Genomic DNA, 55,481 nt, shown 5'->3' with positions numbered 1-55,481 from the left:
ACAACCATCCGGTATTAGCCCCGGTTTCCCGGAGTTATCCCAGTCTTACAGGCAGGTTACCCACGTGTTACTCACCCGTCCGCCGCTAACATCAGGGAGCAAGCTCCCATCTGTCCGCTCGACTTGCATGTATTAGGCACGCCGCCAGCGTTCGTCCTGAGCCAGGATCAAACTCTCCGATAAAGTAGTTTGACTGACTACGCACATCGCTGTGCGATTTATTTAAAACTTTGAATTAACAGGTACGTTTTGTCTTGTTTAGTTTTCAAAGATCATTTTGTCTTTCGTTCAAGCGACTTTATTATTATATCTTATCAATCTCTTGAAGTCAACAACTTTTTAAATTTCTTTTTTTCGTCAGCGCCTTGTTTAGCGGCAACGAATAATAATATACCACCTCGCAAATAATAGTGCAATAGTTTTTCAAAAGAAAATCAAAAAAGTTTTATGAGCGGCTTGTTTCTAAAAAAGCGCCGTACTGCGATAAGCAGAAACGGCGCCTTCCCTTTTATTAGCGTTGTCTCATTTGAGGGAATAATAAAACGTCTCTGATAGACGGAGCATTTGTTAACAGCATGACAAGGCGGTCGATACCGATACCCAATCCCCCGGTCGGCGGCATGCCGTATTCAAGAGCTTCAACGAAGTCTTCATCCATCATATGCGCTTCATCGTTTCCTTCTTCTCTTTCTTTTAATTGCGCTTCAAAGCGTTCCCTCTGGTCAATAGGGTCATTCAGCTCCGTAAACGCATTAGCGTGCTCACGGCCGACGATAAACAGCTCAAAACGGTCTGTAAAGCGAGGGTCCTCCGGATTTTTCTTAGCAAGAGGAGAAATCTCTACAGGGTGGCCGTAAATAAATGTAGGCTGAATGAGTGTTTCTTCAATTTTTTGTTCGAAGAATTCATTGATGATATGACCCACCGTCATTGAGTTTGTGATCTCGATACCATGCTCTTTTGCATGACCGCGCGCTTCTTCAACAGTCATCTCATTCCAGAAATCTACACCTGTCGCTTCTTTGACTGCATCTACCATGTGGAGTCGTTTCCATTCAGGTTTCAGATCAATCTGCTCTTCGCCGTACTGGATTGTGGTGCTTCCAAGCACTTCCTGCGCAATATGTGCAACGAGGTTTTCCGTAAGGCTCATAATATCTTTATAATCGGCGTACGCTTCATACAGCTCGATCATCGTGAATTCAGGGTTATGGCGTGTAGAAACACCTTCATTACGGAACACACGGCCGATTTCGTAGACTTTTTCCAATCCGCCGACAATCAGGCGTTTTAGGTGCAGTTCAATCGCAATACGCATATAAAGAGGCATGTCGAGTGCGTTATGGTGCGTGATGAACGGGCGTGCAGACGCTCCTCCCGGTATGCTGTGCATCGTAGGTGTTTCAACTTCTAAGTATCCATGGTCATCTAAGTATCTTCTCATCGCTTGGATGATTTTGCTGCGTGTGATAAACGTTTGTTTGCTGTCAGGGTTTACGATGAGATCGAGATAGCGCTGGCGGTAACGCTGTTCAACGTCTTTTAACCCATGATATTTATCAGGAAGAGGACGCAGTGCTTTTGTCAGCAGTTCGAAAGATGTCGCTTTGACAGAAAGCTCGCCTACGTTTGTTTTGAAAACTTTCCCCGTGATGCCGATAACGTCTCCGAGGTCTGAAGATTTAAAGATTTCATATTGTTCTTCGCCGACACTGTCTTTTCTTACGTAAATTTGAATTTGACCTTCTAAGTCCTGCAGATGCGCAAAGCCGGCTTTCCCTTTTCCGCGCTTTGTCATCATACGGCCTGCAATGGTCACTTCGATCGCTTTTTCTTCCAGTTCTTCTTTAGAAAGCTCCTGGTAGGCGTCAATGATCTGTTGAGATTGATGCGTTCTCTCGAAACGTTCGCCGAAAGGGTCAATGCCGTTTTCTCTCAGCTGGTTCATTTTATCTCGTCTGACTTGCAGCTGGTCGTTCAATTCCTCATGATTTTGCTCTTCTTGACTCATTGGTATCACTCCGTTACATTTTGATTTCACGAAAAAGCAGAAAAACTGCCAGCGGTAAGCTGGCAGTGAGCAGCAATAGAGGGTGTATATTAACCTACTTTTGCATCTTGAAGCTCTTTTGCCTCTGCTTCGGCGGTAAATGCATCTAAAAGCTGCACAACTTCTTCACGCGTCTCACATTGGTTAATTTCGTTGCGTACATTCGCATTGCCTCTGACACCTTTCAGGTACCAGGCAGCGTGTTTTCTCATTTCTCTGACTGCCACATTTTCGCCTTTTAACTTAATCAGGCGGTCTAAGTGCAGTTTGCATACCGACATTTTTTCACGGACTTTCGGTTCGTCTTTTAACTCGCCGGTTTCAAGGTAGTGCACCGTACGGTAAATCATCCACGGGTTGCCGAGTGCGGCCCGGCCGATCATGACGCCGTCAACTCCTGTTTCCTCAAGCATGCGTTTCGCGTCCTGAGGCGTTTTGACATCACCGTTTCCGATGACGGGAATGGAGACGGATTGCTTCACTTCTTTAATGATATCCCAGTTCGCAGTGCCTTCATACATTTGCACTCTTGTGCGGCCGTGCAGGGCAACGGCTTTTCCGCCGGCACGTTCAACGGCTTGGGCATTTTTCACCGCATAAATGTGCTCTTCATCCCAGCCCATTCTCATCTTCACTGTAACCGGCTTATCAACAGCATCTACTACTGCGGATACCATTTCATAAATCTTATCGGGATCGAGAAGCCATTTGGCGCCCGCATCACATTTTGTAATCTTGGGTACGGGACATCCCATGTTAATATCAATAATATCAGCAGTTGTGTTTTGATCTACAAACTTCGCCGCTTCCACAAGGGTTTCCTTTTTTCCTCCAAAAATCTGAAGGCTGAGCGGTTTTTCACGTTCATCAATGTAAAGCATCCCCATTGTTCTGGCGTTATTGTAAAGAATCGCTTTGTCACTGACCATTTCAGCGCATACCAATCCGGCTCCGAATTCCTTTACAGTCAATCTGAACGCTGAGTTGCAGACACCGGCCATAGGCGCAAGCACAACCCGGTTTTTCAATTGAATATCACCGATTTTAAACATTTTTCCCCTCCTTTCATTTGTCTATTTTTCAGGCGGGGCCAATTCGTCCGCACTTATATTTAAAACATCTGCCGCATCTTGAATGATGGCATCTGACGGCAATCGGTTTCCGCGTTCAATTTCACCGACAATAGAAACTGATATACCTAATGCTTTTGCAAATCCTTCTTGAGTATAACCTTTCAGCTTTCTGAATGCACGAATTCGCCTACCCCAGATTTCTGCTTCCATACTCTTACACCTTCTTGGTTTGTTTCAGCGCTTATCGTGATATGATCCGCCTGCGGGCATATTTCTTTTAACGGCGCAAGGACAAATAAGCGCTCATACATTCTCGGATGCGGAACAATCAGCCGCTCTGTTTCAATATTTTCACGATTATACAGCAAAATGTCAAGGTCTGCCGTCCGCGGTCCCCAGCGAATCTCTCTCGTTCTGCCTAATTCAGCTTCAATGCTCTGCGTTACATCAAGAAGTTCAAAAGGAGATAACGACGTTTTCACTTCAACCGCCATATTAAGAAACTGATCTTGATCCTCATAGCCGACGGGATCTGTTTCATATATGGAGGACACCTTTGACACCGTCACGCCATGATGCCGGCTGAGCATGGCCACTGCCTGACGCAAATAATGTTCACGGTCGCCCATATTGGAGCCGAGGCCGATATATGCCGTATTGTTCATGATTTCTTTCTCGTCATTTCTATGGCTACTGATTTATAATGGCCGGGAATCGGCGGGTCAGGCTTAACAACCTTTACCGTACATTGCTGCACCGGCTCAAATTTCTCAAGGACGGTGTCTGCGATCCGTTCCGCAAGGGTCTCGACCAAATTAACGGGCTCGCCCTCAACGATGCCGCGGCAGACACTGTACAATTCCGCATAGTTAATGGTATAAGAAAGGTCATCCGTTTGTCCCGCTTTGCTCAAATCCAGTTCGGCAGTCAGGTCTACTTTGAAGCGCTGGCCGAGTTTGTTTTCTTCTTCGAACACGCCGTGATATCCGTAAAACTCCATACCTTCCACATATACTTTATCCATAATGTACGCCTCCTTTGTTCAACATAGCATCCATCATCTTCGTCATTCTTGCGATCTCTTTGACATCGTGCACCCTCACAATGTCGCAGCCTTTTTGGACGCCAAGGCATACTGTCGCTCCCGTTCCCTCGGCACGTTCTTCAGGGGGAAGGTCAAGCACACGGCCGATGAACCTTTTTCTCGATGTCGCCAGAAGCAGCGGATAACCTAACCCGCTGAACACCTCCAGCTTGTTCATGACAGCCAGATTGTCCTCATAGTTTTTCGCAAAGCCGATCCCCGGATCCAGAATCATATTTTCATCTGTGACGCCGGCTTCCGCGGCAATTTTTACGCTTTCCATCAAGTCTGCAAGCATATCAGGAATAAGATCGTTGTAGTTTCTTTCCATGCGGTTATGCATTAAGATAATCGGAACCCCGTGTGCGGCGGCTACTGACGCCATGTCAGGATCACCTTTCGCCCCCCAGATGTCATTAAGGATAGAGGCTCCCGCTTTGACCGCTTCGTCTGCCACGGACGCTTTGTACGTATCGATTGAAAGCGGAATGTCCAGCTCGCTTGTGATCCGCTCTATGACGGGGATGACTCGTGACATTTCCTCATCAGCCGACACGAGTGATGCGCCGGGTCTTGTCGATTCGCCGCCGATATCTATGATATGCGCCCCTTCTTCAGCCATCTTCGCCGCATGCAGAAGCGCCCTTTCCGTACTGTCGTATTTACCGCCGTCAGAGAAGGAGTCTGGCGTTACATTTAATATCCCCATAACGAGCGTCTTCTCTTTATAGGACAGAGCGCCTTTTTTTGTATGAATCAGTTTAGGCTGTTCAATTGTTTGCTGCGCCATTTTGTTCCTCCTCCTGTACATTCATTTTGTTTATTTCCTGCTGATACTGATTACGGAGCAATTGCACCGTTTTTCCGCTCACTCCGGGCAGCGGCACTTCCTCTATTTTAGAAAACGGGATGATTTCAAGCACGGAGTTTGTCAACCATGCTTCATCCGCTTCAAGCATTGATTGAAAACGGAATCGGCCTTCGGTGACTTCTGTCCCCTGCCGTTTCAATTCATCAATGACAAACTGTCTCGTTACACCATCGAGAATTCCCGTATCCAAGGATGGCGTAAAGACCTTGTCTCCTTTTCGCCAAAACACGTTGGAGACAATGCCTTCCGCGACATCTCCTTCTCCGGTCAGGAAAATGCCTTCAAAATTGGGATCATTCCCGATCTCCCGTTTAGCATACATGTTGTTTAAATAGTGATGGGATTTTAACCGAAAAGTTCCTTCAGGCGTATTTCTCCTGATAGAGAGAAGCCTGCCTTCTTTTTGAACAGGCAGAGTTTCCGGATTGAGCCGGTTGACGAAACAAAGGACGGTCGGCTTTTCATAAGTCTGCGCGGCAAATCCCTTATCGCTGACGCCTGCCGAGATGTTAAGCCGGACACGTGCGCTGCCGTCCTTGATCTCATTGAGGAGCAACAGTCTCCGAAGCATATCAAGCAGCTCCTGTTTGTTCACCTCATATGCAATCTGCAGATCCCGAAGCGCCCTGTTGAGCCTGGCGACATGCGCATCCGGCAGAAACGGCCGGCCGCTGTAAAGCCTGAACGTCTCGAACGCGCCGATCCCGTACAGATAACCATGGTCAAAAGGAGAAAGCGCCGCTTCTTTCTCCTCTATATATTGACCATTCAAATATATAATCACACCGTCACTTCCTTTTTGCGGTGTGTCTCTATAAAGTTTCTGAGCATCTCTTTGCCGAAGGAGGTCATGATGGATTCCGGATGGAACTGAACACCTTCAACAGGCAGCTCATTATGGCGGATTGCCATAATTTCTCCTTCTTTGGTTTGAGCGGATACCGTAAAACAATCCGGCAGCGTGTCCGCTTTGACAATAAGTGAATGGTACCGGGTGGCGACAAGCGGATTTTGCAGGCCTTTAAAAATCGTCTGTCCGTCATGCATAACTTCTGACGTTTTGCCGTGCATGAGCCGCTCCGCTCTGACGACGTCGCCGCCGAATACTTGCGCAATCGACTGATGTCCGAGACATACGCCGAAAATAGGAATACTGCCGGCAAAATGTTTGATCGCTTCGAGGCTGATCCCCGCTTCATCAGGACTGCACGGCCCGGGTGAAATCATTAAGAAGTCCGGACCCAGCTCTTCAATCTGCTCAATCGTAATCTCGTCATTCCGTCTGACGATCAGTTCCTCCCCGAGCTCACCCAAATATTGAACCAAGTTGTACGTAAATGAATCATAATTGTCAATCATTAAAATCATCTCTGCTCACCTCGTCTGATTTTTTGTCTCTTCTTCGCTCAGCTCTAACGCCTTTTTCATCGCAAAAGCTTTTTTGAACGATTCCTTGTATTCATGCTTCGGAACCGAATCAATGACCACTCCTGCTCCGGACTGCATGAAAGCATGTCCGCCGGCTGCATAGATCGTCCGGATCACAATGTTAAACTGCAAATCTCCGTTGAATCCGAACCAGCCTATAGATCCAGTATAAAGCCCCCGTCTTGTCGGCTCAAGCTCTTCTATAATTTCCATCGTTCTCACTTTGGGCGCTCCCGTGATGGTGCCCCCCGGGAAAACCGCATGAATAATGTCTGTCGCGTCATATCCGTCCTGCAGTTCCCCCTGTACGTTTGACACGATATGCATGACGTGGGAATACTTTTCGATTGCCATAAATTCGTTAACCCGCACGGAGCCGTAGCGCGATACGCGCCCGAGGTCATTGCGCTCAAGATCAACAAGCATGACATGTTCCGCACGTTCTTTTTCGTTGTGAATTAATTCATCAGCCAAAGCCTTGTCTTCAGCATCGTCTTTTCCTCTTGAACGCGTACCCGCGATCGGTCTCGTTTCAAGCTTCTTCCCCTTCTTTGTCACCAATAGCTCCGGCGACCCGCATATCACTTGAAACCCCGGTGTCTCGAGATAGGCCATGTAAGGAGACGGATTGACGTTTCTCAAGTGTTTATACACCTCATACGGATGAACGGATAAGGACTGAGACTGCCTGATGGACAAATTAACCTGGAACACATCGCCGCTCGCGATATATTGTTTAATTTGTTCTACAGCCTGTGAAAATCCTTCCTCGGTGAACGGAGCGGCGTACGATCCGTCCCCATTCCGATTCAGCGGTGAAAAAGGCTCGTCCGCCGTTTGGAGGGAACACCACATGTCCTCTAAGCGGGACAGCTTTTCTTCCGCAAGATCCGCTTCTTCCGCTTCAGTATGGGTAATGAGCCATAACGCCTCTTCCTCATGGTCATAAACGGCCACATCATCAAAAACAAGAAAGTAAATATCAGGTGTTTCCAGATCATCTAACGACAGCATCTTAAAATTCTCAATATATCGGGCGTAGTCGTAACTGATAAAACCAATCGCACCGCCCTGAAAGTCCGGAAACTCAACGTTTGTTTCCGTTCCGAGCGTTCCAAACCATTCATGAAAGGCCCGCAGCGGGTCACCTTCTTTAAACAGTGTTTCCCCCTCATGCTTGATCGTTGTAATTCCGTCTTTCCCTCTGACGGACGCAATCGGATCTAGACCGGCTATACTGAATCTTCCCCCTCTCGCGCTTTCGAGCAGAACATGCCGTTTTCTCGATTTCGAAAGGTTTTCATATCGCTGTAAAAATGCTTGTTTCGTAAAAGGTATTTTTCTTCCTGCCGGTCTGCGTTGTGCCATCATATCAATCCTCTGCTTCGTTTTACTGTAGTTTTATTTTAAAGCAATCACACTGGTGAAAAAAGTGAATTTCACTTCCAACCATAAAATTCGAAACGTTTTTTGGATTTTCGATGCTTCAGGCACAAAAAAAACTCCCGGATACAGCCGGGAGCCGTGTGTATGTCTCTATTCAAACTGATAAAGCGGTGTGCTTAAGTAACGTTCTCCGTTACTAGGGATGATCGCAAGCACTTTCTTGCCTTTCCCCAATTTTTTCGCGATTTCCAGTGCCGCGTAAATGGCCGCTCCGGAAGAAATGCCGCCGAGAATCCCTTCTTCTTTTGCCGTTTTACGGGCATATTCAAATGCATCCTCGTTTTTGACGGGAATGATCTGATCATAGATGTCCGTATTCAATGTTTCAGGGACAAATCCCGCTCCGATACCCTGAATTTTATGCGGGCCCGGTTTTCCGCCGGAAAGAACTGGAGAATCCGCCGGCTCTACCGCATAGATTTTGATGGATGGATATGCTTCTTTCAGCACTTCGCCCGCTCCCGTGATGGTTCCGCCGGTACCGATTCCGGCCACGAACGCATCAAGCTGGTCGTCACCAAACTGTTCTACGATTTCTTTCCCTGTCGTTTGGCGGTGAATTTCCGGGTTTGCCGCATTGTTGAATTGCTGAGGCACAAAGTATCCGTGTTCCTCGGCAAGTTCTTCCGCCTTTTTAATGGCGCCCTTCATTCCTTCTGCGCCGGGAGTCAGCACAAGCTCCGCTCCGTATGCGCGCAGCAGATTGCGTCGCTCCATACTCATTGTATCAGGCATAACGAGAATGGCTCTGAGACCTTTAGCCGCTGCCACCATCGCAAGACCGATTCCTGTATTTCCGCTTGTCGGTTCAATGATTGTGTCGCCGGCTTTTAATTTTCCTTCTTTTTCAGCCGCTTCAATCATCGCCACTCCGATCCGGTCTTTTACGCTGCTGCCCGGATTCATGTATTCAAGCTTCAGATATACATCTGCACTGTTTTCATCCGTCAGGCGATTCAATTTCACAATAGGAGTATTTCCGATTAGTTCAGTAATAGAATTTGCAATACGCACCATGTTGGACACCTCAATTTCCGACTAAATTTATTGGTATTATAAATATAAGTTATCAATTTCAAAATTTTTTGTCAATCATTTAGTTCTTTTTTCCCCGTAGAACCAAGAGACCCCCGCCTCTTTCCACAGCGTTTTGACTGTCGCCTTGTCACCTAATTGATCCATCGCGATCTGGCGTCTGATTTGGCTCTTCACTTCATTGTATGAGAAAGTTCTCGATTTAAGCTTTTCTTTCAGCTGAATGACGGCGTATCCTGAAGAAACTTTAATCGGTTCAGCGGACCATTTATCTTCTTTAAGATTTTTAGCTTCTGTGATATATGCCTGCGGGATATTTTCCTGGTTTTCTGTCACAAAGCCGAGGTCTCCGCCATACTGAGACGTGTATCTGTCCGTGGAACGCTCAGCGGCGACGGCTTCAAAGCTGGAACCGCCTTTCAAATCAGCAAGCACCCTGTCCGCCTCATCTTTGTTTTTGACGACAATGTGCCGGATTCTGTAGGAATCATCGAAATGGTACAATTCTTTATTTTTATTATAAAATGATTGCATTTCCTTATCCGATATATCGATGTCCTTCGTCAGCAGTTCTTCAAGAAGAATGTTGTAGCGGATCTGGTCTCTCCATTCTTTTTCGGTAATATGGCTGTCTTCATAAAATGAATTATCTACCGCTTTGATTAAAAGAAACTCCCGATCCAATTCGCTGTTTGAAACTGTGAGTTTATTCTTTTTCGCAAGCTCTTCCACTACTTGTGCATTAATCATGTCTTCCAGAGTTGATTTTCCGTACTGGTCTTCCATCTTTTTCATCCAGTCTTGCCGTGTGATATGTTTATCACCGATTGTCGCGATGGATTCTTCAGATGACCCCGCGGCTTGGGATTTTGTTAACTTATACGCCACTGTCACACTGCATACTAACAGCGCCGCTACAATAATCGTCAAAAGTGTTCTCGATTTCAAAATCTACCCCATCCCTTTTATAAAATAGAACAACCCGCTAAAGAGCTAGCGGGTTGTTTCGTCACGAAGCTCTTCCAGTTCTTCTTTTGTAAATAAATATTTCTCATTACAAAAATGGCAAACCGCTTCGGCTTTTCCGTCTTCTTCTATCATATCTTGTATTTCTTTTTTGCCTAGTCCTAAAATGGCCGTTTCGAATCGATCTTTTGAACAAGAACAGTGAAATTTGACCGGCATTGTTTCGAGAACGTCCGGTTTTTGACCTAGAACTTCTTCTAAGATTTCTTCCGGTGTCAGGCCTTTTTGAATCAATTTTGAAATTGGTTCGATTTGAGATAATTGCTTTTCAATTGTTGAAATGGTTTCTTCATCAGTCCCCGGAAGAAGCTGAATGATGAACCCGCCCGCAGCGAGAATGGTGTTATCAGGATTTACTAGAACACCTACGCCGACAGATGAAGGGACTTGTTCAGAAGAAACAAGATAATATGTGAAGTCGTCACCGAGTTCACCCGAGACAATCTCTACTTGTCCCGTAAAATAATCACGTAAGCCCAAATCTTTTACGACACTGAGTGTTCCGTCAGTTCCGACCGCCCGTCTGACATCCAGTTTCCCTTGTTCATTGAGATCAAAATGAACGTGCGGGTTTGATACGTATGCTCTTACCTCACCCTTTGCGTTCGCATCTGCGACAATGGCTCCGATCGGGCCGCCGCCTTCTATTTTGACTGTCAGCTTATCTTCACCCTTAAGCATCGCTCCTAGCATCAGAGAAGCTGTCATCGTCCGGCCGATTGCGGCTGATGCCGTCGGCCACGTGTCATGCCTTCTTTGCGCTTCATTAACCATATCTGTCGTTCTGGCTGCATAAGCCCGCACTTTACCGTCATATGCAATTGCTTTAATTAAATAATCCATCGTTTACCTCCTATACGTGACCCACGCGATTTCGCTCATAAATGATTTCCAACCCTTTCAGAGTGAGAAACGGGTCAACAATATCAATACAGTCTGATTCGTTTGCGATTAATGACGCAAGCCCGCCTGTCGCAATGACTTTCGGTTCCTGTGTTGCCTGCCATTTCATCCGCTTTACAATGCCTTCAACTTGTCCGACATAGCCGAAAAGGATGCCGGACTGCATGGCGCTTACCGTGTTTTTGCCGATGATATTGTCCGGTCGGGCGATTTCAATTCTCGGAAGCTTCGCCGCACGTGAGTACAGCGCTTCCGTTGAAATCGTAATGCCGGGAGCAATCGCGCCGCCCATGTATTGTTTGTTTTCATCAATGTAGCAATACGTCGTCGCCGTTCCGAAATCAACAACAATTAAGGGGCCTCCATACTGCTGGATCGCCGCAACGGCATTGACGATCCTGTCAGCTCCCACTTCTTTCGGATTGTCATACTTTATATTTAAACCTGTTTTCATTCCCGGGCCGACAACTTGCGGCTCGATGTGAAAGTATTTTGTGCACATTCTTTCTAAAGAAAACATAATTGGCGGCACCACGGATGAGATGATAATCCCTTCAATCTGTTCAAACATGAGTCCGGAATGTTCAAATAAGGAGCGGAGCAGCATGCCGAATTCGTCTTCTGTTTTGTGCCTGCTCGTTTCTATGCGCCAATGATATTCTAATTCCCCATCATGATATACACCAATCACGGTGTTGGTGTTCCCCACATCTATAACCAGTAACAACCTCTATCACCACTTTTGAATAGTTTCTAATCATAACATTTTCAACATTCTACAATACCATACACGATCTGCGGCTCTTTTGTAAACAAAACGGAACCAGTAAAAAAACCGCCGGTATATGCCGGCGGTTTTCATATCAGAAAGCGAGCTATTCTTTCGGCTCGTCTTTCTTTTCGTCTTCTGTTTTAGACAGGATGTTTACTTTCACATCATCTTTTTGAAGATGGTCATCTGAGAAATTGCGCTCAGGGAGTTTTCCGTGATCCACGAGATGCTTGATTTGTTCCGCATCTAATGTTTCCACATCAAGCAATGTCTGAGCAATCAATTCAAGCTTATCGCGATTTTCAGTCAGGATGGTTTTCGCACGCTCATAACATTCTTTAATGATGCGCTGAATTTCCTGATCGATTTCGTAAGCGATCTGATCACTGTAGTTTTGCTCGTTGTTGAAATCCCGGCCCAGGAATACTTGACCGCCTTGAGATTGACCGAACTGAAGCGGTCCGAGTTTTTCAGACATACCGAACTCTGTCACCATTCTTCTGGCAATGTTCGTTGCCCGCTGGAAGTCATTGTGAGCGCCCGTGCTGACTTCGCCGAAGATAATTTCCTCGGCAACGCGTCCGCCCAGAAGACCGACAATTTTATCGAGAAGTTCAGGTTTTGTCTGGAAGTAACGGTCTTCTCTCGGAAGCATGACCGCGTATCCGCCAGCCTGCCCCCTCGGAACGATCGTTACTTTATGAACCATATCGGCTTCATCCAGCACAAGTCCGATAACGGTGTGACCGCCCTCGTGGTACGCCACGATATTGCGTTCTTTTTTCGAGATGACGCGGCTCTTCTTCGCAGGACCCGCAATGACACGGTCCGTTGCTTCATCAATGTCGCGCATATCAATTTTCTTCTTGTTTTGACGGGCAGCAACGAGTGCCGCTTCGTTAAGAAGGTTTTCTAAATCTGCGCCTGAGAAACCGGGTGTTCTTGAAGCGATTGCTTTTAAGTTCACCGTTTCATCAAGCGGTTTGTTTCTCGCATGGACCTGTAATACGGCTTCACGGCCGATGACATCCGGACGGTCTACCGTAATCTGACGGTCAAAACGTCCCGGACGAAGCAATGCAGGGTCAAGAATGTCCGCACGGTTTGTCGCAGCGATAATAATGATTCCTTCATTCGCACTGAAACCGTCCATCTCAACAAGCAGCTGGTTCAGCGTCTGTTCGCGTTCATCATGCCCGCCGCCAAGACCTGCGCCGCGCTGACGTCCCACCGCGTCGATCTCATCAATGAAGATCAGACAAGGCGCATTCTTTTTCGCATTTTCGAATAAATCACGCACACGGGAAGCACCGACACCGACAAACATTTCAACGAAGTCAGATCCGCTGATGCTGAAGAAAGGAACGCCCGCTTCACCGGCTGAGGCTCTCGCAAGCAGCGTCTTACCGGTTCCCGGAGGTCCGACCAACAGCACGCCTTTAGGGATTCTGGCGCCAAGCTCGGCGAATTTGCGAGGATCTTTCAGAAACTCAACAACCTCAACAAGCTCCTGCTTCTCCTCATCCGCGCCGGCTACATCTTTAAACTTCACGCGTTTCTTTTCTTCCGTATACAGCTTCGCTTTGCTCTTTCCGAAGTTCATGACACGGCTGCCGCCGCCCTGAGCCTGATTGAGCAGGAAGAAAAACAGAATAAAGATGATGACAAACGGAATGATCGTCGTTAAGAACGTCACCCACCCGCTTGTTTCCTGTGCGGGATCAACTTTTACGTCCGTCTTTTTAATTGCATCAAATATCTGGTCTGCTCCTTTTCCTTCAGGAACATGTGTTAAAAAGTACTGGTCTTTGTCGTATTTTTTCAGCTGTCCTTTTACCTCATAAACACCTCTGACAGGCTGAACCGATACGCTATCAACTTTCCCTTCATCGAGGTTCTTGATAAACGTACTGTACGACATATTTTCTGTCTTCGGGTTTGAAGTCTGGAAGTAACTCACAACCCCGATTACTACTAATAAAATAAGTAAATAAAAAATGGTATTACGGAAGACCCGATTCATTCCTTACCTCCTCCCACAGTAAGCACAACTATGTTCAATAGTACCATAGAAAATCATTCCAATACAACCGATAACCATCTCGGAAGCAGGCAGCCGATCAGCTTTCATAAATCGCCGGTTTTAATACTCCGATGTAAGGCAGATTGCGATAGCGTTCGGCATAATCAAGTCCGTAACCCACAACAAACGCGTCAGGAACTTCAAAGCCTACGAAGTCTGCTTTAATGTCCGCTTTTCTTCCGCTTGGTTTATCCAACAGGGTAACAATCTTAATTGATTTCGCTTTACGATATCGGAAGAGTTCTACGAGATAGCTCAAGGTTAACCCACTGTCGATAATATCTTCAATGATTAAGATGTCCCGGCCTTCTACAGATGTATCCAAATCTTTGATGATTTTGACTTCTCCGGAAGAAACCGTGGAATTTCCGTAGCTTGATACATCCATGAAGTCCATTTCCAAATATGTATCAATATGCTTTATAAGATCAGCCATAAAAGGAAGCGCTCCCTTTAACACACCGATTGCCAACGGAAACGTGTCGCTGTACTCGCTTGTTAATTGTTCTCCAAGCTGTTTTACTTTCTGCTGGATCTCATCTTCTGAGATCAGCACTTTTTCGATATCCTGTTTCATGTTAATGCTTGCCCCCTACACTTTTCATGCTGTCTATATTGTAATACAATGCGGTCACTGTTTGAAATCACAAGATCGTCAAAGATGGATTTTTTCAAGCCAGGCAGCCAGATAATTTCACCGCTCGCATCCGTTACAATCGGCCATTCGTCCCGATCCCACAGAGGCAGTTTATGATCAATAAATATATCTTTCACCTTTTTCGAGCCATTCATCCCTTTAAGTTTGATCCGGTCGCCGATTTTTCTCGTCCGGATTGTTAAAGGAAATTGCACCTTGTTTCTGCTTGTCATAAAAACAGCATTCCCATTTTTGATATGAGGGTCAGCCTGATCGGCCACCTCTATCATAAAGCCGTTGGGGAGAACAGCAGTCTCGCCTTCCGCTCCTTGCAGCTGCAGCTCAAAGGGAACTTTTTCACATTGCCATTGTTCAAATGTAAACAAACATGTCTGATATGATTTGACCACCTTCAGCCCTTTCGGAAAATCAAGCACTCCCGAGGCGCTTCCATTTTCCGCCCATTCGAGAAACTGCTGTATGTGGCGGGCGGAAAACGACGATGGAACGTTTTCATAAAGATAGTTTAATATTAGTTGAACTCCTCTTCTTTGTAAAGGTATCGGAAGGGCAAGCAATTGAGAGGAATTGACTTCAACCGATGTGTCAGACTTGCTTGTAATAACCTTATTCATTCGTTCTTTCGTTAATGACTGCAGGTATTGTTCGTCTTCTGTCAGTGCTTCACTCACCTTTTGAAACATTTTATGAACGTCAGGTGATTCATGTTTTAAAAAAGGAAGCACGGTCTTTCTGAATCTGTTTCTTGTATAATCGTCTTTTGCATTGCTCTCATCCGTTCTGTAGCTGAGCCCTTCTTGACGGCAGTATTCAAGGATTTCATCCTTTGCCGCATAGAGGAAAGGCCTGATCAGCCAGCCGGATGCAAATTCGCGGACGGGCTGCATTCCCGCAAGCCCTGCCCCGAGCGTACCTTTCGCAAGCCTCATGAGCATTGTCTCAACCTGGTCATCGCCGTGATGAGCCAGCGCCAAAAACTTCGCTTGGTGTTTTGTCATCAGATCTTCGAAAAACTGATATCTGCAATCACGCGCGGCAGCCTGCTTGTTCAGCTTATTCTTCTTTGCGTATGCAGAAACATCAATCTGTACCGTTTCGCAGAGGATATGTTCCGCTTCGCAATATGACTGCACAAACTTCATATCTTCTTCAGATTCAGGACCCCTGAACTGATGGTCGACATGCGCCGCTATGATAACGGAAGAATGCCCGAAGTGCTTATTCAGCATACTGAGAAGCGCCATTGAATCAGGGCCTCCGGAGACCCCGGCAATAATCGTTTCTCCCTCCGCCTGAAGATGATATGTTTTGAAAAAATCTTCCACGCTTTTCACAATGTCCCCCTCACAATGAGCAGGTTTTTTAAAGATATACATATCCTATCACTTTCATTCCCTCCAAGCAAAGAAGAAGCATGAGCGCAGGCGTCCGGCCGGCACTAGATGAGAAAAAAGACGATGTAAGCGAAATAAAGGGCGAGAACGCTGATTAAAATAAGTGTTGTTTCAAACAAACCATTGTGCTTTGCGGGTTTTTGTTTAGGTTTATACCGCGTTTGAGATACAGTGCCCTGCCGCGGTTTTGATTGCGGCGGCTTAGGCTTGACGGCGGCTTTCCTTTTGCTCCCGGCACTCTGCCCCGCCGTCAGGATGTCATGCTTCATGGCTTCCGCAGACGGATATTGGCCGTTTAAAGCAGAAAACAGAACCTTCTTATACTTATTCAGAAACGGGTGGCCTTCAATGATAGAACGAAGCTGTTCTTTCGGCTGTCCTGACTTTTTGCACTCTTTCTTCTGGACACAGTGGATCATGATCATTGCGACAGCAAACAGGTCATAGGATGGTTCTGCTTTTCTTGTTCCATACCCCCAATAGCCCCTGTCGTAAAACTCCGTATACTCTTTAATCGCGCGGCCCTGTTTTGTCGTTCCCCCTACATCAATGCAGCGAATGGCAGCCGGTGGTCCGGTTACAATGAGATTGTCCGGTTTGAGGTCGCCAAAAACCCACCCTTGCTGATGAAGGACTGACAGGCTGGAAAGAAGCTGCACCATCAGCACCGGAATCCACTCCGCTCCCTTACTGCTGATATATTGCGGAAGAAGCGGCCCTTCTATGTACTCCATCACGTAAAAAGAGACATTTTTATTCAGCTGCGGAATAAACGCGTCGTCCGCATCAAAAAAAGAAGGCCCCATCGTTTGCGACCGGGCCTTTGAAAAGGATTTTAAGACATTCACTTCAGAGGTAACAGACATGCTGTCGCTGCTTATTTTCAAAGCGACCTGTCCGCCTGATGCTTCTGCCAGATATACAATACCGTTAGCCCCTTTTCCAAGCTGTTTGAGCAATCTGTAGGATTTGCCGTTCCATTTGCCCTGAATTGCCGTCCCCGGTGCCAGACTACATGCCAAACTCGTTAAAGCGTCGTTCATCATCAGCCAACATGCTCCTTCTTGAGCGGATTCTCTCAAACTGCTGCGTCGCTTCCCGGATAGCGGGGCCCGTAGGGGTGATACCGCCGGTCGACAGCTTCGCAAAGAGTGCAGAAAGGGATTCAAGCTTCGGCGTCCAATTCAGCACAAGCTCAACTTCCTGGCTTTTCCCGGGAAATATACACATTGCAAATTCATTTTGCCCGGCCCGGGAATTTAAACTGATGGAAAGATCGATCAGCGCTTCTTTCACCGTCGGCAGTTTCGGCGCCATACTCGCACTCGTATCAACCAGCACAAGCACTTGCAGATGAACCGTTTCGCCGAGTTCATCAACCACTTCCATCACTTCGCCGCGTTTTTCAGGAGAAAGCTCTTCCATTTCAACGTTTTTCCCTAAGATTTGTTTAAGCTCTTGATTGACGACACCTTGCAGCGTCTGGGTCATTGCTTTTTTCGTCACCATTTGAACCGTCTGAGACAATTGTGACGCATACACAACTTGATGGACGCCGCCTCCGGCCATGGCGATGCCTTCAACTTCCTTCATTGCCTCTTGGTCAATCGCGTTTTCTTCCATAATTCCTATAACATTCACCGTAATCCCCTGCTCCTTGGCGAAAGCCGCCATTGCGATCGGGTCTTCACCATGATTGGAGCAGCCATCTGTAATCAGCAGAACTTGATTTAAATGTCCCTTATTCACATACATTCCTCCCGGTGATACGATTAGTCCCATCTTCGCCAGAAGGAAAGTGATTTATACGAATGGATTAAGAAATCTCCTTTTTATTTTGGAAAACCGCCGGCACCGGTATGGAAGCCCATTTCGGCGTGTTGTGGTCAATCCGGACAACAACCACTGTCATATCGTCTTCGATTTGGCCGGAACGCGTTCTGATGACCTCTTCCATTAATATATCAGCGATTTCTTGCGGGTCTTCGGTTTTCAGCCCTTTCATTTTCCGTTTCATCCACAGGTCGTGGTTTTCAACGTGCTTCGGCCCTTCAAAAATACCGTCACTCATCATGACGAGCAGATCCCCCGCTTTTAACTGCTCACTTACAACCTCCACATCAAATTCATTGATGATGCCGATCGGCAGATTGCTGGCCTGCACTTTCATGACTTGATCTCCCCGCTTGATAAAACTCGGCGTTGAACCAACCTTCAAGAATTTGCAGCTTGCATCCTGAAGATCAATGATAGAAAGATCGAGAGTTGAGTAGATTTCGTCTGTCGTCCGTAAAGACAGAATACTGTTGATCGTTTTTATCGCTATTTTTTCATCAATACCTGATTCGAGAATTTTTTCGAGCAGCTTAATCGTTTCATTGCTCTCATAATGGGCCCTCGCCCCATTGCCCATGCCGTCACTGATCGCGGCCGCATATTTTCTCGCCCCCAGTTCCATCATGCTGTAGCTGTCGCCGGAGACAAGGCCGCCGCCTTTTGCCGCATGAGCCGCGCCTGTCGATACCCGGTACGACTTGGTCGAACCGAACGCAACATGGCTGTAGCCATTCGGATGAGTCGAGTGCTGTTCGCTTTTGACAAGTATCTGCTCCTCAAGAATGTCAGACAGCATCGGGGCGATAATTTTCTCACTCTCGCCGTGTCCTCCGCTGAACGGGATTGTCATTTCGATATCAATATTGCCCTGCTCCAAGCTGTATATCTCGACATGCTGAATCTCGATTCCGAAATGCTGAAGCGCCTCTATCATTTGTTCTTCCTGAATAAAATGCTGCTCCCTCTCCCGTTTTATTTCCCGAGAAAAGTCCGCCATGACCTCAGAAACCCCCAACAGCTGCTCGGCAACAAGCCTTCTGCTGTCCTGAACTTTTCTCTTCAGTGTCAGATGGGCGTGATGGTGGGCAAGTTCGTCCTCAATCAGCTCTTCCACCTGTCTGGATTTGGAACAGTGCTGTTGAAACTCCTTTTTTAATCTGCGGTTTGAGGCATACTGTTTTTCTTCTGTTTCATGCATAACTTGTTTCATTAAGTCATATGTTTTATCAAAGTTTTGAACCCAGCATTTGCTTTTCTTATAGCAGGATTGGCACGAATGCTCCGTGATTTTGCTTAAAAAGAGATCCACTTCCCCTTCTTCCGCCTGCTCATCGGAAGACGTCTGATGAAAGGTGGCGAAGCTCTCCGACAAGGCATGAAACACATTGGAGAACTGGTCTACTTTCTGGGCGGTGACATCTCTGATTTTCCTCGCGTACTGCTGCTGTTCCTGACTGTGCTCAGCAGTGCCCGGTATGTATCGCGCCACCTTTTTCGTAATCGATTGAGGCGTAATCAAAAACAAAACAACGGCAATCAAAGATTCATAAAGAGTGGTCATTAATCCGGCAGACCCTTCTCCATATAATGAAATCAGCAGTGAGCCGATCACTAATCCGACTGCGGCTCCGGCTTTCTTTCCTTCTTTCAGCAGCCCGCCAAGAAGCCCGGAAAACGCAAGCAGACTCATTTGATAGAGGTTCCCGATATTCGCAAGCCCGAGGATCAGTCCGGTCACAACACCGACCGTACAGCCGATGCTTGCCCCGCCGACAAAGGAAAAACTCAGCACGACATAGCGGGCCAGGATATGTTCAGCCTGCATTCCCTGAAATGAAACACCGGCAAGCCCGGTTAAAACGGATGCGATCAAGATCATAAAACAGATGATTTCTTCTATTTTTAACGATTGCTTCACTTTTTTGATCGTGAAGATCGGCAGGCTTTGCAAAAAGATCAGCGTCAATATAAAGGCCAGGCCCGCCTCGACAACAGCCATCACATAATCATAGGTGGTAAAAGCGCCGCTTTCAAAATAAACAAATCCGATTCTCGCGGCAGCCATAGAGAAAAACACCACGATCGGCAGCATTTTCACCCGGTCCTGCACGATATATGTACCGATTTTTGAAAATAGAGTGAAGACGGCCAAAGCTGTGAGAATCAATAAAGAGTGTTTCGGCGAAATGGTTAAAGCGCCCGCAAGTAAAGACAGACAAGCATAGAAGGCTTTATCTCTTCTGATCAAAAGCATCGCTCCGAAAAACGGCAGCGCAAACGGAAGAACCTCAGATAATATGAAAGCCCGTCCAAGTAAAAAACCGATCACGACATAAATGAAACCCTTATAGAAAAAAAGTGAATGCGCTTGATGGACTGTAAGCTTTGCCGCCTTTTCAAAAAACGATTGCAGTTTTTCCAGAGCTTGTCCCGCCATCGGCCCGTTCACTCTTCTTTCCGCTTTTTCCATTGCTCTCATCCCCCACCTGTTTTATTCGTTGCTTGTCATTATAAATGAAAGCCCAGATAGGATTTTGTCAAAAGAAGGTAACAATTCCAAAGAACTCTTCGACGCTTTCTCCCTTGTTCCCCTTTCCTTTCGTATTTCCTCCGACATTTCTCAAAAAGTTGTCTAAATATGAAAAAATCGGCTTCTGCAACAGAAGCCGATTCGCTTGATGACCCGTACGGGATTCGAACCCGTGTTACCGCCGTGAAAGGGCGGTGTCTTAACCGCTTGACCAACGGGCCATATATATGGTAGCGGCGGAGGGGATCGAACCCCCGACCTCACGGGTATGAACCGTACGCTCTAGCCAGCTGAGCTACACCGCCATATAGGTGCTTATAAGCACAAGTTATATAATACAAAGGTTTCTTCATTCCGTCAACAGAAACTTTAAAGTTTTAATTTTCTGACTATATGGGTGAATACAAAAAAAGCACCCGCTGGGATAGACGGATGCTCCATGTATTTATAGAAAGCAGCAAGTTATCCTCTTCTTGCTCCGCGCCCTCCACGTTTTGATTCCGTGTTTCGTTTTAAAGATGATAAGCGGTCTTCGCTATCTTTAAGAAACTTGTTCATTTTCTGTTCAAAAGATTCTTTCGGACGGAAATCATTTCTAGGTCTGGCTTGCGGACGGTCTTTAGCTTTTTTAATTGATAAACCAATTTTCCCGTCTTTTTCAACGTTGATGACTTTCACTTCAACTTGATCGCCGACTTTTAAATGCTCGTTAATGTCTTTAACATAATTATCGGCTACCTCACTGATATGAACGAGACCGGTTGAGCCTCCAGGCAATTCAACAAATGCTCCGAAATTTGTAATACCTGTTATTTTCCCTTGCAACTTGCTGCCAACTTCAATCGACATAAAAAAAGTGCTCCTCCTTAGGCTTATAAAAAGATCGTTTGTTTAATTATACCTAAATAAAAATTTAAGTGTCAACAAGGCTACTTGCTCTTCTTTTCTACATTGAAGAGAATCTCACCATTTCCTGACATAAACAAGTCTCTTCTGGCAAGCTCTGTGACGTAATCCTCATCCTTTAATTTGGAAATTTCATCTTTTAAATCAGCCTGTTTCGCGTTCAATTCTTTCACTTGTTTTTCCAGCTGAGCTTTCTTTTCTTCGTTTGCGCTAAGGGAAGAGGTCTGTGACCACAGAGAACCCGCTAAGACAATAGCCGTCAACAACACAAGGGCGCCGAATACGATCAACCGTCTGAAAAGCCCTTTCCGCCTTCTTTTCATAAGCTGGGATTGCCGTTCAACCTGCTCTTTATAGTCGTTTTGGATTTCAGTTATTGTACGTTCTCTAGATAGATTCAAACCAGACGGTCCTCCTTTCACCTTTTCAAAATACGTATCATGGTCGATCTGATTGTTATGATTAGTTTCTTGCTCTTTTGTAAAAATCCTGCACTTTTTTGAAAATATCGTTTGAAAGTAAGACGCCACTTTTCAGGAAGAAGTTTCAATAATTGTTTCAACAGGAAGAACAGCGGATACAGCAAAAACGTTACGATCTTAAAAAGACACTTCGCAAAAAAGGCACTCACCCGATAGGAGTATAAAGAAGCAACCGTGATCAGCCCGATGAGCAGCTTAAAGAGCAGAAGCACCGGACGGAACAGCACGTGCTGAATGAGCTTTTTTGCGAATTGGTAAAGAGACACCGCAAGATGAATGGCAAATTTCAGTATTTTTATATACATTCGTTTAAACAGGCTTTGGTACGTCGCAATCCCCAGTAAGACAGCCAAGAAAATGTATACCCTGAGTTCTCCTTCATTCACGTTGAGCAGCACATAGAAAAACAGCAGACCTTGTACAATCCAAAAGAGAATGTCATGAATGAATAACAGCCATCTGGCCGTTTTGGCGCGGCTGACAAACAGCCTGTATGTATCAAGCGACGCTCCGAGCCAGGCGCCCATACCGGTCATTGCCAGCATCGTATAAAATTGGGTGGTCAGCGTCATTTAAACAACTTGCTAAAAAACCCTTTAGCTTTATCCCCTTGCTGCTCGTCTAAATATACAAGGTCAAACACCCTGCCTTTTATAGATACAATCCCTTTTTCCACATCAAGGTTTTTCATCTGCAGGTTCTCGCCTCTGACGGAAAGCATTCCCATAACCGTTTCCAGCAAAAACTCTTCGTTGTCAAAACTTTCTACATGCTTGACGCCCGAAATGTCTAAATGCTTTCTCCCTTTCATCGTTACATCATGCTGTTCCGGAACAGAAGAAGAACCTTTTTGCTCATAATATGAATTCATCTATTCAGCCCCCATATCCTCGATACTTTTAGCATTATTACTGCATTGTATGAGACGGGAGCCTTGTTTAGAACAAGCCTATTCGCCGAGTTTTTCTTCCTTGACGATTGTATACATGCCCGCGGCTTCTTCTTTTTTCGTTGTTTCTTTCAATTCGTTTACCTTCACGGTGACAAGTTTCTGGCCGAAGCGGACCGTCAGTTCATCACCGGCTTTTACGTCTGAGCTGGCTTTCGCCTGATTCCCGTTAACGGTGATTCTCCCTTGATCGGCGACCTCTTTCGCCAATGTGCGGCGTTTAATTAATCTGGATACTTTTAAAAACTTATCAAGTCTCATATCAGAATCTCCTCTCCATTTCTTTTGCTTCATCCCACAATTTGTCCATTTCCTCAAGTGACATTGCGGTCAATTCAAGTCCCTTTGCCGCCGCTTCTTTCTCAATATAAGCAAAGCGTCTGCGGAATTTGTCATTTGTCATGGCGAGCGCTTCCTCAGGCTCAATTTTATAGTATCGGCCGATATTGACCAATGCAAATAAAACATCGCCGAATTCAGCTTTTAAGCTGATTTCATCTGCTGATTCGGCGGAAGCCTCTGCAGAAAATTCCTTCAGCTCTTCATTTACTTTATCCCATATATCCTGAACGTCATCCCAGTCAAAGCCGGTTTTTGCGGCTTTTTTCTGAAGCTTGGCCGCTTTTGCAAGAGAAGGCAGTGTTTTCGGCACGGCATCCAGCAATGAAGAGGATGTTGTTTGCTTTTCCGCCTTTTTGATTTCTTCCCAGTTGGCGACGACATCATGTTCATCCTGAACCTTAACATCCTTAAACACATGCGGGTGCCGTCTGACCATCTTCGCACTGATGTCTCTGATGACATCATCAATTGAGAAATACCCCTCGTCTTCTCCGATCTGGGCGTGCAGCATAACCTGAAGCATGACGTCCCCGAGTTCTTCTATCATGTGATCCGTGTCCTCTTCGTCAATGGCCTCAAGCAGTTCGTAGCATTCCTCAATCATATATTTCTTTAATGACTGGTGTGTCTGCTTTTGATCCCACGGACAGCCGTTCGGCCCGCGAAGCTCGCGAATAATACTTCGGAATGCAGAAAATTCCTGGTAAAGGAGTTCTTCTTTTTTAATCGGCGGAACATACACGCTTGTTAAGTTATTTATTTCTACATTGCGGTCAAGCTCAAACAAAGGCACCTTGGTCATCTTTTCTCCCTTGCTTCCGGCTGCCGTGACGATGACCACTTCATAGTCGTCAGGCAATTTCTCCATAAGCGTCAGCTTGACCTCAGAGGCCGTCATTTGGTCATAAACCTGGCAAATGATCAGGTGATGGCGGAGTTCGAGCTCATCCGGCGTCATTGTTTGCGCATCCGTAAATTGAAACCCTTCAATCGGATCAATTCGCAATGCATTAAAAGTGGCATCCAAAAAGCTTTGCCCTCCGGCAGTATGAACAGCTACCTGTTGTTCTTCCCGGCGTTCAAATAACAGCTGAACGGTTTTCTCAGCGACAAACGGATGCCCGGGCACAGCGTAGACGACATCCTCTTGCTTCGCTTTTTCAAACAGAATGTCCGCGATCTCTTCATAGACCGCTTCAAACTGATCATGTTTTTCATAAATATCATCAAAATACCGGATGTCCACTTCCGTCTCTTGCTCTAATTCCGGAATCAAAGGGTGGTCTTTCGTTCTTATATATAAATGCTTCGCCTGAGTCAGCAGCTTATGTACGCCCACTGTCAACTGATCCATGTCTCCGGCGCCGAGGCCGACGACCGTAATGTTACCTGCCATGTTTTTCTCTCCTCTTTTTCAATTTGCTTAAAGCACTGCCGAAAGGAAGGCCGCTCAGCTCTTCGTCCGTGAAAATCTTCATTCTTATCATACAATAAATAAACAATAGCCCTCCGATGACTGACGCAGACAGACTCTCACATACAGCTCCGGCCCTGCTGACGGGAACAAATAACTGCCATAGCTTCATATATACGAGCAGAAAGAAGACCATCAGCAGACTGCACCAGCACAGACGGGCAATCACGCCGCCGATATTCGTCAGCCAGCCCTTCGACCAAATTCTCCGGAGATTCAGGCACGCAACTGCGGCAAATGCCAAGACGGTCGCCAGTGCCGCTCCTCTAATACCCCAGCCGGGGACCAGCCAAACATTCAGCACCCATTTCAGCGCCCCTCCCGCCAAAACGGATACGGCGGGGAAAACGGTATGTCCCGCTCCTTGCAGAATCGCGGCTGCTGTAAGCGCAATCGAGGCAAAAAAGATAGATAAGCTGAATATTTGTAAGGTCTGCGTCCCCTCACTGTTTTGGAAAAGCATGATATTCACCGGCTCTAAAATGCAAAAAAGCCCGGCTGATGCACCGATCCCTACCGCAAGGCAGAGCTTGACGGCTGATGTCGCTTTCTCTTTTATGATAAACGGCTTATTCTCATGCACCGCTTTTGAAATTGAAGGAACCAATGACGCGGCGATACTGACGGCAAACACGGTTCCCAGCTGAAGGAGCGGCTGTCCGCGGTCATATATGCCTTTCAGCTGTTTCGCGGCATGGCTCTCCGTCCCGTCTGAAAGCAGTGAATATAAGTTTAAGGCGTCTACAAGCTGAATCAAAAGCATGAGTACACTGCTGATACAGATGGTGACTGAATAAAGCAGCAGCTTTTTTACAATGACGGCCGTTGCGATATGTCCGCCGTCTTTCTTGGTTTCTTCCCGCTTATACCAGAAAACAGCCAATACACAAAGGGCTGCCAAGCTTCCGGCAATTGATCCCGAGGCCGCCCCCGCACCAGCGGCGTATAATGAACGGCCGCTTTTCAAAAGCCAGAAGGATAAACCGAGAAGCACCGCCACGCGAAGAAGCTGTTCCGTAATCTGGGATAAGGCTGACGGCATCATATCATGCACGCCTTGGAAATACCCCCGGAAAACCGCCGTAAACGGAAACAGTATGAAAGCGAACGCCGCGACCCTTATCAGCATCACAAGGCGGGCGTCACCCATAAAACCGGCCAACGGCGCCGCACCGGCATACATGAGCGCAAACAGAACAAGTCCGGCCGCCGTGACATAAAGGGCGGAAATTTTCATTATTTTTTGTTTATGATCGCTATAATCGTTCATTAATTTTGAGATGATAACCGGAAAACCGGATGTTGACAGCATGACCGCGATCCCTAAAAACGGATACACCTGCTGATAAATGTAAAATCCGACGTCACCGACAATATTCTGAAAAGGAACCCTGTACACGGCGCTTAATATCTTCGTCACGATACCCGCAACGACGAGCACAAAAGCACCTTTCCATGCCGATTGCCGCTTGGCGCCAACTGAATCGTTCATCCAAAAGCTCCTTCCAGCCGCTAGAAAATTACGTCTATAAAACGAGCTTATTATATCACAATCCTAACGGCCGAACCGATAGAGAGCACATATGAATATGAAAAAGAACAGCACTTGTATAAGAGCTGCTCTTTCTCCGTTTTCTTATTTCAATAATGGTAATAAGACCTACTGCTCCATTTGTCTCGCCAAAAAACTGGCTGCCGTTTCTACCGCTTTATGTTCTACTTCTCCAAGTGCCTGTTCCTTGGAAAAGATGACCACGGCACCGATAGGATCGCCATTTGCCACGATCGGAGCTATTGTATAGGAGCTCATATCTTCATCAATGTCATTAACAAGCTGCGCGGACTTCACGTCGTTTTCTACCACTGAGCTGCGCTGATCCATCGTTTTTTCGAGCAAATCGCTGATGGCTTTGTTCAGAAATTCTTTTTTCGAACTGCCTGAAACGGCAATATACGCGTCACGGTCGCAAATCAAGACGGAATGGCCGAGACTGTCATACAAAGCATCTGCATATTCCTTCGCAAAATCGCCAAGCTCACTGATAGGAGAATATTTTTTCAATATAACTTCTCCGTCGCGGTCAACGAATATTTCAAGCGGGTCTCCTTCCCTGATTCGCAGTGTTCTCCGAATTTCTTTAGGAATGACGACCCGTCCTAGATCATCAATACGACGTACGATACCTGTAGCTTTCATCTCTCTGGTGCCTCTCTTTCATGTGATGATATTTAAGGGAAAGTACTAAAGCTCTTTACTTTATGTAGCTTCCGCCACTCGCTTGAAATTAGTATCCGTCACATCAAATGTAATATACACCAGAGAGTAACAATTTTTATGAAGACGCGATTGTTTCTTTCTTCACATCCTGAAGGCCTTTCAGCATGCCGAGCACGGTCTCCAGCCACTCTTCCGTTTTGCGGCCTTTCGTCTGTACTGAGATTTTCAGCTTTTTCCCTTCCATTCCCAGTCCGATCTGCCGGCCGTATTTATTGCCGAGTTCGAACAATTTCTGACCGTCAATCTGTGCGCTGGCCTCTTCAGAAATGGTAAATCTGATCGCGTCTTTATCCTGCTTGATGAGTTCGACGCGTTCATATTTTCCGTATACCTTCATCTCAGCAACCGTAAACAGCCATTCAACTTCTTTAGGGTAGCTGCCGAACCTGTCGATGATTTCATCTTGAAGCTCATTTTTCTCCTCAATTGTGGCGATTGACCTGAACCGTTTGTACATGTCGATTTTTTGCTTGCCGTCTTGTATATAGTTTTCAGGAATATACGCGTCAAGCTCGATATCGATTTCTGTCTCAAACTGTTCGCTTTTCGGAATATCGCCTTTCCGCTCTTCAATCGCTTCCTTGAGCATTTGCGAGTACAGGTCAAAACCGACTGAGTCGATAAAGCCGTGCTGCTGGGCGCCGAGAAGGTTCCCCGCTCCCCTGATCGTCAAGTCACGCATGGCGATTTTAAAGCCTGAGCCCAGCTCGGTAAATTCTTTAATCGCCTGCAGCCGTTTTTCCGCCACCTCAGTGAGCACTTTGTCTCTGCGGTACGTAAAATACGCATAAGCGACGCGGTTGGAACGGCCGACCCGTCCTCTCAGCTGATACAGCTGAGACAGCCCCATTTTGTCTCCGTCGAACACAATCAAGGTATTGACATTTGGTATATCTACGCCTGTCTCAATAATAGTCGTGCTGACAAGGACGTCTGATTCCCCTTCCAGAAAATTGAGCATGACGCTTTCCAATTCATTTTCAGTCATTTTTCCGTGGGCATATGCCACTTTCGCATCGGGAACAAGCATGGAAATTTCATCAGCCTTCCGCTCGATGTCATCCACGCGGTTGTACAAGAAATATACCTGTCCTCCGCGCGCCAGTTCTCTTTCGATGGCTTCCCGCACAAGCGCGCCGTTGTATTCCACGACATATGTCTGAACAGGGAAACGGTTTTCCGGCGGCGTTTCAATAACAGATAAGTCCCGCACACCGAGCATGGACATATGAAGCGTGCGCGGTATCGGCGTCGCTGTAAGAGTCAGCACATCGACATTGGCTTTGATCTGTTTGATTTTTTCCTTATGCGTTACGCCAAAGCGCTGCTCTTCATCAATGATGAGCAAGCCGAGATCTTTATAGACGACGTCTTTAGATAAGAGCCTGTGGGTTCCGATTACGATGTCTACCGTTCCGTTTTTCAGGCCTTTAATCGTTTCATTGGATTCTTTTCTCGTTCTGAATCGGCTGAGAAGACCGATGTTAATCGGATAGTCCTGGAAACGCTCCATAATGGTTTCATAATGCTGCTGCGCGAGTATTGTCGTCGGCACAAGAAGCGCGACCTGCTTTCCGTCGGCGATCGCTTTAAAGGCCGCTCGGATGGCTACCTCCGTCTTCCCGTAACCCACATCACCGCAAAGCAAACGGTCCATCGGGCGCTCTCTTTCCATATCCTTTTTAATCTCCTGAATGGAACGGAGCTGGTCCTCTGTTTCCTGATAAGGGAAAGCAGATTCGAACTGCCGCTGCATTTCATGATCCGGCGAGAACGCATAGCCCTTGCTTGCTTCCCGTTCCGCATAAAGCTTAATCAGATCATCGGCAATATCCTGAACGGAGTTTTCAACTTTTTTCTTCACCCGTTTCCATTCACTGCCGCCCAGTTTATAAAGCTTCGGTTCTTTTCCTTCAGAGCCGACGTACTTCTGCACCTGGTCGATTTGTTCTACAGGGACGTACAGCTTATCGCTGCCCTGATAATGAATGTTGAGGTAATCTTTATGAATGCCTTTGATTTCTAGTGTTTCGATCCCCAAATACTTACCGATCCCGTGGTTGACGTGGACGACATAGTCGCCGACCTGAAGCTCGGAATAGCTTTTGATCCGTTCGGCATTTGTCAGCTTCTGCTTTCTCGGCTTTTTCTTGATTCGGTTTTTGAACAGCTCTTCCTCCGTAATGACGGCCAGCTTCATCAGCGGCAGTTCAAAACCGGATTGCAGCTCGCCTTCCATGACATAGACCTGTCCTTGCACAAGCGCTTTGGAGCTGTCCGTTTTTGCGGCTTCAATTTCGTAATCGGCCAGCACGGATGCCAATCTGTCGGTTCTGTCCTTATTTGCGCCTAAAAAGACGACGGTGAAGTTTGATTTCTTAAAGCGCTCCATTTCACCTGCGAGCACATTCATCTGCCCGTGAAAACTCTGCATCTGCCGGCTTGTCACATTCACGATATTCTGAGGGCTTGTATGCTGGACATGACGCAAAAATAATGAATAATAAATAGCCGGGCGCCGCTTTTCGCTCATAAGCTCCTGAAAGCTGAAGGATAAATGAATGTCATGCAGAATTTTCCCTTCCTCGAGCAGACTTGTCATAAATTCGGCCTCTTCTTTTTGCAGCTGATCCTCCATTTCATGAATGCGGCTGACCTCGTCTAACAGTAACAACGTGTCTGCCGGTGTATAATCTAGCAAACTAGCAGGTTTTTCGTAAAAGTACGAGAGATACTTCACAAGTTCCTGATCAGTCTGTCCCGTTGATAACCGTTCTTTATCATGTGAGATATTGATATGAAGCATTTCCTTTTGTTTGTCCTGCTTCAGCTTTTTCAGACTGTCGGCAAGCCCTTTATCGAGCCTTTCCATCGCCCGGGCTTTTTCTTCCGCCCTGATGATCAATTCCTTCGCCGGTCCGATCGCCACATGTTTGAGCGTCTCAATTGATCTCTGGTCATCAGAATTGAAGCTCCTGATGGAATCGACCTCCGTATCAAACAGTTCAATTCGCACCGGATGCTCCGACGTCAGCGGATAAATGTCGATAATTCCGCCGCGAATACTGAATTCACCGGGTGCAGAAACCATATCGGAACGCTCATACCCCACCTCTACAAGGCGCGCGGACAGCTGATCCGGTTCTATTTCGTCTCCGAGTGAAATGACGAGCTGGCTGCTTTTCCACAGCTCCTTCGGCGGAAGCATTCTTCTCACTGCCGCAACGGGCGCCACAACGACCGGCGCTTCTCCGTTTGTTAATCTATTAATGACATCAAGCCGCTGAGCACGCAGTTCAGGGCTCGCTACCGCAATTTCTGAAGAAATCAATTCATTCACGGGGTATAAAAAAACAGATTGATCCCCGAGAAGCGCTGTCAGATCTTCCGTCACTTTTTGGGCCTGATATAAATTATGGGTGATAAAGAAAATCGGCCTTTTCGTTTCCTGTGCAAGGGCAGAGGTAAAAACAGAACGCGCGGAACCTGACAGACCCGCAAGCAGCTGTTCCTTCAGCCCCTCATGTAAACCGTTGACAATGGATTTAAAATCATCGCTTTCTTTAATAAAGGTTTGAATGTTGTCCATATGGGCCCTCCTCTCTATTTTCTGCAAGAACAGAAAAACGCTTTGGTCTAGAATCTACACCAAAGCTTCTTATTGAATAAATGTGTTGTGTTCATGGTAGTGCGGATTGCGCTCCAGCGCCTCTTGGCAGTCTTCACAAATTGTAAGAACATGGACATCTCCATTGTCTTTATATGAAATCATATCGTTTCTTTCCTCATTTGTTAAGTGCTGAAATCCAAGTGACTGTGTCGGCACCGTCGAATATTCCAGGCTCCCTACCTTAAAGCCGCAGTGGCGGCAGAAATAATGCAAAGCCATACGTTGGACCTCCTGATGTGAAAAAATCATTTTTCCCTAGTATGGTCTCCCATTATTTATCTTATACATTTGCATTAAATTCGTTCATGACTTCTAAAAATGGTTTCGTTAAGGAAGCTTCGCAGGCTTTTACGGTTTTTGTGACGGCATCATTGATATGCGGCGCTTCTTCCTTCGTAAAAGCTCCCAGTACATAGTCAACGACTTTCATTCCGTTGACGGGGCGGCCGATTCCGATTCTGACCCGGTCAAATTCAGGGGTTCCGAGGTGCTGTATAAGCGATTTAATTCCGTTATGTCCGCCTGCGCTCCCCTTCGTCCGGAGCCTGATTTTTCCCGTCGGAAGATCAAGGTCATCGTATATGACTTTCAGATCTTCATGATCGGCATCATAATAATCCAGTAGCGGCCGCAAACATTTCCCTGATAAATTCATATATGTAAGCGGTTTAACAAGTAGAACTTTTTTTCCGGAAACAAACCCCATTCCGTAAAGTCCGTTGAATTTCGTTTTATTCAATTCAATATTCCATTCTTTAGAAAGCTCGTCAATGGCCATAAAGCCGACATTATGTCTCGTGTTCTCGTAGGTTTTTCCCGGGTTACCGAGACCGGCAATCACAAGCATCGTAAATCCTCCCTCAACATCGCTGTAATTCTTCTCATTCTAGCACAAAAGACGTAACCTCGGGCGGGTTACGTCTTAAAGCGCTTATTGATTTTCTCCTTCGGGCTCTTCCCCAGGAGACGGTTCTGCATCTTCTTCGAATGCTTCCTGCTTAGGAGGAAGGATGGAAGCCACGACTTCTTCCGGGTCGTTTGTAAATGTATAATTGCCGTCAGCAGTCAGATCTGCGATGGTCAGCACATCATTCATCTCAAGTCCGGAAATATCAACATTGATTGTCTGAGGGATGTCCTTCGGTCTGGCCTTAATCGAAAGCTCATGCAGCGGCTGCTGGATGACGCCTCCGTCTTTGACTCCCTTCGCCTCTCCCGTCAGCTGAATCGGCACCTCGGCCTCCAGCTCCTCACTCATATTCACGACTTGAAAATCGGCGTGCGTCAATTCGTTTTTGAGCGGGTCTGTCTGAAGATCAGTCACCATAACCGATTGCTGATTTCCGTTGACATCAATTGTGATAATCGTGTTTTTTCCTTCGTCCCGCAATGTTTTAAGCAATTCGACACTGTCTAAAGAGACAGGCGTATTCGTTGTTTCTTTACCGTATATAATCCCTGGAACATGTCCTGAATGACGGATTTTCCGAAGCGTCGAACGTTTAAAATCTGTTCTTTCATTTGCTTTTAAAGTTGCCATATTCAGCACCATCCTAATTATCGTTTTATCGTCCTATTAGAACAATACCCACAATAACTGGGATTTAAACCTTAAAGTTTCGGTTTAGCTGAATAAATAGCTGACAGATTGTTTCTCGTGAACGCGGATAATCGCTTCAGCCAGAAGCGGTCCGACAGAAAGCTGCTTAAAGCGTTCGATTTTTTTCTCATCAGGAAGCTTAATGCTGTTCGTTACGACAAGCTCCTTGATTTTAGAGTTATTGATCCGCTCAACGGCAGGACCTGACAGTACAGGGTGCGTACAGCATGCATACACTTCTGCAGCTCCGTTTTCAACCAGCGCGTTAGCGGCAAGTGTGATTGTGCCGGCCGTATCAATAATATCATCGATCAGAATCGCTGTTTTACCTTCCACGTTACCGACGATGTTCATCACTTCTACCTCATTCGGTCTAGGACGGCGTTTGTCGATAATCGCGATCGGCGCTTTCAGACGGTCCGCAAGTTTGCGGGCGCGCGTCACACCGCCGTGGTCAGGAGAAACAATAACAATATCTTTCAAGTCTTTACCTTCAAAGTAATGGCCTAAAATCGGAACACCCATTAAGTGGTCAATCGGAATATCAAAGAAACCTTGAATTTGCGGCGCGTGTAAATCAAGCGCGATCACGCGTGTCGCACCCGCTGTTTCAAGCAGGTTTGCAAAAAGTTTTGCCGTAATCGGTTCACGTGATCTTGCTTTTCTGTCCTGGCGCGCATAACCGTAGTACGGAATGACAATGTTGATTGTTTTCGCGGAAGCGCGCTTTAAAGCGTCAACCATAATCAGCAATTCCATGATGTGCTCGTTGACCGGCGCACTTGTAGACTGAATGATATAGCAATCACAGCCGCGAATACTTTCTTCTATGTTGATCTGGACCTCTCCGTCACTGAATCTTGTAACAGAGCACTTTCCTAATTGAACCCCTACATTATCCGCGATTTCTTTTGCAAGTTCTGGATTTGAATTCAAAGAAAAAATCTTTAAATTCTTATCTCCGTATTCGTTAGACATGGTAAACCTCCGATTTTAGGATTATTTTTTATGAATATTTTTCACATAATCTTCTTTATTTACTTGTCTTGCTCTGGCAATGGCAAGCGCTTCGCCCGGCACATCTTCAGTTACGGTTGAACCCGCAGCGACGTACGCGCCTTCTCCCACTGTAACAGGAGCGACCAGATTGGAGTTGCAGCCAATAAAGGCGCCGTCTTCAATTTTGGTTAAATACTTTTTCTTCCCATCATAATTGACCGTGATGGAGCCGCATCCCAGATTCACATCCGTGCCCACTTCGGCATCACCGATATAGCTTAAATGAGATGCTTTGCTCCGGTCGCCGAATTGTGTTTTCTTGATTTCAACAAAGTTTCCGATCTTCACTTCATTGCCGATTGCGGAATCGGGTCTGATGTGAGCAAAAGGACCGATATTTACATCATTCCCAACTTTGCTGCGATTGACAACGGATTGTTTAATCACAGTGCGGCTGCCGATTGAGCTGTCCTCTATCTCAGTGTGGGGGCCGATGACACATTCATCGCCGATTTCAGCTTGTCCCTTTAACACAGTTCCGGGATAAATAACTGTATCTTGTCCGATACGTGCGTCAGGTGAGATGTACGTATTCATCGGATCGATTAAAGTGACTCCGTTCTGCATATGCCGTTTGTTAATACGCTCTTTCATATACATTTCAGCCTGAGAAAGAGCGACTCTATCATTCACTCCGAGCGTCTCTTGGAAGTTACCAGTCTGGTAAGCGGCAACAGTTTCGCCTTCGTCTTTGAGGATTTCGATCACATCCGGCAGATAATACTCGCCTTGGGCATTTTCATTCGAAACCTGTTCGATGACACGAAAAAGAGCCTCGTTATCAAAACAGTACGTTCCCGTGTTGATTTCTTTCACAAGACGTTCTTGCTCCGAAGCATCCTTGTGCTCCACGATTTTTTGAACGGCGCCGTCTTCACTGCGGATGATTCTTCCGTATCCGGCGGGATCGTCGGCAACGGCCGTTAACACCGTGGCTTTTGCACCTTTGTCTGTATGTTCATTCAGCATGGCTTCCATCGTCTCCGCCGTCAGAAGCGGTGTATCGCCGCAAATAACGATCGTGACACCCTTTTCTCCGTGAAGAAATGGTTTTGCCTGTTTGACCGCATGAGCCGTACCGAGCTGTTCTGCTTGGAGAGCGTAATCGCTTTTCTGTCCGAGCTGCTTCTTCACATCTTCGGCTCCGTGTCCTACGATGGTGACAAGCTTCGCTAAAGATAATTTCAGAGCTTCGTCTGCGACGTGCTCTACCATAGGCTTTCCGCATACCGGATGAAGGACCTTGTAAAGCTTCGATTTCATTCTCGTTCCTTTTCCGGCAGCTAAAATCACTGCAAACCGCTTATCCATTTAATGGCCTCCAATATCCCTTTTATCCATAGAAAAATATATCCTAAATAGCTGTTGATTTCAAGAAGACATCAAAAAGTGCAAGAATTTTCTATGTAATCGCTTTATTACTGAAAAATCAGATTTAAAAAAGGACTGCCGGAAAAGGCCTTGTGTCAGCCTTTATCAGCAGTCCTTACATTTTGTTATGTTTAAGAAGCCCCGGCTTCTTCATATTCTAATGCTTCAGAATCACCCAAACGATGATACTCATTTAAAACAGCATCCTGGATCTTGCCCCGCGTGCTAGAATTAATAGGATGAGCAATATCGCGGAATTCTCCATCAGGGGTGCGTTTACTCGGCATCGCAACGAAAAGACCATTGTTTCCATCAATCACACGAATATCATGTACGACAAATTCGTGATCCAGCGTGATGGATGCAATCGCTCTCATGCGACCATCGGTATTCACGCGGCGTAATCTTACGTCAGTAACTTCCACAGTAGTTCACCACCTTTTCCCTATATAAAAGCATTAGTCTAACAATTCCACGATTCTTTTTAAATTCCTGCACGTTTCAAAAAGTTTTTTTGAAAATATAGGATATACATACACAATTAGGTGATAAACCATATTTGGGGATCATATACTGCATAAAAAAAGTGATCCCGGAGACCGGAACCACTTTTCTGAGATTTAAGATTTCACCAGCGCAATGACTTCAATTTCCACGAGAGCGTCTTTCGGCAGTCTCGCCACTTCCACACAAGACCTTGCCGGCTTATGTACATCAAAGTATTGTCCGTACACTTCATTCACTTCCGCAAACTGCTCCATATCAGCAATAAACACCGTTGCTTTGACAACCGTCTCGAGAGAAGCGCCCGCTTCTTTCAGCACAGCTTTTAAATTGCTGAACACCTGATGCGTTTGTTCTGTGATATCACCGTTTACCATTTCTCCTTCAGCAGTAAGAGGAATCTGGCCTGAGCTGTAAAACATGTTGTTTACGATGATTCCTTGTGAATATGGCCCGATCGCTGCCGGCGCGTGTTTTGTATGGATTGCTTTTGTCATTTTTCTGTCTCCCCATTCTTTAAATGCTGTTCTTTAAAAAATCGCAGAAAATTGCCGTTTTGAATCTCAATCGTTTTGTCTTTCATATTGATGGTTGAAAGCGTGAGCAGTGACATGTATTCATCGACAAGCCGTTCATTCACTCCCTCGGCTTCAACCAAGACGCCTATTCCCGCAACGTTTGCGTTAAACTCATCAAGCAGACTGATCATGCCGTTAATGGTGCCGCCGGCTTTCATAAAATCGTCAATAATCAAAACGTTCGAACCCGTAGCCAAACTTCTTTTCGCAAGCGACATCGTTTGAATGCGGTTAGATGACCCTGATACATAATTGATGCTCACCGTGGAGCCTTCAGTCACTTTGTTGTCCTTTCGCACGATGACAACCGGAACGTTCAGATAACTGGCCGCTGCGTAAGCAAGAGGGATTCCTTTTGTCGCAACGGTCATCACCACATCAATCTCCCGCTCCGCAAAAACGGAAGCAAAAAGCCTGCCTACATGAGAGAGGACAGATGGTTTTCCTAAGATATCCGTTAAATATACATAACCGCCCGGAAGGATACGCTCAGGATTTACTAAAGACTGTCCCAGCTCCTGTATAAACGCTTCTGCTTCAGCCTGTTTCACTTTCGGAATGTATTTGACGCCTCCGGCAGCTCCCGGCACTGTAAGCAGCGTCCCAATGCCTTGCTGTTCAAAGGTCTGTTTAATAATCGTTAAATCTTCACTGATTGATGACTTTGCTGATTGATACCGTTCTGAGAAAAACGTTAACGGTATTAATTCATGCGGATGGGTTAACAAATAATTTGTTAAGTCCACCAATCTGCCGCTGCGACGAAACTTCATGAACTTACCCCCAAAATCCGAATAATTTAAAAATAATATAACTTAACATACGGATTTAATCAAGAGCATTCTGTTCGCCGATCATCCGCACCGCGTACACTTGATCACAGAAACCTCTTAACCCGTTATAAATCCGCTGCACCTTCGATTCGTATTGAACCAAACCGAATACAGTCGGTCCGCTTCCGCTCATTAACACCGCATCAGCGCCGAAGCGTTTCATTTGATTTTTAATCATCGCCACCTCGGGATGGAGGCTGAGCGTAACCGACTCCAATACGTTTCCTAATTGTCCGCATACCTTTTGGAAGCTTTTTTCTTCAATCGCGTCAATCATCGCCTGCACATCAGGATGCCGAACCTGCTGTAAGTTCAGCCGGCGGTACACTTCGGCAGTCGATACCCCGATCGTCGGTTTGGCGAGCACGACCCAGCAATGAGGCGGAGCACTGATGTGCCTGATCTTCTCACCGCGTCCGGTTGCCAGAGCAGTGCCTCCGTATACACAGAAGGACACGTCTGAACCAATTTCAGCTCCAAGCTCCGCGAGCTCTTCGACAGAAAGCTTTAAATCCCAAAGCCTGTTCAGCCCTCTGAGCGTGGCTGCCGCATCGCTGCTTCCGCCGGCAAGCCCTGCCGCTACAGGGATCACTTTTGTAATCATAATGGAAACGCCTTTTTTGACTTGAAACCGTTCTTTAAGCAGTTTGGCTGCCTGATAAGCCAGATTCCTTTGATCATCCGGAACAAAGCGATTATGCGACGCCACTCTGATAACGTTTTCGGGCAGTTCTGTCAGTTCAATCCGATCTGCCAAATCAATTGTCGTCATGATCATCTCCACTTCGTGATAACCATCCGGGCGTTTACTCGTCACATCGAGGGACAGATTGATTTTGGCCGGCGCTTTTTCTAAAATACGCATAGCTTTCACCTACTTCTCCATCTAAACATAAGTATGAACATTGTATCACATTTGGAGACCCGGAGGTACTTATCCGAAATTGAAGCCGGTTTTGACAGCCGATAGAAAAAACCGGGGAACGGATTGTCCCCCGGGCCACTGCATTATCGGTTATTTTGGTTCTGAGCCGCCATCTGCTGTTCGGCAATCTCAATCGCGCGCTTTACCATATTCCCGGCGTCACGCGCCCGAATGCCTCCCCAGCCCTCGTTTTTCACCGTATCGTAAAAACCAAGGTCCTTCGCCAGCTCATATTTGAACTCATCTGACATAACTCCACGACGTCTGCCCAAACGAAACAACCCCTTTTATAGAATTGATCACCATTCGTGCACGCCACGATAAAACATGTGACACTTATAGCTTCCGTTTAATCGGCTGAAACTTTCGAGGGAATAATTAGAAGAGCTTTAGAAGGCAAAACAAAAAGCAGTAAACAAAAGGTTCACTGCCCATTAAAATGCTACTGAGCTTGCCGCATCGTCATTGAATGTCAATTCAACAGTCTCAGTCAGAATATCAGCATAACTGTATGAAACTCTTTCAAACGAATTCTCGTCTTGATCTAGTTGTATCACAAAAACAGAAGGGTACGTCTCAGCTAAAATGCCCGAACGCTCAATCGTTTTTCGGCGGCCGCCGTTTGCTTTTAACGTAAGCCGTTTACCTAAATTCCCATCAAGCGATCTTTTTATATCGGACAACGTCTTCGCCATTGCATCCACCTCACTACATTTATTGTACAACAAGAGCCCAATTTTGTCAAATAAAATTTAAATTATATCAACGTTAATAAGTCATTGTCAACAAAATTATTTTGACAAAATTCTATTGATTTCTGCGTTATTTTTCACAAGTTCCGGAAATTTATGTATCAATATGTAAAATAATTAACCCGCATAGCGAAATATATGCGGGTTTTATCACTCATCCATTTGATTTATACGGCATACCGACACGCAGCACACCCTTCGTTTCAATTCCTCCCAGCCCTTTCTCTCTCGTCAGCGTATTTCTCAGGACATCCCATACATTGATCCGCTCCATAAATGGGGTGAAGCTGATTTTCGCGACAATATATACCGGGTCAAGCGCGTGGATATTGACGCGTGACGGAGAACTTGCGAAATTCGCGCCCGCTCTGATTAAAGACTCGAAATGAGATTGGCACGCCCCCGCGAATATGACCAGCTGATCCAAATGAGGGACTTTACGCCTCGCTCTTTGAACGGTTTCGACAAAGTGTTTGGAATGCCTGTAGGCGCTTAAATCATTCACGCCTCCCTTATGCTTGGAATATGCATCATGGCCGGTGATGACTAAAATATCCGGCCTGTATTTATCAAGCAGCTCGTCAATTGATGCCGGCATTTTTTTCTCATGACAATGAATTCCGTATACCGGCACACCGATTTTTTCATAAAAGTTCAGGCACTTTTTCAAATAGGCCTCATCGCCGTCCAGATGCAATACCTTTCCGGGCATATGAAAGTAGTGCTCCTGATGCTGATATTGATTTGTCGCATAATATTCCTGTTTTTCCCGAAGCAGCTTATAATCCTGGCGGAGCAGCTCGAGAGATTCATTCATCCTGCTTTCATCTCTTTTCTTTCTCATGGCCTGTTCGTCTTTTCTGACAGGCTCCAAATCAGAAAAATCAGCATCCGCAATCAATCTGACTTCGTCACCATGCAGGATGGCAATTGAATTTCCGTTGCTTGTTTGCTCTATACCGATAATGCGAAATAAAACATCCATTTGATAGGATTTCCTGGCTACCATATCTCCTATTTGAAATTGCACGTTACCCACTCCACAAATAGACTAAGCCTCATCATGAAAGAAGTCTTGGCAAATACACCTCTTTCCGCTGCGGCGCTTGATGTTTCAAGCTTTTCTTGCAGTTGAATGAATAAGGTTCTCCTCTAGCCTATGTAGCGGCAGTCCAAGTGGTGACGCAAAACAAAAAGCCCTCTTAGAAAAGGGCTTTATGCAATCCGTTGGACAGGAGCGCGAATTCTTCTATGGACAGGGATTCACCGCGCCGCTTTCCGTCAATATTCGTTTCTTGAAGAACTTCTTCAATTTGAGCTTTTTTCTCTTTTCCGCCCGGAAGATTGTTCACAAGGTTGTTAAGCAAGGTTTTCCGGCGCTGTGCGAAGCTTGCTTTAATCAGCTGGAAGAAAAACGGTTCATTATCGACGTCAACCGCCGGGCCGTCACGAAGCAAGAGACGGATGACGGCAGAATCGACATTAGGCTGAGGCACAAACACCGTTTTCGGGACGGTCATGACGGTTTTGGCCTCCGTATAGAACTGAACCGCAATGGAAAGCGATCCGTACTCCTTAGAGGAAGGATCAGCGGCCATCCGCTCAGCGACCTCTTTTTGCAGCATCACGACAATCCCTTTTAACGGAAGATGTTCTTCCAAGAGCTTCATGATGATCGGCGTCGTCACATAATATGGGAGATTCGCCGTCACCATAATTTCATCACAATCCTGAAACTGCTCTTCAATGACAGATTTGACGTCTGCTTTCAGCACATCTTGATGAATGATCGTTACATTGTCATACGGAGACAGCGTATCATTGAGAATGGGAAGCAGGCGCTGATCAATTTCAAACGCGACGACCTTTTTCGCCCGTTTGGCAAGCTGCTCTGTCAGCGCGCCGATTCCGGGCCCGATTTCAATGACTCCGGTCCGATCCGTAATTTCCGCATGGTCCACAATTCTGTCCAATATATTTGTATCAATTAAGAAATTCTGTCCCAGACTCTTTTTAAAAGAGAAACCGTACTTTTTCAGAATTTCCTTCGTTCTGATAGGTGTCGCGATATCTTTATTGTTCATCCTGTTCCTCCTGCCTCATAGCATCGAGCGCATCAATAAAATCACTTCTTTTGATTTGAAACATTTGCAGCCGTTTTTGAAGCTGCTTGCCGTTTGTATAGCCGATCTTCAGCAGGTCGCCCAATCGTTCGCGGCGTCTTTTGGCAGCCGGTCCGCCGATCAGACCGGCCTGTATGACATCTTCAGCTGAAATCTCACTCGGCTTTGCCTCCATCTCTTCATGCACATTTTCCAGACATGCTCTGATGCTTTCAATGGATGCGTGCTCAACGCCAATGCCGCGCTTGTTTTTCGGTTTGGCAAGATGTTTGGGCAGAAATGCGTGTTTACAGCCGGGTACTGCTTCAGAAATGGTTTTCCGGATCTTTTCCCCCGGAAAATCCGGGTCCGTCAGCACGATGACCCCTCTCGTTTCCTGCGCCAGCCGAATCTGTCTGATGACTTCGTCTCCGATTGCGGAACCGTTTGTCTCGATCGTATCCGCATCAACGGCAAGTTTTATGCGCGCAGTGTCATCGCGTCCCTCGACTACAATAATTTCTTTAATTTTCATTACTTCCTCCAAAAAAACTTTTTATATCCAAAACGAAACCTTTGCTTACATGTCACGTCTAATATACTGAAAATACACTTTACCTATTATAACGAAAAAAACAGAGGGCGCAAAACCCTCTGAGTGAATCGGAATTAATTTAAGATTTTTATTTTGACCTGTTTCTTTCCCCAGCGGTAAGCTGAAGATTTTTCAGGGAAAAAGACATCAATCCGTCTTCCTTTAATGGCTGAGCCTGTATCAGCGGCCACGGCATCCCCGTATCCGTCTACGTGGACTCTTGTGCCGAGCGGAATGACGCTTGGGTCTACCGCAATGACTTTAGCATTCGGATTGCTTGTCAGGTTAACGCCTGTAGCCGTATGGCCGGAACAGCCGCTGCAGCTTGCGGTATAAGCCGTGGAAGACACGGTAATCACTTTACCGGAAGATCCGGTTTCGCCAGAAGATGCCTTCACAGGTGCACTGAGCTGCTCAATCTTGGGACTGTGCCGCTTTGTGCCGACCGCAATGATTTGATCTTTGCTTTTTTCAGATGTTTCTTCTTTAACAAGCTTTCTTGAAACTTCTTTTCCATTTTCTTTGACAACATGAAAATGCTTTTTAAGTTTGCCTTCTTTTCCTTTTTGAACGATCTTTTCTTTCCCGCTGTCGAGAGACGCATCTTCTTTTTCTTTGACTTGATACGCTATTTTTTCCTCAACTACATCGGTGACTTTTTCGATACGAGTGATTTGTATGCCGGCCTGATTTTTTGTGAGCTTTTCGTGTAATGCCGGTTTTACTTTATCTTCGTCTTTCATGTCCATCTTATGCTGCGTTAAAAAGTCAGCGACCGTAGTCGAAGTCGTCCATATTTTCTTTTTCTTTCCCGCATCATTTACAGTGACCTGAAAAGCCGGGTCGACCGTGACTTTCATGCCGTTTGTCACTTTCGTATCTGCTGCTGGATCTATTTTATCGTGCTGATTCACAGGTGTATGCTGTTCGTTCAGAAATGCGCCGACTGTTTTTGCCGTTGACCATAAAGTCTTTTCTTCTCCGCCTCTTGTCACACGGATCTGCTTTGCAGCTTCATACACGACATTCATGTTGTCTGCCAATGCTGTCTGCTTAGACGGGGTAATCCGGTCTTCATTTCTCGTCTCTATATGTAAATCTTCCAGAAGTTCCCCAACCGTTTTTGCATGAGTGCGTATTTGCTTTTTCTTGCCGTTGATAGAAACAGAAACTGATTGTTTTGAGAGCTCATGTGCCCCGTATGCAGTCCCGGTTCCGCCCAGCAGAATAATAGCTGCAATAAGAATAACCTTGCTTTTACCAAGCTTTACGGAAAACAGTTTTTTCATTTTTTGTGTGATGAAAAACGCCTCCTTCTCCTCGGAGAGATTATATAGAGTATCTAAAATGCTGTCAACCCTCCCATCTCGAAGATGAAAAACCTTCAGCGTATCCCTCATTATGCAAAAACAAAGCAAAAAAAGGAAGAGAGACATATCGACAACCTATCTTATGAGGAGAAGGAAGCTTGTAGAACCGTTTTACATATCCACTGAATCGGACAAGCCTTTACACGTTACGACAGCGCATTCTGTCAGTTCATGCGGAAAAGTCTTTTTGCGTTTTCGGTTGTAATTGAGGCAATTTCTTCATATGTCAGCCCTTTTAATTCAGCGAGCTGTTCAGCAACATATTTTACATAGCTTGGCTCATTTCGTTTGCCGCGGAAAGGATGCGGTGTCAGGAAAGGACAGTCCGTTTCAATCAGCAAACGGTCATTCGGAATTTCCTTTGCTACTTCTTTTGGTTTCTTCGCATTTTTGAAGGTAACCGGTCCGCCGAATGAAATATAAAAATTCATATCCATACACTGCCGCGCAACCTCCGCGCTCCCCGTAAAGCAGTGCATAATACCGCCGACTTCTTCCGCCCCCTCTTCTTTCAAAATCGTGACAACATCTTCCGTTGCATCACGATTATGAATGATAATTGGAAGGTTCACTTCTTTGGCGAGAGCGATTTGTTTCCGGAATACTTCTTTCTGAACGTCTTTTGGGGATTTATCCCAGTGATAATCAAGGCCCATCTCTCCGATTGCCACGACTTTTTCGTGAGAGGACAGTTCCTTAATCCATGATAAATCTTCCTCTGTCATGTCAATTGCGTCTACCGGATGCCAGCCGATCGCAGCGTATATAAAGTCATATTCCTCAATCAGCTCCATCGCACGCGTGATAGTGGGTTTGTCGAATCCGACAACGACGATCCGTTCAACTTTTTCAGCCTTTGCACGCGCAATGACTTCTTCTAAGTCTGTGTCAAATTGCTCGGCATTTAAGTGCGCATGTGTATCAAAAAGCATCATAAAAACTCCTTTCTTGTTGAAAAACAAAAGGTGTTCGACGGAATGTTACACGTGAAACACCTTTTGCATCTATTATTTAATTCGAGTGCCTTTCGGTAATGACTGGTCGACAGCTACAACTTTGAGAACGCCGTCCGATTCTCCTGCCAGTATCATTCCTTGAGAAAGCTCGCCTCTCAGTTTTACCGGTTTTAGATTCGTTACACAAATGATCTTCATTCCCACAAGCTGATCCGGTGTGTAATGCTTCGCGATACCTGATACAACTTGGCGCTGTTCAAAGCCCAGATCAATTTGCAATTTCAGCAGCCGATCTGCTTTTTTCACCGGCTCTGCGGACAAGACTTCTGCGACGCGAAGTTCTGTATCCATAAATTGATCAAATGTAATTTCAGGAAGACGCTCTGCTTCTTGCGGCTCTTCCGCCTTTTCTTCTTTAGCAGGAGCAGTTCCTTGCATTTTTTGCTTGATGTAAGCTACTTCCTCTTCAGCTTCAAGACGAGGGAAAAGCGGTTCCCCTTTATTCACTTTCGCGTTCTTCAATTGGCCGAATGTCTGAATACTGTCCCAAGCTTTAAGAGACTGATCCTCAACTCCGAGCTGGGCAAACATTTTTTCAGGCGTCTGCGTTAAGAAAGGCTGGAGCAATACGGCTGAGATACGTAAAGATTCAGCTAAATGATACATGACGGAACGTAATTCTTTTTCTTTTTCCTGGTCTTTAGCAAGCACCCACGGAGCAGTTTCATCAATATATTTGTTCGTACGGCTGATTAATTGCCATAGCGTTGATAAAGCGACTGAAAACTCCATGTTTTCCATTGCCTTTTCATAAGCTTTAACCGTTTCACCGGCTACAGAAGAAAGCTCTGAATCAAAATCGGTCACATTTCCTTCATATGAACCAATCTCACCGTCAAAATATTTTTGGATCATTGCGACTGTACGATTCAGAAGGTTTCCTAAGTCGTTCGCCAAGTCATAATTAATCCGTTCTACGAAACCTTCCGGCGTAAAGACACCGTCTGAACCGAATGGCACTTCGCGAAGCAGATAATAGCGAAGCTCATCCAAGCCGTAGCGTTCAATTAACGTTACCGGATCAACGACATTTCCTTTTGATTTTGACATTTTTCCGTCTTTCATCAATAACCAGCCATGCGCGAATACTTGCTTAGGCAGCGGGAGATCAAGCGCCATCAGCATAATCGGCCAGTAAATGGTATGAAAACGGACAATTTCTTTACCGACAAGATGGACGTCAGCCGGCCAGTACTTTTTGTAAAGCTCATCATTTTCCGTATCGTAACCGAGCGCTGTAATATAGTTGAACAGTGCGTCAATCCATACATACACGACATGCTTCGGATTTCCCGGCACTTTTACGCCCCAGTCGAACGTCGTTCTGGAAACGGCCAAATCTTCAAGCCCCGGTTTAATGAAGTTGTTAATCATTTCATTTTTGCGTGATTCAGGCTGGATGAAAGAAGGATTTTCCTCATAAAACTTCAGCAGGCGGTCTGCGTATTTGCTCATGCGGAAGAAGTATGACTCCTCTTTGATTAATTCGACCGGGTGGCCGCTGTCCGGGCTTTTTCCGCCGACAACCTCACCCTTCTCATTTCGTTCCACATCCACCAGCTGTGTTTCCGTATAGAATGTTTCATCAGGGATGCTGTACCAGCCCTCATACTCATCCAGGTAAATGTCACCATTATCAAGAAGTTTTTGAAACACTTTCTCGATAATTTCTTTGTGCCGGCTTTCCGTCGTCCGGATGAAATCATCGTGAGAAATGTCGAGCTGCTTCCATAGTTTTTGGATTTCAGCAACTGCACGATCCACATAAGCTTGAGGCGTGATATTCTCTTCCTCCGCTTTCTGCTGGATTTTCTGTCCGTGCTCATCCGTTCCGGTTAAGTAGCGTACGTCAAATCCTTTTAATCTTTTGTAACGCGCCATCGCATCGCCGGCCACGGTAGTATAAGCATGGCCGATATGTAATTTTCCGCTCGGATAATATATCGGGGTCGTAATATAAAAAGTATTATTGTCTTGCGGCATGTTGCAACCTCCCATTCAGAATGTCGAAAAGCTCACGCCCAAAGGACGAGAGCGGTTTTATTTGATATACAATATTGATATTTGTCCTCTATCTATGATACCATCTTAGCCTTTAAGATCAAGGATATATACGTACTGCGCGTAAAAGAGTAAATAAAATTAAAAATTTTTATTGAAATTAAAAAAAGTCTTAACATGTCGAAATTTGTCGTATATAATCTACTAATATAAAACATCTTGGTTCGAAAGTCTTGATTTAAAAGGATTTTCAGTAGGATAATAGGTTCGAAAAAGCAGTCAAAAAGCCTGTTATTTCAGGATTTCCAAGGCTTTACTTACTATAAGAACTAATTCTTACAATCAATAGTAAACAAAAAGATTGACGATTATTGGAAACCTTGTTATGCTAGGAATGTAAGGAATTTTGTCGAATAATGACGAAGAAAAATATAAACTACAAAATAATTATCTCTCGGGAGGAGACTGTTAATGAAATCTACTGGTATCGTACGTAAAGTTGATGAACTTGGACGCGTCGTTATCCCTATCGAACTTCGCCGTACACTGGGCATCGCAGAAAAAGACGCTCTTGAAATTTATGTTGATGATGAAAAAATCATCCTTAAAAAATATAAACCAAACATGACTTGCCAAGTAACTGGTGAAGTTTCTGATGATAACCTTAAACTTGCCGGCGGCAAATTGGTACTCAGCAAAGAAGGCGCTGAGCAAATCATCTCTGAAATTCAAAACCAGCTTCAAAACCAAAAATAAGCTATTTCATACAAAAACCGTTCTTGTTACGATACAAGAACGGTTTTTTTTATGATTGAATGTGATAAGCGTCATAAATCTCGCGTTTCGGAACGCCCCGATCTACCGCTGTTTGTTTTATGGCCTGTTTGGAAGATGCTCCTTCGTTTATGTAATGCTCCACATGCTCTTTCTCAGAAAGCTCCGTCCACCAAGGCTTTTCCTCTTCATCCGGTTCAGCGGTTTGATTTCCTTCGACAACGAGACAGAACTCACCGCGGATTTGATCTTCATTTGCCCATTCCATCACCTCGGCGATGGTTCCTCTGATGAATTCCTCGTACTTTTTCGTTAATTCTCTCGTGACGGCGATGGTTCGATTACCCAAAACGTCATGCATTGCTATTAATGTTTCTTTTAATCTGTGCGGCGCTTCGTAAAATATCATCGTTTCCTGCCGTTTTTTCAGGATTTCGAGTTCTTTCTTCTTTTCTTTTTTCTGTCTGTTTAAAAATCCGTAGAAGAAAAACGGCTGCGGGGTGATGCCTGATGCGGTCAGCGCGGTTAATGCCGCATTAGCACCCGGGAGCGGAACGACATATCCGCCGATTTGGGTGAAATCTCTCACAATCTCAGCCCCCGGGTCGGAAATTGTCGGCATGCCGGCATCACTGACCAATGCCACATTCTTTCCGCTTTTCAGCCATTCAATGATTTTATGGCCGCTGCTTTCTTTATTATGTTCATGATAGCTGATGAGAGATGTTTCTATGTCATAAACATGGCACAGCTTTTTCGTCTGTCTCGTATCTTCGGCAGCTATGACATCGGCCGATTTCAGCGTCTCTACTGCACGAAAGGTCATGTCCTCCAAATTGCCGATCGGTGTAGGAACAAGGTACAGAGTTCCCATTTCAGATTTTCCGTTAAAACTCATCTGGCGTCTTAACATATACAGCCTCCTTGCTGCGTCGTTTTTCTTCTATATATTGCTCTTTTTTCTTTCGGGTCAGCTGCTTAAAACGGTATTCCGCCTGCATCGCTTCCCGTTTTGTTTCAAATGATTCCGCATGGCATAACGAAACCGGCCTTCTCGCCCTTGTATATTTCGCGCCCTTTCCCTCATTGTGGGTTTTCAGCCGTTTTTGCAGATCATTTGTATAACCGGCATACAGACTGTTGTCATTGCACAGCAGCACATAAAAGAAATGACTATTTGTCTCCATATAAAATCGTGCGGATCTCTTTCGTATATTCATTTTGTTCATTGTATACGAACAGCGGGGGAAGAATTTTGAGATCAGGGCGGCCGCCTTTAATTCCTTCAACCAAAATGGTATTCGCTTCTTTACCTTGTTTCGGATAAATAAACTGAACCCGTTTCGGTTCTATTCGGTACGCTTTCATTAATTCAAAGATTTCCAAAAGCCTCCCCGGCCGATGAACGAGAGCCGCTTTTCCGCCTTGCTTCAGCAGTTTGCTGCTGACGGAAATCACATCTTCAAGCGTGCAAAGAATTTCGTGCCTTGCGATTCTGAGATGCTCGTTCAGGTTCTGCTCCGCCTCTTTCGGTGTTTTAAAATAAGGCGGATTGCAGGTGACAACATCATATTTATTATGTCCGAGTCTTTCCGGCATATTTTTCAGATCATCATGAATGAGACTGATCTGACCGCCCAGCCCGTTGTATTCCACGCTTCGGAGCGCCATATCATACAAGCGTTCCTGAATTTCAACCCCGGTGATATCAGCTTTTGACCTTGTGCTGAGCAAAAGCGGCACAATGCCGTTCCCCGTGCATAAATCAACGATGTTCCCCTTTTGAATCGGAACGTATGCAAACTTAGACAGCAGCACGGCATCTAATGAAAAAGCGAAAACCGTCGGACTCTGTACTATTTTCATATCCTCTGCTAATAAGTAATCCAATCTTTCATCATCACGTAATGAAACCATAATCTTATTCCTTTCGGCACTCTTTGAAAAAGGCTTCCGACATCAGCGGAAGCCTTTTCCTTATTTTTTATTTAAGAAGGACAGACAAAAAAGGCAATCTCCCTTGCGGACGCTCCCATAATGGACGTTGCAAATATGAAAGCCTTCTTGATACAGCCGGGCCAGATTGTCGTACCCTTCTCCTATATCACTCTGCTCTGCCTTCTGTGTTTTTGTTTCTTTCTGATCGGCTTTGAATTTCTCAATTTGCTCTGTCGTATCATCAAGCCGCTTACGCAAATGCTTATTTTCAAGCTGAAGATGGTGATTCTCTTCAATCATTTCGCCGATATGCTGCTTTAAGTCACCCAGCTGACGGTACAGCGAACCGATTTGTTCCTCCAGGTTTATGACAGTATCAAATAACTCTTTTTTATCCAAGGTTCCACACCTCGTTAATCTGTGGTTTGTGCGGATACGACGCCCTCTTCCAAGAGCTCTTCCCAAGTATATTCTATCACTTTTTCACGATTCTTCAGTTCCACCTGAAGCACCCGTTCCAGAATATTAAGACCGACAACCTTTGCGGGGCCGTTTGCCGTCGTAATCATTTCGCCTAAATCCGGCAGCTGTTCTTTTGCCGTCTCATACTCATCATTTTCGTACTTCAAACAGCACATCAAACGGCCGCACAGACCGGAAATCTTCGTTGGGTTCAACGATAAATTTTGATCCTTCGCCATTTTGATGGACACCGGTTCAAAATCACCGAGGAACGTGGAGCAGCAAAGCATTCTCCCGCATGGTCCGATACCGCCGAGCATTTTCGCCTCGTCCCTCACCCCGATTTGGCGCAATTCGATTCTCGTTTTAAAGATAGAAGCCAAGTCTTTGACCAATTCCCTGAAATCAACCCGTCCGTCTGCTGTAAAGTAAAAAATGACTTTATTGCGGTCAAATGTAAACTCAACATCAACCAGCTTCATATCTAAGCCGTGGTCAGCCACTTTTTTCTGACAGACTTCAAAAGCGGACAGGGCCTCCTGTTTGTTTTCTTCTACAATGAGAAGATCGCGTTCATCAGCAACGCGTATGACCTTTCGAAGCGGAAGCACAACATCATGCTCGTCCACTTGTTTATTTGCGATGACAACCTGCCCGTATTCGACACCTCTTACGGTTTCAACAATGACGCAGCTGTCTTGTTCTATATCAAATCCGTTCGGATCAAAATAATAAATTTTCCCCGCTTTTTTAAAGCGGACGCCTATTACGTTGTACAAGCTTATCCCTCCTGCAACGTTAACACCAAGTGCTCCATTAATCCCTGCACATTCACATTGGAATGAAGCCGTTTTTTTGCTTCTAAAACAGCGAGAATTTGGTTCGTAACGCTTTGTTGTGTAAATTGCAGCGCATGCTGTTTTATTGATTGGAATAAGTCTTGATAAATCAGTTTATCTTCATTTCCAATTTGGATGGATAATACATCACGGTATATCAATAAGAGCATATCAAGACCCATTTCTTGATGGGTTTTTTCTTTGAAAAAGGGCACCCACTGATCCTGAATGAAGAAAAAGGCATGTCCTTTCCGCTGATGTAAGACTTCATACAATTTTATCACTTTCGCTCTGGACTCTGCAAACTCATCATTTCGACTTAATTCGACTGCTTCCGCAATATTATTTGTCATATTTGCTAAGAGCCGGGCCATGTGAGGGCTCACTTCCTGTTCAATCAGTCTTTCTTCTATGGCTTTCGGCTGAAGCGGCTGGAACGGGAGAACCTGACATCTCGAAACGATGGTATCCAGTATTCGGTGGAGCTGCTCAGTAATAAGAATTGCGATGGTGTCTTGACTCGGCTCCTCTAAAAATTTCAGCAGACTGTTTGCTGCATTTGTCGTCATTTGATCCGCATGGGATATAATGTACAGCTTTTTATGCGATTCCAGTCCTGTTTTAGAAAACTCTTCCTGAAGCGATTGGATCTGAGCCTTTTTAATGGATAATCCGTCGGGCTGAACCACATGGAGGTCGGGATGGTTTCCGGATTCAATACGCTTACAGTTCCGGCACTCCCCGCAAGGCTCAGTCCCGTCTTCAAGGCAAAAAAAGCTTTTTGCGAGAAGCAGTGCGGCATCCAATTTGCCCGTTCCTTTTTTGCCTTCAAACAGATATGCGTGAGAAAGCCTTTTCTTTTCAATGCTGTTATGCAAAAGCCGCATCACTCTGGGCTGCTGCCCGGTCATTTCCTTCCATGATATTGCCATTGTATCACTCTCTATGTGTAAAGGTTAATCAATAAACCTTTTATTTCTCCGATTCGATCCAGCAAATCAATTGCCGGTTTTTCCTGATCTAACATTTCTTCCGTCAGCTGAAGCAGTTTTTCATCTATTTCTTTCACAAGCCCCAGAGTCCGGCTGCTTCCGTACAGGTCAAAGCTTTTCTCCGTCTCATGCGATAACCCGCTGTCTACGGCCTCTTTTACAAAACGTTTTACCAATCCTTTGAATTTCGCTAAGTCTTTGAAGTTTCTCGACTTCGTCAGCCTTTTCCCGAACGTTTCTATATCCGTTAAGAACCTGCTCAGCTGATCAAATTTCAGCTTGCTGCTTTGGCTGTCCATTGAACTTTTAAATGTTCCGGAAAGCTCTGCCGCTTTATAAGCAGGCTGCTGCTTTTTCTCAATAAATGTACGTAAGTCAGAATTTATTTTCACGTCGTCAAATCCTTAAAATTGATGAAATTCATCGACCGGGAGGACAAAGACCGTCGCTCCGCCGACTTCCACTTCGACGGGATATGGAACGTAGGAATCCGCATTCCCGCCCATCGGGGATACCGGGGCAATCATCTGATCACGTTTACAGCCATTCTCTTTAATGAGGCTGAGCGCTTTATCGACACGGATATCTTCCACCCCGATCATAAACGTCGTATTGCCTGATTTAAGGAATCCGCCTGTTGTCGCAAGCTTCGTCACCCTGAAGTTGTGGTCGGTTAATACTTTCAAAAGCCTGTTGCTGTCCTGATCCTGCACCACTGCCACTATTAGTTTCATTCTCTAGGCCCCCTTTAGGTTGGAAAGAACATTATCGTTACATTCATTATAGCAACTTATGAGAAACAGGTCACAACTGAATTTTTTTCAATGCTTCATTTATCACTTGAAGTGCGTCCTGAATGACGAGTTCCTTCTTTTTCGATGCGTCGATTGTATGGAATCTTTCCGGAAAACGCTGCATTACCTTTTGGTATCCTTCCCGTACTTTCGTATGAAAGTGCAGGGCCTCAAGATCGAGACGATTCTTCTCTCTTGAATCATTCGACGTAATCCGTTTCAACCCTTCTTCCGGCTCAATAGAAAAATAGATGGTGACATCAGGCATCGTATCGCCGATTGCAAACTGGTTGATAGAAAGGACTTCATCAATGCCGAGCCCTCTCGCATAGCCTTGGTAAGCCAGCGAACTGTCGATGAAACGATCGCACAGCACAATGCGGCCTTCTTTCAATGCAGGCTGCACCTTTTCGACTAAATGCTGTCTTCTCGCCGCAGCGTAAAGCAGCGCCTCCGTTTTGGCATCCATCAGTGTATTGTTTTTATTTAAGATCACTTCTCTGATCTGTTCCGCAATGTCGATGCCGCCCGGTTCTCTTGTCGCTGTCACCGGGAGCCCCTCTGCCGACAGAATCTCTTTCATTTCCTGAAGCACAGTCGTTTTCCCTGCACCTTCAGGACCTTCAAATGTTATAAATAAACCGCTCATGATTTCTCCTCTTCTATATAGACAAGTAATTGTTCCCCGTTTAACAAGCCTTGAATATGCGCGTCCATGCCGATTAAACGGGAAAGCTTTTGTAGAATCTCTTCTGTTATCCGTTCTCCGTCCATGATCAGCGGAATTCCCGGCGGATAAGGAATAATGTTCCCCGCATGCAAGCGCCCGGCAGCCTTATTTATATCTGTAAGCTCTTTTTTAAACTTCCGCATCTCATTTTGCGGATATTCAATTGTCGAAATGGACGGAAATGTCCAATTCACGGCATCCGGCAATTTATCGGGCGGTGTATTCTCCAGTTTCTGCTGTATGTTTCTTACGGTTGCCTGTTCTATCATCCGCCGGCCGCCTATCGGCAGTACGAGCAATACTTGGTACTCGTCAGCCAGCTCGGCAACAATGTCTTCACTCTCCAAAATCCGTTGTAATGAATAGCCGGAATGTCCGAGCTTTGACCGAAGAATTAATTTTAACGGGTCCGCCCGCAGCCCATATCCGGAAGGCTCGATTATTTCAATAGAAGAAATTGATGCGAACCTTCGTTTGATTTTCTCAATGCGCTCCATATGAACGGGAAGTGTCCCTTTTTCAGCAATATCCTGCACATAAGCGCGCGCCGTATCTAAAGATGCCATAATCGGGTATGACGGGCTGCTGCTTTGCAAACTGCTTACATAATAAGTTAATCGATCTCTGTCAATTCTGGTGCTGTTCAAATGAAAGTAAGACCCCATCGTCATAGCCGGAAGCGTTTTGTGAGCCGATTGAACAACGGCGTCTGCCCCCATAGCCAATGATGAAGGCGGGAAAGGCTGGCCTAACACAAAGTGAGCCCCATGAGCCTCATCCACCAGTACAGGAACGCCGTATGAATGGGCTTTGTTAACTGCCGCAGTCAAATCGGCAGCATGCCCGTAGTAAGTCGGATTGGTCAGAACAAGTCCTTTCGCGTTCGGATATGACGCCAGCGCTTTTTCGATGACTGAAAGGGATACATGTGCCGGCACATGCATGTTTTCATCGATTTCCGGCGCCAAATAAACCGGCTTGGCTCCGGCCAATGCCGCCGCATGGAAAACAGACTTGTGACAATTACGCTGGATCAGAATGGGTTCACCCGGTTCACAAACAGCTAAAATCATCGCCAGATTGCCGGCGGTCGTTCCATTGACGAGAAAGAAACTTTCCTGAGAGCCGTAAAATCTGCTCACCAAATCCTGCGCTTCCTTAATGACCCCCGTCGGGTGATGCAAGTCATCAAGACCCGTGATCTCAGTCATATCAATAGATAAAAGAGATTGATATACAGATTTGGCTTCATCAAAAAAGACATCTCCATTGTGATGTCCCGGAACATGAAAAGAATACGTATTTCGGTGCGCATGCTTCATCAGCGCTGTATATAAAGGTGTGTCCATTTTTAAACAAATCCTTTTCCTGTCTTTCTTATTATATCGTGCCTGCGAGCCAACTTAAAGCTAAGACTTTTTGCCATCTAGCCGTTATCCCGGCCGGACCTCATATCAAGCAGCTTCTTTTTTAAATCGCCTTCCATGATAACAAGCTCCTCCTCGGCACGCCTGCGTTTCACCCTGCCTTCTTCTTGGATAGACATGATTTCTTCAAGTGTGCTGACTAAGCTTTCCTGCACTTTTTTGAGGGTGTCCGCCTCAACAAGTCCGCGCTCATTGGCTTTGGCGGTCTCGACTGTACTTGTTTTCAGAAGTTCAGCGTTTTTCAGCAGCAATTGATTTGTCGTATCCGCTGCCTTCTGCTGCACATCTGCCGCACTCCGCTGCCTCATAAGCGTCAGCGCGATGGCGACTTGATTCTTCCATAAAGGAATAGCCGTAACAATGGAGGACTGAATTTTCTCTGCCAGTGCCTGATTCGTGTTTTGAATCAGGCGGATTTGCGGCGCACTCTGAAGCGTAATCTGCCTGCTCAGCAGCAGATCATGCACCCTCTTATCCAGACGGTCGGCAAACTGGCGAAGATCATTCACTTCCTGCGCGGCCATTTGATTGTGTTTTTGTAATTCGGCTTTTCTTGCCGCTTCGGGTATCAGCTTTGTTTTCAGCTCATCTAATTTCAATTCCCCCGCTGCTATATACATAGTTAAATCAGAAAAGTATTGTTTATTTTGGGCGTACAGCTGATCTAACAATTTATTGTCACTCAACAGCACATTTTTAGAATGTTCCAGCCTTCTGCTGATACGGTCAATCTGCACACTTGTCTTTTGATATTTCGAAAGCACTTCCTGCACGGAACCGGACACCCTTTTAAACAGCCTGGCGAAAAACCCTTTGTTCTTCATCTGCAGATCATCGGGGTTTACCTGGTCAAGCTTAATCATCAGATCAGCCAATATTTGTCCCATCTCTCCTGCATCTTTTCTTTGCACGTGCTCTATCATCGTATGGGAAAATTCCAGAAGATTCGCCTGCGCCTGTGAACCAAACAGAACAATGCTTTGCATGTTCCCAGGGTCCAGTTTTTCAGCGAGCTGAAGTGCCGCTTCTCTTTTTTCTTCCGGCAGCGTATCTGCAAGCTTTAGAGGAGTCTGGTCATTTTGGGCGCCCATGCTGTCGTCGGAACGGTCTTTGGCCATTTCCTTCTTCCTTTCTTATTTTCTCAGTGAATGCTTTGCCATATCTAATTCAAAGTGCAGGTCGTCGATGTCCTCCTTCATCAGTTCATGAAGATCCTCTTCCAGCCTTCTGGAAAGCCCTGCCAGAGTCATCCTCGTCTCACTCAAGGACATTGATAAATCTTTATTTTTTCGCGGCTGTGAGGAGAGCAGAGCATACTTTTCCGTCAGTTCTACAACAGAATCAAGCGTTTGATAATAGAAACGCTCTGCCTGATAAAAACGCTTCGGCTCCTGCTTTGTGAGCAGATATATTCGTCGGGTTATCCGCAGTATCTCTGCATTCTGCTTCAGCATTTGTATACTTTTAGAGTGAAAAAGCGCCCTGCGTAATCGGATGATTTTACCCTTTGCTTCCTCAAGATTTTCCTTGATATAAGCATATTCTTTTCTTGTCAGCCGGTGTTTTTTTAAAAAGAGACGCTTCGCATTCCACAGGCCGGCCGCACTGACAGCGGCTCCGCCGGCTGCCCCATATAAAAGCGAATACAGAAAAGGCTGATGCCCTATCGTAAAGAAGGTTATCCCCGCTAATACAAAAACTGTGCTGCCGCAAAGCGTCCATTTCATATATTGAATAAACGGTTTCATACTTGATCGACTCCTATTTATTCACTTTTATCAGTATTATCTATTACATTCCATGTCTAAACAAGTTCCTCTTCTTATCGTATCAGTTCTTTTATAAAAAGTGTAAAAACTCCTCTGATTTCAGGCAAAAAAAAACCCTTTTCAGGGTTAAGAATATAACGTCGGTGTATGAAGGCTTTTCAGTTTACGAACGAAAAATTCATAATTTGGATCAGAGGTCGGAGTGGAAACTACTTTCTTCTCACACTCTAAACATATAAATTTCGTATAAATATGGATTCCCCTGCTTTTTTTGGTTTCACACACAATACATGTCTCTTCATGGCTGGACGTTTCATTCATTTTGCCCACCTCCGTATGAATAGCCTTCCCTTAAGCTGTTGATTGTATACACAATTTGGACCTTTTTGAAGTTTGCAATTAGTATATGGGCGTTTCCGTATTTCGGTGTTTGTTTTGTTTTTATTCAAAAACAAACAAGGCAGCTCATGATGAGCTGCCTTTATCATAATATAGCTTGGCGGCGTCCTACTCTCACAGGGGGAAACCCCCGACTACCATCGGCGCTGAAGAGCTTAACTTCCGTGTTCGGCATGGGAACGGGTGTGACCTCTTCGCTATCGCCACCAAACCATTGAGAGTGTTCTCTCAAAACTAGATAACAGTAAGCATACATTCAAATTGGTTAAGTCCTCGATCGATTAGTATCTGTCAGCTCCATGTGTCGCCACACTTCCACCTCAGACCTATCAACCTGATCATCTTTCAGGGATCTTACTTC

At 45.6% G+C, this 55,481-nt stretch carries 59 protein-coding genes, 2 tRNA genes and 3 rRNA genes; 1 reads left to right on the top strand and 63 read right to left on the bottom strand.

Annotated features, from left to right (window positions below):
• The 48 genes from BR62_RS0111480 to metG all read right to left on the bottom strand — a co-directional run.
• Positions 1-183: ribosomal RNA gene (locus BR62_RS0111480) — 16S ribosomal RNA — on the bottom strand; the annotation flags it as partial.
• 328 nt (positions 184-511) lie between these two features.
• Positions 512-2,011 carry a lysine--tRNA ligase gene (lysS, locus tag BR62_RS0111475; RefSeq protein ID WP_014416740.1) on the bottom strand — a complete coding sequence of 500 codons (1,500 nt, stop codon included), beginning with the start codon at positions 2,009-2,011 and terminating at the stop codon, positions 512-514.
• Positions 2,012-2,100: 89 nt separating this feature from the next.
• Positions 2,101-3,102 (bottom strand): tRNA dihydrouridine synthase DusB, encoded by a 1,002-nt coding sequence (dusB, locus tag BR62_RS0111470; protein WP_007409948.1) that lies wholly within the window; start codon positions 3,100-3,102, stop codon positions 2,101-2,103.
• Positions 3,103-3,123: 21 nt separating this feature from the next.
• Entirely contained in the window at positions 3,124-3,333 is a 210-nt protein-coding gene (locus tag BR62_RS0111465; RefSeq protein WP_003150668.1) for a helix-turn-helix domain-containing protein, read from the bottom strand.
• Complete coding sequence (folK, locus tag BR62_RS0111460; RefSeq protein ID WP_007409947.1) at positions 3,285-3,788, bottom strand: 2-amino-4-hydroxy-6-hydroxymethyldihydropteridine diphosphokinase; 504 nt, start codon at positions 3,786-3,788, stop codon at positions 3,285-3,287. Before folK ends, BR62_RS0111465 begins: the two co-directional genes overlap by 49 nt.
• Positions 3,785-4,147 carry a dihydroneopterin aldolase gene (folB, locus tag BR62_RS0111455; protein WP_014416738.1) on the bottom strand — a complete coding sequence of 121 codons (363 nt, stop codon included), beginning with the start codon at positions 4,145-4,147 and terminating at the stop codon, positions 3,785-3,787. Before folB ends, folK begins: the two co-directional genes overlap by 4 nt.
• The gene (gene folP / locus BR62_RS0111450; protein ID WP_007409946.1) at positions 4,140-4,997 is read right to left on the bottom strand and encodes a dihydropteroate synthase; all 858 of its coding nucleotides are present in this window, start codon (positions 4,995-4,997) and stop codon (positions 4,140-4,142) included. The genes folB and folP overlap by 8 nt, the downstream gene beginning before the upstream one ends.
• Positions 4,978-5,862 (bottom strand): aminodeoxychorismate lyase, encoded by an 885-nt coding sequence (pabC, locus tag BR62_RS0111445; protein WP_032870891.1) that lies wholly within the window; start codon positions 5,860-5,862, stop codon positions 4,978-4,980. The genes folP and pabC overlap by 20 nt, the downstream gene beginning before the upstream one ends.
• Entirely contained in the window at positions 5,859-6,446 is a 588-nt protein-coding gene (gene pabA, locus BR62_RS0111440; RefSeq protein WP_007409944.1) for an aminodeoxychorismate/anthranilate synthase component II, read from the bottom strand. The genes pabC and pabA overlap by 4 nt, the downstream gene beginning before the upstream one ends.
• A 6-nt stretch (positions 6,447-6,452) precedes the next feature.
• Positions 6,453-7,874 carry an aminodeoxychorismate synthase, component I gene (gene pabB / locus BR62_RS0111435; RefSeq protein WP_032870894.1) on the bottom strand — a complete coding sequence of 474 codons (1,422 nt, stop codon included), beginning with the start codon at positions 7,872-7,874 and terminating at the stop codon, positions 6,453-6,455.
• A 168-nt stretch (positions 7,875-8,042) separates the two neighbouring features.
• Positions 8,043-8,969 (bottom strand): cysteine synthase A, encoded by a 927-nt coding sequence (gene cysK, locus BR62_RS0111430; RefSeq protein WP_007615206.1) that lies wholly within the window; start codon positions 8,967-8,969, stop codon positions 8,043-8,045.
• Between the two features lie 75 nt (positions 8,970-9,044).
• Positions 9,045-9,935 carry a peptidyl-prolyl cis-trans isomerase gene (locus BR62_RS0111425; RefSeq protein ID WP_032870888.1) on the bottom strand — a complete coding sequence of 297 codons (891 nt, stop codon included), beginning with the start codon at positions 9,933-9,935 and terminating at the stop codon, positions 9,045-9,047.
• 45 nt (positions 9,936-9,980) lie between these two features.
• The gene (hslO, locus tag BR62_RS0111420) at positions 9,981-10,856 is read right to left on the bottom strand and encodes an Hsp33 family molecular chaperone HslO (RefSeq protein ID WP_004264606.1); all 876 of its coding nucleotides are present in this window, start codon (positions 10,854-10,856) and stop codon (positions 9,981-9,983) included.
• Positions 10,857-10,866: 10 nt separating this feature from the next.
• On the bottom strand, positions 10,867-11,643 hold the full coding sequence (locus BR62_RS0111415; protein ID WP_007409940.1) for a type III pantothenate kinase: 777 nt from the start codon (positions 11,641-11,643) through the stop codon (positions 10,867-10,869).
• A gap of 148 nt (positions 11,644-11,791) precedes the next feature.
• Positions 11,792-13,711: an ATP-dependent zinc metalloprotease FtsH gene (gene ftsH / locus BR62_RS0111410; protein WP_004264608.1), complete on the bottom strand. Its 1,920-nt coding sequence runs from the start codon at positions 13,709-13,711 to the stop codon at positions 11,792-11,794.
• A gap of 97 nt (positions 13,712-13,808) precedes the next feature.
• Positions 13,809-14,348: a hypoxanthine phosphoribosyltransferase gene (gene hpt / locus BR62_RS0111405; RefSeq protein ID WP_004264611.1), complete on the bottom strand. Its 540-nt coding sequence runs from the start codon at positions 14,346-14,348 to the stop codon at positions 13,809-13,811.
• Positions 14,345-15,763 carry a tRNA lysidine(34) synthetase TilS gene (gene tilS, locus BR62_RS0111400; RefSeq protein WP_032870885.1) on the bottom strand — a complete coding sequence of 473 codons (1,419 nt, stop codon included), beginning with the start codon at positions 15,761-15,763 and terminating at the stop codon, positions 14,345-14,347. Before tilS ends, hpt begins: the two co-directional genes overlap by 4 nt.
• A gap of 104 nt (positions 15,764-15,867) precedes the next feature.
• Positions 15,868-16,869, bottom strand: a complete 1,002-nt coding sequence (locus BR62_RS0111395; RefSeq protein ID WP_020955212.1) for a protein kinase domain-containing protein — start codon at positions 16,867-16,869, stop codon at positions 15,868-15,870.
• A complete protein-coding gene (locus tag BR62_RS0111390) occupies positions 16,835-17,572 on the bottom strand; it encodes a vWA domain-containing protein (protein WP_004264624.1) in 738 nt (245 codons plus the stop codon). The genes BR62_RS0111395 and BR62_RS0111390 overlap by 35 nt, the downstream gene beginning before the upstream one ends.
• Before the next feature lie 67 nt (positions 17,573-17,639).
• Positions 17,640-20,129, bottom strand: coding sequence for a stage II sporulation protein E (gene spoIIE / locus BR62_RS0111385; RefSeq protein WP_007409936.1), 2,490 nt, complete (start codon positions 20,127-20,129; stop codon positions 17,640-17,642).
• Between the two features lie 209 nt (positions 20,130-20,338).
• Positions 20,339-20,410 (bottom strand) — tRNA-Glu (locus tag BR62_RS0111380).
• Between the two features lie 7 nt (positions 20,411-20,417).
• A tRNA-Met gene (locus BR62_RS0111375) sits at positions 20,418-20,494 on the bottom strand.
• A 157-nt stretch (positions 20,495-20,651) separates the two neighbouring features.
• Positions 20,652-21,038 (bottom strand): S1 domain-containing RNA-binding protein, encoded by a 387-nt coding sequence (locus BR62_RS0111370; protein WP_004264630.1) that lies wholly within the window; start codon positions 21,036-21,038, stop codon positions 20,652-20,654.
• An 80-nt stretch (positions 21,039-21,118) separates the two neighbouring features.
• Positions 21,119-21,496, bottom strand: coding sequence for a cell division protein DivIC (divIC, locus tag BR62_RS0111365; protein WP_004264632.1), 378 nt, complete (start codon positions 21,494-21,496; stop codon positions 21,119-21,121).
• A 17-nt stretch (positions 21,497-21,513) separates the two neighbouring features.
• Positions 21,514-22,149, bottom strand: a complete 636-nt coding sequence (yabQ, locus tag BR62_RS0111360; RefSeq protein WP_032870882.1) for a spore cortex biosynthesis protein YabQ — start codon at positions 22,147-22,149, stop codon at positions 21,514-21,516.
• Positions 22,146-22,448 (bottom strand): sporulation protein YabP, encoded by a 303-nt coding sequence (yabP, locus tag BR62_RS0111355; protein ID WP_004264638.1) that lies wholly within the window; start codon positions 22,446-22,448, stop codon positions 22,146-22,148. The genes yabQ and yabP overlap by 4 nt, the downstream gene beginning before the upstream one ends.
• A 78-nt stretch (positions 22,449-22,526) precedes the next feature.
• Positions 22,527-22,787 (bottom strand): RNA-binding S4 domain-containing protein, encoded by a 261-nt coding sequence (locus BR62_RS0111350; protein ID WP_007409934.1) that lies wholly within the window; start codon positions 22,785-22,787, stop codon positions 22,527-22,529.
• 1 nt (position 22,788) lies between these two features.
• Complete coding sequence (gene mazG, locus BR62_RS0111345) at positions 22,789-24,264, bottom strand: bifunctional methyltransferase/pyrophosphohydrolase YabN (RefSeq protein WP_032870880.1); 1,476 nt, start codon at positions 24,262-24,264, stop codon at positions 22,789-22,791.
• Entirely contained in the window at positions 24,254-25,834 is a 1,581-nt protein-coding gene (locus BR62_RS0111340; protein ID WP_007409932.1) for a putative polysaccharide biosynthesis protein, read from the bottom strand. The genes mazG and BR62_RS0111340 overlap by 11 nt, the downstream gene beginning before the upstream one ends.
• A gap of 168 nt (positions 25,835-26,002) precedes the next feature.
• On the bottom strand, positions 26,003-26,539 hold the full coding sequence (gene spoVT / locus BR62_RS0111335; RefSeq protein WP_004264646.1) for a stage V sporulation protein T: 537 nt from the start codon (positions 26,537-26,539) through the stop codon (positions 26,003-26,005).
• 136 nt (positions 26,540-26,675) lie between these two features.
• A complete protein-coding gene (gene mfd / locus BR62_RS0111330; RefSeq protein WP_007409931.1) occupies positions 26,676-30,209 on the bottom strand; it encodes a transcription-repair coupling factor in 3,534 nt (1,177 codons plus the stop codon).
• Between the two features lie 69 nt (positions 30,210-30,278).
• Complete coding sequence (locus BR62_RS0111325) at positions 30,279-30,509, bottom strand: anti-sigma-F factor Fin (protein ID WP_004264650.1); 231 nt, start codon at positions 30,507-30,509, stop codon at positions 30,279-30,281.
• Between the two features lie 61 nt (positions 30,510-30,570).
• Positions 30,571-31,137, bottom strand: coding sequence for an aminoacyl-tRNA hydrolase (pth, locus tag BR62_RS0111320; protein ID WP_032870877.1), 567 nt, complete (start codon positions 31,135-31,137; stop codon positions 30,571-30,573).
• An 84-nt stretch (positions 31,138-31,221) separates the two neighbouring features.
• Positions 31,222-31,830, bottom strand: coding sequence for a 50S ribosomal protein L25/general stress protein Ctc (locus BR62_RS0111315; protein ID WP_014416724.1), 609 nt, complete (start codon positions 31,828-31,830; stop codon positions 31,222-31,224).
• Between the two features lie 84 nt (positions 31,831-31,914).
• Positions 31,915-32,868, bottom strand: a complete 954-nt coding sequence (locus BR62_RS0111310; RefSeq protein ID WP_007409928.1) for a ribose-phosphate diphosphokinase — start codon at positions 32,866-32,868, stop codon at positions 31,915-31,917.
• Positions 32,869-32,889: 21 nt separating this feature from the next.
• A complete protein-coding gene (glmU, locus tag BR62_RS0111305; RefSeq protein ID WP_004264658.1) occupies positions 32,890-34,260 on the bottom strand; it encodes a bifunctional UDP-N-acetylglucosamine diphosphorylase/glucosamine-1-phosphate N-acetyltransferase GlmU in 1,371 nt (456 codons plus the stop codon).
• 191 nt (positions 34,261-34,451) lie between these two features.
• Complete coding sequence (spoVG, locus tag BR62_RS0111300) at positions 34,452-34,745, bottom strand: septation regulator SpoVG (protein ID WP_004264660.1); 294 nt, start codon at positions 34,743-34,745, stop codon at positions 34,452-34,454.
• Positions 34,746-34,940: 195 nt separating this feature from the next.
• Positions 34,941-35,321, bottom strand: coding sequence for a 2-iminobutanoate/2-iminopropanoate deaminase (gene ridA / locus BR62_RS0111295; RefSeq protein ID WP_004264663.1), 381 nt, complete (start codon positions 35,319-35,321; stop codon positions 34,941-34,943).
• Positions 35,318-36,175 (bottom strand): pur operon repressor, encoded by an 858-nt coding sequence (gene purR / locus BR62_RS0111290; protein ID WP_004264666.1) that lies wholly within the window; start codon positions 36,173-36,175, stop codon positions 35,318-35,320. The genes ridA and purR overlap by 4 nt, the downstream gene beginning before the upstream one ends.
• A 55-nt stretch (positions 36,176-36,230) precedes the next feature.
• Entirely contained in the window at positions 36,231-37,100 is an 870-nt protein-coding gene (gene ispE / locus BR62_RS0111285; RefSeq protein ID WP_007409927.1) for a 4-(cytidine 5'-diphospho)-2-C-methyl-D-erythritol kinase, read from the bottom strand.
• A 143-nt stretch (positions 37,101-37,243) separates the two neighbouring features.
• A complete protein-coding gene (locus BR62_RS0111280; protein WP_011996172.1) occupies positions 37,244-37,432 on the bottom strand; it encodes a small, acid-soluble spore protein, alpha/beta type in 189 nt (62 codons plus the stop codon).
• 162 nt (positions 37,433-37,594) lie between these two features.
• Complete coding sequence (veg, locus tag BR62_RS0111275; RefSeq protein ID WP_003218330.1) at positions 37,595-37,855, bottom strand: biofilm formation stimulator Veg; 261 nt, start codon at positions 37,853-37,855, stop codon at positions 37,595-37,597.
• 211 nt (positions 37,856-38,066) lie between these two features.
• The gene (gene yabG, locus BR62_RS0111270) at positions 38,067-38,942 is read right to left on the bottom strand and encodes a sporulation peptidase YabG (protein ID WP_004264691.1); all 876 of its coding nucleotides are present in this window, start codon (positions 38,940-38,942) and stop codon (positions 38,067-38,069) included.
• Between the two features lie 172 nt (positions 38,943-39,114).
• Complete coding sequence (gene rsmA / locus BR62_RS0111265) at positions 39,115-39,996, bottom strand: 16S rRNA (adenine(1518)-N(6)/adenine(1519)-N(6))-dimethyltransferase RsmA (protein WP_004264694.1); 882 nt, start codon at positions 39,994-39,996, stop codon at positions 39,115-39,117.
• Positions 39,986-40,549 (bottom strand): ribonuclease M5, encoded by a 564-nt coding sequence (gene rnmV, locus BR62_RS0111260; RefSeq protein WP_004264696.1) that lies wholly within the window; start codon positions 40,547-40,549, stop codon positions 39,986-39,988. Before rnmV ends, rsmA begins: the two co-directional genes overlap by 11 nt.
• Positions 40,550-40,683: 134 nt before the next feature.
• On the bottom strand, positions 40,684-42,009 hold the full coding sequence (locus BR62_RS0111255) for a G5 and 3D domain-containing protein (protein ID WP_023356663.1): 1,326 nt from the start codon (positions 42,007-42,009) through the stop codon (positions 40,684-40,686).
• Positions 42,010-42,143: 134 nt separating this feature from the next.
• Positions 42,144-42,911, bottom strand: coding sequence for a TatD family hydrolase (locus BR62_RS0111250; protein ID WP_017419495.1), 768 nt, complete (start codon positions 42,909-42,911; stop codon positions 42,144-42,146).
• A gap of 75 nt (positions 42,912-42,986) precedes the next feature.
• A complete protein-coding gene (gene metG / locus BR62_RS0111245; protein ID WP_020955208.1) occupies positions 42,987-44,978 on the bottom strand; it encodes a methionine--tRNA ligase in 1,992 nt (663 codons plus the stop codon).
• Between the two features lie 483 nt (positions 44,979-45,461).
• Here metG and abrB point away from each other — a divergent pair, with 483 nt between their 5' ends.
• Positions 45,462-45,752 (top strand): transition state genes transcriptional regulator AbrB, encoded by a 291-nt coding sequence (gene abrB, locus BR62_RS0111240; protein ID WP_169510469.1) that lies wholly within the window; start codon positions 45,462-45,464, stop codon positions 45,750-45,752.
• A gap of 49 nt (positions 45,753-45,801) precedes the next feature.
• Here the strand turns inward: abrB and rsmI are convergent, their stop codons facing one another.
• The 15 genes from rsmI to BR62_RS0111165 form a co-directional block, all read right to left on the bottom strand.
• Entirely contained in the window at positions 45,802-46,683 is an 882-nt protein-coding gene (gene rsmI / locus BR62_RS0111235) for a 16S rRNA (cytidine(1402)-2'-O)-methyltransferase (RefSeq protein WP_020953847.1), read from the bottom strand.
• Positions 46,658-46,957: a GIY-YIG nuclease family protein gene (locus BR62_RS0111230; protein ID WP_007409921.1), complete on the bottom strand. Its 300-nt coding sequence runs from the start codon at positions 46,955-46,957 to the stop codon at positions 46,658-46,660. Before BR62_RS0111230 ends, rsmI begins: the two co-directional genes overlap by 26 nt.
• The gene (locus BR62_RS0111225; RefSeq protein ID WP_004264717.1) at positions 46,944-47,687 is read right to left on the bottom strand and encodes a tRNA1(Val) (adenine(37)-N6)-methyltransferase; all 744 of its coding nucleotides are present in this window, start codon (positions 47,685-47,687) and stop codon (positions 46,944-46,946) included. The genes BR62_RS0111230 and BR62_RS0111225 overlap by 14 nt, the downstream gene beginning before the upstream one ends.
• A 60-nt stretch (positions 47,688-47,747) precedes the next feature.
• A complete protein-coding gene (gene yabA, locus BR62_RS0111220; RefSeq protein ID WP_004264720.1) occupies positions 47,748-48,107 on the bottom strand; it encodes a replication initiation-control protein YabA in 360 nt (119 codons plus the stop codon).
• 14 nt (positions 48,108-48,121) lie between these two features.
• Positions 48,122-48,949 carry a competence/sporulation regulator complex protein RicT gene (gene ricT, locus BR62_RS0111215; protein ID WP_004264723.1) on the bottom strand — a complete coding sequence of 276 codons (828 nt, stop codon included), beginning with the start codon at positions 48,947-48,949 and terminating at the stop codon, positions 48,122-48,124.
• Positions 48,950-48,951: 2 nt separating this feature from the next.
• Positions 48,952-49,941 (bottom strand): DNA polymerase III subunit delta', encoded by a 990-nt coding sequence (holB, locus tag BR62_RS0111210; RefSeq protein ID WP_007409919.1) that lies wholly within the window; start codon positions 49,939-49,941, stop codon positions 48,952-48,954.
• A gap of 11 nt (positions 49,942-49,952) precedes the next feature.
• Complete coding sequence (locus tag BR62_RS0111205; RefSeq protein ID WP_004264730.1) at positions 49,953-50,393, bottom strand: YaaR family protein; 441 nt, start codon at positions 50,391-50,393, stop codon at positions 49,953-49,955.
• A 12-nt stretch (positions 50,394-50,405) separates the two neighbouring features.
• Entirely contained in the window at positions 50,406-50,735 is a 330-nt protein-coding gene (gene darA, locus BR62_RS0111200) for a cyclic di-AMP receptor DarA (protein WP_004264734.1), read from the bottom strand.
• Between the two features lie 70 nt (positions 50,736-50,805).
• Positions 50,806-51,444: a dTMP kinase gene (gene tmk, locus BR62_RS0111195; RefSeq protein ID WP_007409918.1), complete on the bottom strand. Its 639-nt coding sequence runs from the start codon at positions 51,442-51,444 to the stop codon at positions 50,806-50,808.
• Positions 51,441-52,874 carry an aminotransferase class I/II-fold pyridoxal phosphate-dependent enzyme gene (locus BR62_RS0111190; RefSeq protein ID WP_032870874.1) on the bottom strand — a complete coding sequence of 478 codons (1,434 nt, stop codon included), beginning with the start codon at positions 52,872-52,874 and terminating at the stop codon, positions 51,441-51,443. The genes tmk and BR62_RS0111190 overlap by 4 nt, the downstream gene beginning before the upstream one ends.
• A 77-nt stretch (positions 52,875-52,951) precedes the next feature.
• Positions 52,952-54,070 carry a toxic anion resistance protein gene (locus BR62_RS0111185; protein ID WP_032870872.1) on the bottom strand — a complete coding sequence of 373 codons (1,119 nt, stop codon included), beginning with the start codon at positions 54,068-54,070 and terminating at the stop codon, positions 52,952-52,954.
• Between the two features lie 15 nt (positions 54,071-54,085).
• On the bottom strand, positions 54,086-54,700 hold the full coding sequence (locus BR62_RS0111180) for a 5-bromo-4-chloroindolyl phosphate hydrolysis family protein (protein ID WP_032870870.1): 615 nt from the start codon (positions 54,698-54,700) through the stop codon (positions 54,086-54,088).
• Positions 54,701-54,847: 147 nt separating this feature from the next.
• Positions 54,848-55,042, bottom strand: a complete 195-nt coding sequence (locus BR62_RS0111175) for a sigma factor G inhibitor Gin (protein WP_007409914.1) — start codon at positions 55,040-55,042, stop codon at positions 54,848-54,850.
• 173 nt (positions 55,043-55,215) lie between these two features.
• A 5S ribosomal RNA gene (rrf, locus tag BR62_RS0111170) occupies positions 55,216-55,331 on the bottom strand.
• Between the two features lie 50 nt (positions 55,332-55,381).
• Positions 55,382-55,481, bottom strand: a 23S ribosomal RNA gene (locus tag BR62_RS0111165); the annotation flags it as partial.

This window comes from Bacillus sp. UNC69MF (assembly GCF_000746035.1).
In the GTDB taxonomy this organism is placed as follows: Bacteria; Bacillota; Bacilli; order Bacillales; family Bacillaceae; genus Bacillus; species Bacillus velezensis.
This window is presented reverse-complemented; position numbering and strand designations above follow the sequence as displayed.

What these genes read in the sequence shown, in the direction of transcription:
- spoVT (WP_004264646.1), bottom strand. Translation starts at nt 26,539, where the DNA reads ATGAAAGCTACAGGTATCGTACGTCGTATTGATGATCTAGGACGGGTC.
- folP (WP_007409946.1), bottom strand. Translation starts at nt 4,997, where the DNA reads ATGGCGCAGCAAACAATTGAACAGCCTAAACTGATTCATACAAAAAAA.
- veg (WP_003218330.1), bottom strand. Translation starts at nt 37,855, where the DNA reads ATGGCGAAGACGTTGTCCGATATAAAAAGATCGCTTGATGGGAATTTA.
- BR62_RS0111230 (WP_007409921.1), bottom strand. Translation starts at nt 46,957, where the DNA reads ATGGAGACAAATAGTCATTTCTTTTATGTGCTGCTGTGCAATGACAAC.
- glmU (WP_004264658.1), bottom strand. Translation starts at nt 34,260, where the DNA reads ATGGATAAGCGGTTTGCAGTGATTTTAGCTGCCGGAAAAGGAACGAGA.
- ispE (WP_007409927.1), bottom strand. Translation starts at nt 37,100, where the DNA reads ATGCGTATTTTAGAAAAAGCGCCGGCCAAAATCAATCTGTCCCTCGAT.
- holB (WP_007409919.1), bottom strand. Translation starts at nt 49,941, where the DNA reads ATGGCAATATCATGGAAGGAAATGACCGGGCAGCAGCCCAGAGTGATG.
- ftsH (WP_004264608.1), bottom strand. Translation starts at nt 13,711, where the DNA reads ATGAATCGGGTCTTCCGTAATACCATTTTTTATTTACTTATTTTATTA.
- BR62_RS0111465 (WP_003150668.1), bottom strand. Translation starts at nt 3,333, where the DNA reads ATGGAAGCAGAAATCTGGGGTAGGCGAATTCGTGCATTCAGAAAGCTG.
- BR62_RS0111225 (WP_004264717.1), bottom strand. Translation starts at nt 47,687, where the DNA reads ATGGTTTCATTACGTGATGATGAAAGATTGGATTACTTATTAGCAGAG.
- BR62_RS0111310 (WP_007409928.1), bottom strand. Translation starts at nt 32,868, where the DNA reads ATGTCTAACGAATACGGAGATAAGAATTTAAAGATTTTTTCTTTGAAT.
- spoIIE (WP_007409936.1), bottom strand. Translation starts at nt 20,129, where the DNA reads ATGGAAAAAGCGGAAAGAAGAGTGAACGGGCCGATGGCGGGACAAGCT.
- ridA (WP_004264663.1), bottom strand. Translation starts at nt 35,321, where the DNA reads ATGACAAAAGCAATCCATACAAAACACGCGCCGGCAGCGATCGGGCCA.
- folK (WP_007409947.1), bottom strand. Translation starts at nt 3,788, where the DNA reads ATGAACAATACGGCATATATCGGCCTCGGCTCCAATATGGGCGACCGT.
- BR62_RS0111370 (WP_004264630.1), bottom strand. Translation starts at nt 21,038, where the DNA reads ATGTCGATTGAAGTTGGCAGCAAGTTGCAAGGGAAAATAACAGGTATT.
- BR62_RS0111180 (WP_032870870.1), bottom strand. Translation starts at nt 54,700, where the DNA reads ATGAAACCGTTTATTCAATATATGAAATGGACGCTTTGCGGCAGCACA.
- BR62_RS0111175 (WP_007409914.1), bottom strand. Translation starts at nt 55,042, where the DNA reads ATGAATGAAACGTCCAGCCATGAAGAGACATGTATTGTGTGTGAAACC.
- rsmI (WP_020953847.1), bottom strand. Translation starts at nt 46,683, where the DNA reads ATGTTAAGACGCCAGATGAGTTTTAACGGAAAATCTGAAATGGGAACT.
- yabQ (WP_032870882.1), bottom strand. Translation starts at nt 22,149, where the DNA reads ATGACGCTGACCACCCAATTTTATACGATGCTGGCAATGACCGGTATG.
- BR62_RS0111190 (WP_032870874.1), bottom strand. Translation starts at nt 52,874, where the DNA reads ATGGACACACCTTTATATACAGCGCTGATGAAGCATGCGCACCGAAAT.
- hpt (WP_004264611.1), bottom strand. Translation starts at nt 14,348, where the DNA reads ATGAAACAGGATATCGAAAAAGTGCTGATCTCAGAAGATGAGATCCAG.
- BR62_RS0111340 (WP_007409932.1), bottom strand. Translation starts at nt 25,834, where the DNA reads ATGAACGATTCAGTTGGCGCCAAGCGGCAATCGGCATGGAAAGGTGCT.
- metG (WP_020955208.1), bottom strand. Translation starts at nt 44,978, where the DNA reads ATGCCGCAAGACAATAATACTTTTTATATTACGACCCCGATATATTAT.
- BR62_RS0111315 (WP_014416724.1), bottom strand. Translation starts at nt 31,830, where the DNA reads ATGGCAACTTTAAAAGCAAATGAAAGAACAGATTTTAAACGTTCGACG.
- rsmA (WP_004264694.1), bottom strand. Translation starts at nt 39,996, where the DNA reads ATGAACAATAAAGATATCGCGACACCTATCAGAACGAAGGAAATTCTG.
- BR62_RS0111395 (WP_020955212.1), bottom strand. Translation starts at nt 16,869, where the DNA reads ATGATGAACGACGCTTTAACGAGTTTGGCATGTAGTCTGGCACCGGGG.
- folB (WP_014416738.1), bottom strand. Translation starts at nt 4,147, where the DNA reads ATGGATAAAGTATATGTGGAAGGTATGGAGTTTTACGGATATCACGGC.
- BR62_RS0111185 (WP_032870872.1), bottom strand. Translation starts at nt 54,070, where the DNA reads ATGGCCAAAGACCGTTCCGACGACAGCATGGGCGCCCAAAATGACCAG.
- cysK (WP_007615206.1), bottom strand. Translation starts at nt 8,969, where the DNA reads ATGGTGCGTATTGCAAATTCTATTACTGAACTAATCGGAAATACTCCT.
- hslO (WP_004264606.1), bottom strand. Translation starts at nt 10,856, where the DNA reads ATGGATTATTTAATTAAAGCAATTGCATATGACGGTAAAGTGCGGGCT.
- pabB (WP_032870894.1), bottom strand. Translation starts at nt 7,874, where the DNA reads ATGGCACAACGCAGACCGGCAGGAAGAAAAATACCTTTTACGAAACAA.
- lysS (WP_014416740.1), bottom strand. Translation starts at nt 2,011, where the DNA reads ATGAGTCAAGAAGAGCAAAATCATGAGGAATTGAACGACCAGCTGCAA.
- pth (WP_032870877.1), bottom strand. Translation starts at nt 31,137, where the DNA reads ATGCTTGTGATTGCCGGTCTCGGTAACCCGGGAAAAACCTACGAGAAC.
- BR62_RS0111250 (WP_017419495.1), bottom strand. Translation starts at nt 42,911, where the DNA reads ATGCTTTTTGATACACATGCGCACTTAAATGCCGAGCAATTTGACACA.
- yabP (WP_004264638.1), bottom strand. Translation starts at nt 22,448, where the DNA reads ATGAATTCATATTATGAGCAAAAAGGTTCTTCTTCTGTTCCGGAACAG.
- dusB (WP_007409948.1), bottom strand. Translation starts at nt 3,102, where the DNA reads ATGTTTAAAATCGGTGATATTCAATTGAAAAACCGGGTTGTGCTTGCG.
- BR62_RS0111350 (WP_007409934.1), bottom strand. Translation starts at nt 22,787, where the DNA reads ATGAGACTTGATAAGTTTTTAAAAGTATCCAGATTAATTAAACGCCGC.
- tmk (WP_007409918.1), bottom strand. Translation starts at nt 51,444, where the DNA reads ATGAGCGGTTTATTTATAACATTTGAAGGTCCTGAAGGTGCAGGGAAA.
- mazG (WP_032870880.1), bottom strand. Translation starts at nt 24,264, where the DNA reads ATGGCAGGTAACATTACGGTCGTCGGCCTCGGCGCCGGAGACATGGAT.
- BR62_RS0111325 (WP_004264650.1), bottom strand. Translation starts at nt 30,509, where the DNA reads ATGGCTTTGCATTATTTCTGCCGCCACTGCGGCTTTAAGGTAGGGAGC.
- BR62_RS0111255 (WP_023356663.1), bottom strand. Translation starts at nt 42,009, where the DNA reads ATGAGGGATACGCTGAAGGTTTTTCATCTTCGAGATGGGAGGGTTGAC.
- darA (WP_004264734.1), bottom strand. Translation starts at nt 50,735, where the DNA reads ATGAAACTAATAGTGGCAGTGGTGCAGGATCAGGACAGCAACAGGCTT.
- pabA (WP_007409944.1), bottom strand. Translation starts at nt 6,446, where the DNA reads ATGATTTTAATGATTGACAATTATGATTCATTTACGTACAACTTGGTT.
- purR (WP_004264666.1), bottom strand. Translation starts at nt 36,175, where the DNA reads ATGAAGTTTCGTCGCAGCGGCAGATTGGTGGACTTAACAAATTATTTG.
- rnmV (WP_004264696.1), bottom strand. Translation starts at nt 40,549, where the DNA reads ATGAAAATTAAAGAAATTATTGTAGTCGAGGGACGCGATGACACTGCG.
- mfd (WP_007409931.1), bottom strand. Translation starts at nt 30,209, where the DNA reads ATGGACAACATTCAAACCTTTATTAAAGAAAGCGATGATTTTAAATCC.